This window comes from Chryseobacterium sp. L12, assembly GCF_056133985.1.
Window position 1 is genome coordinate 1 of the sequence record NZ_JBVYOF010000001.1, and the last position, 57,671, is coordinate 57,671.

General features: G+C 35.1%; 55 protein-coding genes and 1 riboswitch (1 of these 56 running past the window's edge). Of the genes, 38 read left to right on the forward strand and 17 right to left on the reverse strand.

What is annotated here, in order from left to right:
* Nucleotides 1–924: 924 nt before the first annotated feature.
* The 5 genes from ctlX to recJ form a co-directional block, all read right to left on the reverse strand.
* On the reverse strand, nucleotides 925–1,848 hold the full coding sequence (gene ctlX / locus AC0NBN_RS00005; RefSeq protein ID WP_160812510.1) for a citrulline utilization hydrolase CtlX: 924 nt from the start codon (nucleotides 1,846–1,848) through the stop codon (nucleotides 925–927).
* A gap of 45 nt (nucleotides 1,849–1,893) precedes the next feature.
* Nucleotides 1,894–2,808, reverse strand: a complete 915-nt coding sequence (locus AC0NBN_RS00010; protein ID WP_143884896.1) for a dimethylarginine dimethylaminohydrolase family protein — start codon at nucleotides 2,806–2,808, stop codon at nucleotides 1,894–1,896.
* Between the two features lie 207 nt (nucleotides 2,809–3,015).
* Nucleotides 3,016–3,354, reverse strand: coding sequence for a DUF3817 domain-containing protein (locus AC0NBN_RS00015; RefSeq protein ID WP_143884895.1), 339 nt, complete (start codon nucleotides 3,352–3,354; stop codon nucleotides 3,016–3,018).
* 83 nt (nucleotides 3,355–3,437) lie between these two features.
* Entirely contained in the window at nucleotides 3,438–4,025 is a 588-nt protein-coding gene (nadD, locus tag AC0NBN_RS00020; protein WP_160812509.1) for a nicotinate (nicotinamide) nucleotide adenylyltransferase, read from the reverse strand.
* 115 nt (nucleotides 4,026–4,140) lie between these two features.
* Nucleotides 4,141–5,859, reverse strand: a complete 1,719-nt coding sequence (gene recJ, locus AC0NBN_RS00025; RefSeq protein ID WP_160812514.1) for a single-stranded-DNA-specific exonuclease RecJ — start codon at nucleotides 5,857–5,859, stop codon at nucleotides 4,141–4,143.
* 214 nt (nucleotides 5,860–6,073) lie between these two features.
* On the opposite strand from recJ, the gene AC0NBN_RS00030 reads away from it, so the two are divergent.
* Nucleotides 6,074–6,781: a ferritin-like domain-containing protein gene (locus AC0NBN_RS00030; protein WP_143884893.1), complete on the forward strand. Its 708-nt coding sequence runs from the start codon at nucleotides 6,074–6,076 to the stop codon at nucleotides 6,779–6,781.
* Between the two features lie 26 nt (nucleotides 6,782–6,807).
* Nucleotides 6,808–7,623, forward strand: a complete 816-nt coding sequence (locus AC0NBN_RS00035; protein WP_160812508.1) for a ferritin-like domain-containing protein — start codon at nucleotides 6,808–6,810, stop codon at nucleotides 7,621–7,623.
* 122 nt (nucleotides 7,624–7,745) lie between these two features.
* Here AC0NBN_RS00035 and AC0NBN_RS00040 read toward each other — a convergent pair whose 3' ends face one another.
* Nucleotides 7,746–9,368, reverse strand: coding sequence for an ABC-F family ATP-binding cassette domain-containing protein (locus AC0NBN_RS00040; protein WP_143884891.1), 1,623 nt, complete (start codon nucleotides 9,366–9,368; stop codon nucleotides 7,746–7,748).
* 118 nt (nucleotides 9,369–9,486) lie between these two features.
* Between AC0NBN_RS00040 and smpB the strand changes: the two genes are divergently transcribed.
* From smpB to AC0NBN_RS00065, 5 genes are all read left to right on the forward strand, one after another.
* Nucleotides 9,487–9,945: an SsrA-binding protein SmpB gene (gene smpB / locus AC0NBN_RS00045; protein ID WP_089744851.1), complete on the forward strand. Its 459-nt coding sequence runs from the start codon at nucleotides 9,487–9,489 to the stop codon at nucleotides 9,943–9,945.
* 77 nt (nucleotides 9,946–10,022) lie between these two features.
* The gene (locus AC0NBN_RS00050; protein ID WP_160812507.1) at nucleotides 10,023–11,501 is read left to right on the forward strand and encodes an OmpA family protein; all 1,479 of its coding nucleotides are present in this window, start codon (nucleotides 10,023–10,025) and stop codon (nucleotides 11,499–11,501) included.
* Between the two features lie 92 nt (nucleotides 11,502–11,593).
* On the forward strand, nucleotides 11,594–12,334 hold the full coding sequence (locus tag AC0NBN_RS00055) for a YebC/PmpR family DNA-binding transcriptional regulator (protein WP_130914188.1): 741 nt from the start codon (nucleotides 11,594–11,596) through the stop codon (nucleotides 12,332–12,334).
* Nucleotides 12,335–12,391: 57 nt separating this feature from the next.
* Nucleotides 12,392–13,216 (forward strand): UDP-2,3-diacylglucosamine diphosphatase, encoded by an 825-nt coding sequence (locus AC0NBN_RS00060; protein WP_143884889.1) that lies wholly within the window; start codon nucleotides 12,392–12,394, stop codon nucleotides 13,214–13,216.
* A gap of 1 nt (nucleotide 13,217) precedes the next feature.
* Nucleotides 13,218–14,189, forward strand: coding sequence for a glycosyltransferase family protein (locus AC0NBN_RS00065; protein ID WP_160812506.1), 972 nt, complete (start codon nucleotides 13,218–13,220; stop codon nucleotides 14,187–14,189).
* Here the strand turns inward: AC0NBN_RS00065 and AC0NBN_RS00070 are convergent.
* The gene (locus AC0NBN_RS00070; RefSeq protein WP_130914185.1) at nucleotides 14,178–14,468 is read right to left on the reverse strand and encodes a GNAT family N-acetyltransferase; all 291 of its coding nucleotides are present in this window, start codon (nucleotides 14,466–14,468) and stop codon (nucleotides 14,178–14,180) included. The genes AC0NBN_RS00065 and AC0NBN_RS00070 overlap by 12 nt on opposite strands.
* A 186-nt stretch (nucleotides 14,469–14,654) precedes the next feature.
* On the opposite strand from AC0NBN_RS00070, the gene AC0NBN_RS00075 reads away from it, so the two are divergent.
* The gene (locus AC0NBN_RS00075) at nucleotides 14,655–15,125 is read left to right on the forward strand and encodes a hypothetical protein (protein WP_160812505.1); all 471 of its coding nucleotides are present in this window, start codon (nucleotides 14,655–14,657) and stop codon (nucleotides 15,123–15,125) included.
* A 45-nt stretch (nucleotides 15,126–15,170) separates the two neighbouring features.
* Here AC0NBN_RS00075 and AC0NBN_RS00080 read toward each other — a convergent pair whose 3' ends face one another.
* A complete protein-coding gene (locus tag AC0NBN_RS00080) occupies nucleotides 15,171–15,920 on the reverse strand; it encodes an RDD family protein (protein ID WP_160812504.1) in 750 nt (249 codons plus the stop codon).
* Nucleotides 15,921–15,946: 26 nt separating this feature from the next.
* On the opposite strand from AC0NBN_RS00080, the gene AC0NBN_RS00085 reads away from it, so the two are divergent.
* From AC0NBN_RS00085 to AC0NBN_RS00125, 9 genes are all read left to right on the forward strand, one after another.
* Nucleotides 15,947–16,930, forward strand: coding sequence for a stage II sporulation protein M (locus AC0NBN_RS00085; RefSeq protein ID WP_160812503.1), 984 nt, complete (start codon nucleotides 15,947–15,949; stop codon nucleotides 16,928–16,930).
* Complete coding sequence (locus AC0NBN_RS00090; RefSeq protein WP_160812502.1) at nucleotides 16,917–17,876, forward strand: DUF4013 domain-containing protein; 960 nt, start codon at nucleotides 16,917–16,919, stop codon at nucleotides 17,874–17,876. The genes AC0NBN_RS00085 and AC0NBN_RS00090 overlap by 14 nt, the downstream gene beginning before the upstream one ends.
* A complete protein-coding gene (locus AC0NBN_RS00095; RefSeq protein ID WP_160812501.1) occupies nucleotides 17,869–18,666 on the forward strand; it encodes a DUF4129 domain-containing protein in 798 nt (265 codons plus the stop codon). The genes AC0NBN_RS00090 and AC0NBN_RS00095 overlap by 8 nt, the downstream gene beginning before the upstream one ends.
* A 6-nt stretch (nucleotides 18,667–18,672) precedes the next feature.
* Entirely contained in the window at nucleotides 18,673–19,839 is a 1,167-nt protein-coding gene (locus AC0NBN_RS00100) for a hypothetical protein (protein ID WP_160812500.1), read from the forward strand.
* A gap of 118 nt (nucleotides 19,840–19,957) precedes the next feature.
* Entirely contained in the window at nucleotides 19,958–20,902 is a 945-nt protein-coding gene (locus AC0NBN_RS00105; protein WP_474466904.1) for an AAA family ATPase, read from the forward strand.
* Nucleotides 20,903–20,945: 43 nt separating this feature from the next.
* Entirely contained in the window at nucleotides 20,946–21,299 is a 354-nt protein-coding gene (locus AC0NBN_RS00110) for a four helix bundle protein (RefSeq protein WP_160812498.1), read from the forward strand.
* Nucleotides 21,300–21,334: 35 nt separating this feature from the next.
* A complete protein-coding gene (locus AC0NBN_RS00115; protein ID WP_160812497.1) occupies nucleotides 21,335–22,657 on the forward strand; it encodes a DUF58 domain-containing protein in 1,323 nt (440 codons plus the stop codon).
* A 17-nt stretch (nucleotides 22,658–22,674) separates the two neighbouring features.
* A complete protein-coding gene (locus AC0NBN_RS00120) occupies nucleotides 22,675–23,232 on the forward strand; it encodes a YdcF family protein (protein ID WP_474466370.1) in 558 nt (185 codons plus the stop codon).
* Nucleotides 23,233–23,285: 53 nt separating this feature from the next.
* Entirely contained in the window at nucleotides 23,286–23,711 is a 426-nt protein-coding gene (locus AC0NBN_RS00125; protein WP_160812495.1) for an OsmC family protein, read from the forward strand.
* 78 nt (nucleotides 23,712–23,789) lie between these two features.
* On the opposite strand, the gene AC0NBN_RS00130 is transcribed toward AC0NBN_RS00125, so the two are convergent.
* Nucleotides 23,790–26,402, reverse strand: coding sequence for an MGH1-like glycoside hydrolase domain-containing protein (locus AC0NBN_RS00130; protein WP_160812494.1), 2,613 nt, complete (start codon nucleotides 26,400–26,402; stop codon nucleotides 23,790–23,792).
* A gap of 186 nt (nucleotides 26,403–26,588) precedes the next feature.
* Nucleotides 26,589–26,697, forward strand: a riboswitch (SAM riboswitch).
* A gap of 64 nt (nucleotides 26,698–26,761) precedes the next feature.
* Between AC0NBN_RS00130 and AC0NBN_RS00135 the strand changes: the two genes are divergently transcribed.
* The 8 genes from AC0NBN_RS00135 to metF all read left to right on the forward strand — a co-directional run bounded on the left by AC0NBN_RS00135 (nucleotide 26,762) and on the right by metF (nucleotide 37,030).
* A complete protein-coding gene (locus AC0NBN_RS00135; RefSeq protein WP_160812493.1) occupies nucleotides 26,762–27,709 on the forward strand; it encodes an alpha/beta fold hydrolase in 948 nt (315 codons plus the stop codon).
* Nucleotides 27,702–29,246: an ACT domain-containing protein gene (locus AC0NBN_RS00140; protein ID WP_160812492.1), complete on the forward strand. Its 1,545-nt coding sequence runs from the start codon at nucleotides 27,702–27,704 to the stop codon at nucleotides 29,244–29,246. Before AC0NBN_RS00135 ends, AC0NBN_RS00140 begins: the two co-directional genes overlap by 8 nt.
* 124 nt (nucleotides 29,247–29,370) lie before the next feature.
* Complete coding sequence (locus AC0NBN_RS00145; RefSeq protein ID WP_160812491.1) at nucleotides 29,371–30,537, forward strand: O-succinylhomoserine sulfhydrylase; 1,167 nt, start codon at nucleotides 29,371–29,373, stop codon at nucleotides 30,535–30,537.
* Nucleotides 30,538–30,704: 167 nt separating this feature from the next.
* Nucleotides 30,705–31,715: a homocysteine S-methyltransferase family protein gene (locus tag AC0NBN_RS00150; RefSeq protein WP_160812490.1), complete on the forward strand. Its 1,011-nt coding sequence runs from the start codon at nucleotides 30,705–30,707 to the stop codon at nucleotides 31,713–31,715.
* An 81-nt stretch (nucleotides 31,716–31,796) separates the two neighbouring features.
* On the forward strand, nucleotides 31,797–32,888 hold the full coding sequence (locus AC0NBN_RS00155; protein WP_160812489.1) for a fatty acid desaturase: 1,092 nt from the start codon (nucleotides 31,797–31,799) through the stop codon (nucleotides 32,886–32,888).
* A gap of 4 nt (nucleotides 32,889–32,892) precedes the next feature.
* Nucleotides 32,893–35,559 carry a methionine synthase gene (gene metH / locus AC0NBN_RS00160; protein WP_160812488.1) on the forward strand — a complete coding sequence of 889 codons (2,667 nt, stop codon included), beginning with the start codon at nucleotides 32,893–32,895 and terminating at the stop codon, nucleotides 35,557–35,559.
* Nucleotides 35,560–35,749: 190 nt separating this feature from the next.
* On the forward strand, nucleotides 35,750–36,040 hold the full coding sequence (locus tag AC0NBN_RS00165) for a hypothetical protein (RefSeq protein WP_474466376.1): 291 nt from the start codon (nucleotides 35,750–35,752) through the stop codon (nucleotides 36,038–36,040).
* 30 nt (nucleotides 36,041–36,070) lie between these two features.
* The gene (gene metF, locus AC0NBN_RS00170) at nucleotides 36,071–37,030 is read left to right on the forward strand and encodes a methylenetetrahydrofolate reductase [NAD(P)H] (protein ID WP_160812486.1); all 960 of its coding nucleotides are present in this window, start codon (nucleotides 36,071–36,073) and stop codon (nucleotides 37,028–37,030) included.
* A 91-nt stretch (nucleotides 37,031–37,121) separates the two neighbouring features.
* Here the strand turns inward: metF and AC0NBN_RS00175 are convergent, their stop codons facing one another.
* Nucleotides 37,122–38,276: a hypothetical protein gene (locus tag AC0NBN_RS00175; protein WP_160812485.1), complete on the reverse strand. Its 1,155-nt coding sequence runs from the start codon at nucleotides 38,274–38,276 to the stop codon at nucleotides 37,122–37,124.
* A gap of 95 nt (nucleotides 38,277–38,371) precedes the next feature.
* On the opposite strand from AC0NBN_RS00175, the gene folE reads away from it, so the two are divergent.
* The 4 genes from folE to AC0NBN_RS00195 all read left to right on the forward strand — a co-directional run bounded on the left by folE (nucleotide 38,372) and on the right by AC0NBN_RS00195 (nucleotide 41,419).
* On the forward strand, nucleotides 38,372–39,037 hold the full coding sequence (gene folE / locus AC0NBN_RS00180) for a GTP cyclohydrolase I FolE (RefSeq protein WP_143884868.1): 666 nt from the start codon (nucleotides 38,372–38,374) through the stop codon (nucleotides 39,035–39,037).
* Between the two features lie 130 nt (nucleotides 39,038–39,167).
* Nucleotides 39,168–39,335, forward strand: coding sequence for a hypothetical protein (locus tag AC0NBN_RS00185; RefSeq protein ID WP_160812484.1), 168 nt, complete (start codon nucleotides 39,168–39,170; stop codon nucleotides 39,333–39,335).
* 127 nt (nucleotides 39,336–39,462) lie between these two features.
* On the forward strand, nucleotides 39,463–40,929 hold the full coding sequence (cysS, locus tag AC0NBN_RS00190; RefSeq protein ID WP_160812483.1) for a cysteine--tRNA ligase: 1,467 nt from the start codon (nucleotides 39,463–39,465) through the stop codon (nucleotides 40,927–40,929).
* 112 nt (nucleotides 40,930–41,041) lie between these two features.
* Complete coding sequence (locus tag AC0NBN_RS00195; RefSeq protein ID WP_160812482.1) at nucleotides 41,042–41,419, forward strand: YchJ family protein; 378 nt, start codon at nucleotides 41,042–41,044, stop codon at nucleotides 41,417–41,419.
* A gap of 127 nt (nucleotides 41,420–41,546) precedes the next feature.
* Here AC0NBN_RS00195 and AC0NBN_RS00200 read toward each other — a convergent pair whose 3' ends face one another.
* Complete coding sequence (locus AC0NBN_RS00200) at nucleotides 41,547–42,047, reverse strand: FKBP-type peptidyl-prolyl cis-trans isomerase (RefSeq protein WP_160812481.1); 501 nt, start codon at nucleotides 42,045–42,047, stop codon at nucleotides 41,547–41,549.
* Nucleotides 42,048–42,253: 206 nt separating this feature from the next.
* Complete coding sequence (locus AC0NBN_RS00205) at nucleotides 42,254–42,505, reverse strand: VF530 family protein (RefSeq protein WP_160812513.1); 252 nt, start codon at nucleotides 42,503–42,505, stop codon at nucleotides 42,254–42,256.
* A gap of 337 nt (nucleotides 42,506–42,842) precedes the next feature.
* Between AC0NBN_RS00205 and AC0NBN_RS00210 the strand changes: the two genes are divergently transcribed.
* From AC0NBN_RS00210 to AC0NBN_RS00225, 4 genes are all read left to right on the forward strand, one after another.
* Nucleotides 42,843–43,013 (forward strand): hypothetical protein, encoded by a 171-nt coding sequence (locus tag AC0NBN_RS00210; RefSeq protein ID WP_185147340.1) that lies wholly within the window; start codon nucleotides 42,843–42,845, stop codon nucleotides 43,011–43,013.
* Nucleotides 43,010–44,218 (forward strand): exonuclease subunit SbcD, encoded by a 1,209-nt coding sequence (locus AC0NBN_RS00215; RefSeq protein WP_160812480.1) that lies wholly within the window; start codon nucleotides 43,010–43,012, stop codon nucleotides 44,216–44,218. The genes AC0NBN_RS00210 and AC0NBN_RS00215 overlap by 4 nt, the downstream gene beginning before the upstream one ends.
* A gap of 161 nt (nucleotides 44,219–44,379) precedes the next feature.
* On the forward strand, nucleotides 44,380–47,418 hold the full coding sequence (locus AC0NBN_RS00220; RefSeq protein WP_160812479.1) for an AAA family ATPase: 3,039 nt from the start codon (nucleotides 44,380–44,382) through the stop codon (nucleotides 47,416–47,418).
* 70 nt (nucleotides 47,419–47,488) lie between these two features.
* Entirely contained in the window at nucleotides 47,489–47,959 is a 471-nt protein-coding gene (locus tag AC0NBN_RS00225; protein WP_143884863.1) for a PH domain-containing protein, read from the forward strand.
* A gap of 35 nt (nucleotides 47,960–47,994) precedes the next feature.
* Here the strand turns inward: AC0NBN_RS00225 and AC0NBN_RS00230 are convergent, their stop codons facing one another.
* The 3 genes from AC0NBN_RS00230 to AC0NBN_RS00240 form a co-directional block, all read right to left on the reverse strand.
* The gene (locus AC0NBN_RS00230) at nucleotides 47,995–48,429 is read right to left on the reverse strand and encodes a lipocalin-like domain-containing protein (RefSeq protein WP_143884862.1); all 435 of its coding nucleotides are present in this window, start codon (nucleotides 48,427–48,429) and stop codon (nucleotides 47,995–47,997) included.
* An 83-nt stretch (nucleotides 48,430–48,512) separates the two neighbouring features.
* Nucleotides 48,513–49,532 carry an LLM class flavin-dependent oxidoreductase gene (locus AC0NBN_RS00235; protein WP_160812478.1) on the reverse strand — a complete coding sequence of 340 codons (1,020 nt, stop codon included), beginning with the start codon at nucleotides 49,530–49,532 and terminating at the stop codon, nucleotides 48,513–48,515.
* 87 nt (nucleotides 49,533–49,619) lie between these two features.
* Nucleotides 49,620–50,195 carry a TetR/AcrR family transcriptional regulator gene (locus AC0NBN_RS00240; protein ID WP_143884860.1) on the reverse strand — a complete coding sequence of 192 codons (576 nt, stop codon included), beginning with the start codon at nucleotides 50,193–50,195 and terminating at the stop codon, nucleotides 49,620–49,622.
* A gap of 435 nt (nucleotides 50,196–50,630) precedes the next feature.
* Between AC0NBN_RS00240 and clpB the strand changes: the two genes are divergently transcribed.
* The 5 genes from clpB (at nucleotide 50,631) to AC0NBN_RS00265 (ending at nucleotide 55,941) form a co-directional block, all read left to right on the forward strand.
* Complete coding sequence (clpB, locus tag AC0NBN_RS00245) at nucleotides 50,631–53,237, forward strand: ATP-dependent chaperone ClpB (RefSeq protein WP_160812477.1); 2,607 nt, start codon at nucleotides 50,631–50,633, stop codon at nucleotides 53,235–53,237.
* 166 nt (nucleotides 53,238–53,403) lie between these two features.
* On the forward strand, nucleotides 53,404–53,892 hold the full coding sequence (locus AC0NBN_RS00250) for a hypothetical protein (RefSeq protein ID WP_143884858.1): 489 nt from the start codon (nucleotides 53,404–53,406) through the stop codon (nucleotides 53,890–53,892).
* Nucleotides 53,892–54,545, forward strand: coding sequence for a hypothetical protein (locus AC0NBN_RS00255; RefSeq protein ID WP_143884857.1), 654 nt, complete (start codon nucleotides 53,892–53,894; stop codon nucleotides 54,543–54,545). Before AC0NBN_RS00250 ends, AC0NBN_RS00255 begins: the two co-directional genes overlap by 1 nt.
* Complete coding sequence (locus AC0NBN_RS00260) at nucleotides 54,521–55,303, forward strand: sensor histidine kinase (protein ID WP_143884856.1); 783 nt, start codon at nucleotides 54,521–54,523, stop codon at nucleotides 55,301–55,303. Before AC0NBN_RS00255 ends, AC0NBN_RS00260 begins: the two co-directional genes overlap by 25 nt.
* Complete coding sequence (locus tag AC0NBN_RS00265; protein WP_143884855.1) at nucleotides 55,300–55,941, forward strand: response regulator transcription factor; 642 nt, start codon at nucleotides 55,300–55,302, stop codon at nucleotides 55,939–55,941. The genes AC0NBN_RS00260 and AC0NBN_RS00265 overlap by 4 nt, the downstream gene beginning before the upstream one ends.
* A 98-nt stretch (nucleotides 55,942–56,039) precedes the next feature.
* Here AC0NBN_RS00265 and AC0NBN_RS00270 read toward each other — a convergent pair whose 3' ends face one another.
* A complete protein-coding gene (locus tag AC0NBN_RS00270) occupies nucleotides 56,040–56,744 on the reverse strand; it encodes an FKBP-type peptidyl-prolyl cis-trans isomerase (protein WP_143884854.1) in 705 nt (234 codons plus the stop codon).
* 137 nt (nucleotides 56,745–56,881) lie between these two features.
* Nucleotides 56,882–57,671 carry the 3' portion of an endonuclease/exonuclease/phosphatase family protein gene (locus AC0NBN_RS00275; protein ID WP_160812476.1) on the reverse strand. The gene runs 38 nt beyond the window's last position, so the window shows 790 of its 828 coding nt (coding positions 39–828); its start codon lies off the right edge, out of view; its stop codon occupies nucleotides 56,882–56,884.

Sequence of the window (57,671 nt, forward strand, 5' to 3'; positions counted from 1 at the left end):
TACTGCTGATCAATAGTGGTAGTCCCCTGCGAGAGAAAATCCTGGGTATTGGAACGGATGTCTTTCTGCCATATTACCTCCTGAGCCTGCAATACAGCCATGGTGCATACAAGAAATGCACCCGAGTAGAGTTTTTTCATAGCTGCGTTTTTTTTAATAGTTAATTTTTCAAATATAAATGAATTTTTTGAATGTATAATTCACCATGTTTTAAAAAAAACAAAATTCATGTTTTTTTATTATTCTTCATACTGTGTTAATATTTAGACTTTTGTTGGTTAGATTATTCCCACAAAGGTTCAGTTTATACCATTTTTTAATATGTTAAACCAAATCAATTCTTTCGCAAAGGGTGAAATATAGCTTCATCAATAACTGTTGATTCATCTTTGCTCCTTATATATAAGATTATTTTAATAAAACTTTGCGTTTAAAATATGTGTCAAATATTCCTGTAATAAGTTTTTTGTTAATTTTCACGCAAAGATTTATTTTGAAAATGTTTATTTAAGAGGCAAAGGCAATGAATTGCTTCGCAAAGCGTGAAAATATCGCTTCATCAATCAACCTGTTGATTTAAACTTTGCTCCTTTATATATAAGATTATTTTGATAAAACTTTGCGTTTAAAATATGTATTAAATGTCCATAGAATAAGTTTTTTGTTATTTCTGCAAAGCTAAATCGCTAATGCGACAAAACTCGTCGTTTTATAAAATTATTTAATAAAAGTCAATTCCACTCATAACTTTTGTTTACATAATTTCTAGGAGAGAAGTGTTCAGAAATATTTTTAGGAGTAAATTTCATAAAAAAAACTTCTTCATAATCTTTAGCGAAAGAATTATGAGGAAGCTTTGAGTTGCACTTGATAGTATTGTCTGAAAATTTTATTCTACTACAAAACTATTAAAGATTAAATTTTTTATCTCTTAGGCAGGAAAATTTCGGCAAGCATACATCTTGCACTTCCGCCGCCATTTACTTCAATGGTATTCAGATCAGAATAAATGATTTCACAATATTTTTCGATGTTTTCAATCTGATTTTGTTCTAATGACTGGTAAGCTGTCTGGCTCATAATCAGAAATTTTTTACCATCCGTATTCTGCACCTGAAGCATATTGCCGGCAAATTGCTGCATCTGCTTTTCAGAGATTTCTATAATTTCTTTACCAGATTTTTTGATGGTTTCAGCAACCATGTCTCTTTCAATTTCATCATCAATGCAGTTTAAACAGATAACTACAAACCGATCTGCCACACACATCATTACATTGGTGTGGTAAATAGGAAGTCTTTCGTTGCCAACTGTTTGAAAAGAATGAAAAACAACAGGTTTAAACCCATATTTTGCACAAAATTCTCTGAAAAGATTTTCATCCAGCCTTAAAGAAACAGAACCGTAAGCAATTTTGTTGTCATGATCGAAAATCATGCTTCCCGTTCCTTCCAGGAAATGTCCTTGAGTTTCAGGTAAAGACCAGTCATCTAATTCGCTCACTTCGAAACCTTTCTGTTTAATGGTTTCAATAATGTCTTCTCTTCTTTCAACCCTTCTGTTGGAGGCGAACATAGGATACAAAACAACTTTTCCATCTCTGTGAAAGCTGACCCAGTTATTTGGAAAAATCGAATCTGGAGTATGTGGATCTATAGTGTCTTTAATTGTAATAACATTAATTCCCTTGTTTTTCAGTTTTTCAACAAAAACTTTAAATTCTGCCAAAGCTTTGGACTGAATATCTGCTTCTTTTTGTTCGACCTGAAAGTAGTTGTTCTCTGCCGTTTCTGCATTATATCCAAACGCAATCGGCTCTATCATTAGTACGGTATCTGTGGTTTGCATTTTTTAGTTAAAAATTGGAATTATAAAATAATAAGCAGTCTTCCATTATTCTCTCACAAGCGGAAGGGTAGAGCATCTCAGTAAGCCGCCCATTTTAGAAATCTCCCGGTAAGGAATTTCTTCTACGGTCATTCCCCATTCGTTTCTCAGGTGGTTATTCATTCTTGTAAACGCTTTGTCGGATACAACAACTTCAGGGGAAATAGAGAAAATATTCGGGAACATTTCAAACATTTCTTCATCTGTTACATGAAAACAGTTTTCTTCTCCGAAAATATCAATGATTAAATTGTAATCACTTTCGTCTACAAAACCATTTTTGTAAATGATACATTTGTCATTTCCAACGGGGTTGAAAGTGCAGTCCAGATGCAAAATTCCCTGATAAGGTTCCTGATCATTTTTTTTCAACTCAAGATCTATGATTCTCTTTTTTGGAAAATATTCCTTAAGAATTTCGATAGCATATTCGTTGGTTCTTGCAGTTTTGTAGTTTCTGTAATCTTCGCTAAAGCAGGTTCCGATAAAAAGAAAATCATTCCAGACGATAACATCGCCTCCTTCAATGTGGGCTGTTTCCGGAAGGTTGATAATTTTTCTCCATTCTACCTCTTCAAAAACTTTTTTGTAGGCATTCTGTTCATCTGCTCTGTCTGAAATTACGTTAGAAATAATCATCTTATCGTCAATCACAAAAGCGACATCTCTTGCAAAGACCTGATTGTAATCTGCAATAATATCTGGACGGAAAACCTGTACATCGTACCTTTTCAGCACTGCTTCAAAAGCATTCATTTCATTAATAATATCTTCTTCTTTAGGATAGATATTATTCTGTATAGTATGATATGATTTTGCGTCGTAGCTCTCTTGCAGAGTAGGAACCATACCCATAGAATTGGGCTGTCCCAATACAACGGATTTTAATCTTCCTGTTTCGTTTTTGATATTCAATTTCATAAATAATGAGAATTAAGCAAATATAAACAAACGCAGGCGAAGGGAAAAGTTTTTGTATACCTCACATTCAGAGAATTTTCGCTGAGTTTTGTGAATGTGAGAAATCCTGTTTAATTCATCTGATGATTATAGAAAATTCAGATAGATTTAGTAGAATCACAAGTTTTTATAAGGATAAAATCTTTAAAAATTATTTGTTAAAAAAGCCTATTCTCTGTTAAAACGGGCCAGTTTTTTATCAATCCAGATGGTAGCAAAAGGGAAAAATGCAGCAATAATGGTAAATACAGTGTCTTCATCATCCCATTCGTAAATTTTTCTCATCGAAGGAAGAAACAAAAGATAAAGTGTGAAAAACAACCCGTGAAGATTCCCGATAATGATGATGTAGATTGTAGGAAGGATGCTTTCTTTATCTGAACGGATCCAGATCATAGCCGTAAACAAAAAAAACCATGAAATGGCTTCTGCAAGGCAAATCTGCTTAAACCATCTGATCATTTGCTCCTGAGAATATTTTGAGAAAAATTTTTCTATAAAATTCATAATACTAAACTAAGAATTAATTTTGTATCTAACATCTAACATCTAACATCTAACATCTAACATCTAATATCTAACACCAAACATCAAGATTTATAAAAACTGCTCCCATCCACATAATCAAAAACTTCCGGTGGAAGCATGGGTCTTACATTTTTTCCTTCTTTTATCATATTTCTGATTTCTGTAGCAGAAAGTTCAATAATGGGCGCTTTTATCAATGAAATGTTTTCGTGCTGAGAAATTTCAGATTCATTATTTTGTTCATTGCTGATTCTCGGATATACAATGATATGATGGTTTTTGATTAAAATATCAGCGTTTTTCCATTTATGAAGACTTTGCAGATTATCTTCGCCCATGATAAGACTGAATGAATAATCAGGATGTTTTTCTTTAAGATAAGTAAGCGTGTCAATTGTATAACTTGGCGTAGGCAGCCCAAACTCCACATTAGAAGCCCTCATAGACGGATAATTGCGGATGGCAAGTTCTACCATTTCCAGTCGGTTGTGATCTTTAAGCAAAGATCTTTTTTCCTTAAAAGGATTTTGAGGACTTACAACAAACCACAATTCATTCATGTCAGAGTTTTCCAGAATGTAATTTGCCAAAATCAAATGACCGATATGAATAGGATTAAAAGAACCGAAAAATAAACCGATTTTTTTCATTGTTGTAAGGCAATTCTCAATTTTGATTCACAAGTCAATTCGCTATGCTTGTAAAAAATAAAAAAATATTAGTTAGAAGGATGATCAATTTAACATTCATTCTAAAGCAAATCATTTATTCACCGTCTAAAAACTTTACGTCTTTGATGTTCAGACAATGAGTTACATTGCCTTTCCAGTGATTCTCCTCCAAAGTAAATGCAATGTCGAAGTTTTTAGTTCTGAAATCATCCGCAAACTGCCCAAGTTTAAAACCAATACATTCTATATTTCTTCCTGTGGATTCTTGCTTAATATAGAATTTCAGATGATTATTGTCTTTCCCCATCGTTTTCACATATCCCGAAATTTTCTGATTTTTTAAAACCAGATTAGGCTTCATATTTTGAGGTCCGAACGGAGCCAGCTTTCTGTGGAAATTTATAAAATCACGGTTAATCTCGTCAATATGCACTTCAGAATCTATGGTAATGGATGGCTCTTTCTGATGATCCTGAATTTTTTCGGCAACTATTTTTTCAAATTTAATTTTAAATTCTTCAAACTTGCTTTTTTCCATAGAAAGTCCTGCAGCCGCATGATGCCCGCCAAATTTCAAAAAATATTCCGAGCACATATCAAGCGCTTCATGCACATCAAAATCTGAAACCGATCTTGCTGATGCAACCATTTCGCCATTATTTCCGTCGGTAAAAACCAAAGTAGGCTTGTAGTACGTTTCCGTAAGACGGGATGCTACAATCCCGATTACTCCTTTGTTCCATTCCGGGTGATAAACAATGGTAGAAAATTTTGTTTCCTGCTGAGATTCTATGATCTGATTGAGTGCAGAAAGGGTAGAGTTCATATCCAGTTCTCTTCTTTCATCATTCAGATTCATGATGTCGTTTACGATTTGGTGCGCATGTTTCAGATTGTCAGAAACCATGAGTTCGACTGCTGCCTTCCCGTGAGAAATTCTTCCTGCTGCGTTAATTTTCGGAGCAATTTCAAAAACAATATTCGAAATTTCAAAGTGAGAAAGCTTATCTTCAGGAATAAGAAGTCTCAGTCCCATATTTCTGGTTTTGCGGAGTGTCTTAAGACCCATTTTTGCTAGAACGCGGTTCTCACCCGTCATTGAAACAATATCTGCAGCAATAGAAATTGCCAAAAGATCGGTGAGTTCAAAAAGCTCAGCTTCAGGAATTTTATAAATAGTATTGAGACCCTGGCAAAGTTTGAATCCTACGCCGCAACCCGAAAGTTCTTTGAAAGGATATCTGCAGTCGCTTCTTTTAGGATCTAAAACCGCAGCTGCTTCCGGTATCTCTTCGCCTGGCAAATGGTGATCGCAGATTATGAATTCTATATCTTTGCTTTTGGCGTAATTAATCATGTCGATTGCTTTTATTCCGCAGTCTAAAGCAATAATTAATGTAAAGCCGTTTTCTTTGGCAAAATCAATACCTTCGGTTGATATTCCATATCCTTCAGAATTTCTGTCAGGAATATAAAAGTCTAAATATTTTTTCTGAACGATTTTACTCAGATAAAGGTACATAAGCGCAACGGCAGTAGTGCCGTCTACATCGTAATCTCCGTAAACCAGAATCTTCTCACCGTTTTCGATAGCTGTTGCAATACGCTCTACAGCCTTTTGCATATCCGCCATCAGAAACGGACTGTGAATATCGGTCATGTTGGGTTTGAAAAATTCTCTCGCCTTCTGATAATTGTCAATTCCTCTGAGAACTAATAGTTTGGATTCAAAAGTTCCGAAACCAAGCGACGAACTCAATCCATCAACAATTTCTTCATCAGGTTCTGGTTTGTAAATCCATTTTTGACTCATTTCACAAAAATAGGCAAAATTTATTTTAAAATCCATTGAAAATTTAAGTCGTTATAAAAATAATTTCCATAATTGGAGGGTTTATTTTTAATATAATCTATTGAAAGTGAATAATATTTTAATAAAATTTAAAAAAAAATAATATTTATTGAATCCAAACGAAACCATGCTTCGTAAATGATTTTAAATACTAAACCTATTTTAAAATAATATTATGAAAAAAACAATTCAGGTTTCCAGTAAGGGAGCGACCCTAGACACAGGAAGACGAAACTTCCTAAAATTGAGTGGTATTGGTATTGTTGCAGCAGGTCTTACATTGGTAGGCTGTAGTGATGATGATTTTGAAATTATTGATAGTAATGTCTTCGACTTAGGTACAGGAGATGTTGGCGTTTTAAATTATGCTTATGCACTTGAGCAATTGGAGGCGGATTTTTACACCAAAGTAGTGAACAACTTTTATTCAGGGATTTCTTCAGTTGAGCAGCAGATTTTTACAGATTTGTATCATCATGAGGTTATCCACAGAGATTTCTTCAAAGCGGCTATTTCAGGAGCAACTTCTAATGTGTTGCCTACTCTGGAATTTCAGTATCCGAATGTAAATTTTAATGACAGAAATTCTGTTCTTGCAACAGCAAAAGCTCTTGAAGATACAGGAGTAGCTGCTTATAACGCAGCAGGGAAATATATTTCTAATCCGGATTATCTCGTAATAGCAGGAAAAATTGTTTCTGTAGAAGCAAGACACGCTGCAGCGATCAGAGATTTGATTAATCCGGGTACTGCGGCATTCTCAGGCGATGATGTAATTGATGCCAATGGACTCGATGTGGCCAAAGAGCCATCAGATATCGTAATGGCAGCAGGCGGGTTTATTAAAACTAAATTTACCTGGAAAGAAAGAGGCATTAACTAAATTATCAATTTCAAAATCTTATTATTATGAACATTCTTAAATTACTAGATAGATTATCAGACGATTCTTTTTTTACAAAACAAACGTCCAGATCAGAAACGCTTTCAGACCTTTCGGCTTTTGGGAAAAAAGCAGCAGTTGCCGCTCTTCCATTAGGACTGGGAAGTTTTATGGCAACATCAGCAAAAGCAGAGACTGTTAACACAGAAAACCCGACATTTGCAATGAAGAATGCTCTTACCGATGCTCTTCAATTGGCATTGACGCTGGAATATCTTGAAGATGAGTATTACAGAATCGGACTTAATTCCGGAACTTTGATTCCTAATGCCGATCGTGTTGTTTTTCAGCAAATATCTAAGCACGAAGCTGCTCACGTAACTTTCCTTAAAAATACACTTACCTCACTGGGCGTAACTCCGGCTGCCAAACCAACTTTTGACTTTACGGCTGGCGGAAATTTTACACCTTTTACCAATTATCAGCAGTTTTTAATTTTAGCACAAGCTTTTGAAGACACAGGAGTGCGAGCTTACAAAGGTCAGGCTGGAAATGTGATGTCAAACAAAACGGTTCTTCAGGCTGCTTTGCAAATCCATTCTGTGGAAGCAAGACACGCTTCTCAAGTGAGAAGAATGAGATCTAATAAAGGCTGGATCGAAAATGCAGACGGTGGAAATATGCCTGCAGCAACCAATCCGGTATATGCAGGAGAGGGAGTTACGGTACAGGCAGGATTCAATACAGCTACCGCATTTGGTGCTGCTGCAGGATCTGCATCTTACGATGAGGTTTTAAGCGGATCAGATGCTACTGCCATTGCTTCATTGTTTATTGTATAGTATTATTATAAGTAGAAATGTTTTCTTTCAATCCTTTTCATTTAATTGAAAAGGATTTTTTAAATTAAAAATCCCTAAACTGAAAAAGCTTAGGGATTCATATTTTAATAAAGATTCAAAAATTAAGAATACATTTTTTCTCTTAATTCTTTTACTTTTTTATCACCAAGATATTCGTCGTATGTCATTTCTCTGTCGATAATTCCTGTCGGAGTCAGCTCAATGATTCTGTTACAGACAGTAGAAAGCATTTCGTGGTCATGTGAAGCCAGTAAAATGTTTCCTTTGAAGTTAGATAATGAGTTGTTCAATGTTGTGATACTTTCAAGGTCTAAGTGGTTGGTTGGTTCGTCAAGTAAAAGAACATTGGCTTTCTGAAGCATCATTCTGCTGAACATACATCTCATTTTTTCACCTCCTGAAAGCACTTTACATGATTTCAAAGCTTCATCACCTGAGAAAAGCATTCTTCCTAAGAATCCTCGTACAAATTCCTCATGACGCTCCTCATCATTTTTGGTAAATTGTCTCAGCCAATCAACCAAACTTAAATCTTCCTGAAAGAAGTTGGTGTTATCCAAAGGCATATGAGACTGGTTTGTAGTAACTCCCCAAGCAACAGTTCCTTTATCTGCTTCTACGTTTCCTGCTAAAATTTCGAAAAATTCTGTAATTGCTAATGAGTTTTTAGACAAAACAGCAACTTTATCTCCTTTTTTAAGATTTAAATCAATATTTGAGAACAATAATTCTCCATCTTTTGTCTTTTCAAGACCTTTAACATCTAAGATCTGATCTCCCGCTTCTCTTTCCATTTCAAAAATAATCGCAGGATATCTTCTTGATGAAGGCTTAATATCGTCGATGTTTAATTTATCGATCATTTTCTTTCTTGCAGTTGCCTGTTTCGCTTTTGCAACGTTTGAGCTGAATCTCGCAATGAAGTCCTGAAGTTCTTTCTTCTTTTCTTCAGCCTTTTTATTAGCCTGAGCTCTTTGTCTCGTTGCTAATTGGGAAGCTTGGTACCAGAAAGAATAGTTACCGGTATAAAGATTTAGTTTTGCATAATCCAAGTCACCGATATGCGTACAAACGGTGTCTAAGAAGTGACGGTCGTGAGATACAACAATTACGGTGTTTTCATAATCCGCCAGAAAATCTTCCAGCCATGAAATAGTTTCAATATCAAGGTCGTTTGTAGGCTCATCCAGAATAAGTACATCAGGATTTCCGAAAAGCGCCTGAGCCAAAAGAACTTTTACTTTGTCCTTGTTCTCAAGTTCGCTCATCATTTGCCAGTGCATATCATCTTTAATGCCTACATTGGAAAGCATGGTCTGTGCGTCAGATTCTGCAGTCCAACCTCCCATTTCGTCATAGATCACACCCAATTCTCCGGCTTTGATACCGTCTTCATCAGAGAAGTCTTCTTTCGCATAAAGCGCGTCCATCTCCTCTTTTATCTCGAATAATTTTTTATTACCTCTCAAAACTGCTTCAAGTACCGTATACTGATCGTAAGCAAAGTGATCCTGCTCAAGAACTGACATTCTTTTTCCAGGTTCCAAAGATACGTGTCCTGTTGTTGGGTCTTGTTTTCCGGTCAATATTTTAAGGAATGTAGACTTTCCTGCACCATTTGCTCCGATAATTCCGTAGCAGTTTCCTTTCGTAAACATGATGTTTACTTCGTCAAAAAGAACTCTCTTCCCGAATTGTAAAGATAAGTTAGATACTGTTAACATATAGTTTTGTAAATTTGGCGCAAAATTACAAAAAGAAATTGGGTAAATGATAATATTATCATACTCAACTTTTTATCGCAAGGAAGATTTTGTACATTTAAGGATTAAAACTATCAAAATGAAGATTGAAAAGACAGTGAGAATACTAAATAAAAGAGCCCGTTTTGAATATGAGATTCTCGAAGAAATAGAAGCGGGGATGGTCTTGACCGGAACAGAGATTAAATCATTGCGTTCTTCAAAAGCATCCATCACAGAGTCGTTCTGTCAGTTTATTGATGGAGAACTATATATTATTAATATGATGATAGATGAATATAAGCTAGGGACATTCTATAATCATAAAACAAAAAGGGAACGAAAGTTGCTGTTGCACAAAAGAGAATTGGCAAAATTCGAAAAGAAATTGAAGGATGCAGGGAATACTATTGTTCCTTTGAAACTTTATATTAATGATAATGGCAAAGCCAAAATATTAATAGCACTGGCAAGAGGTAAAAAACTCTTTGATAAGAGGGAAGCCATTAAAGATAGAGAAAATAAAAGAAACCTCAATAGAATATTAAAGAAAAGTTAAAAATCATCCTGAAAACTTTGTTTATAAAGAAAAATTATATTTATTTTGCAATATCAATTATTTAATCATTTAATTCTATGAAAAATCTAAAATTAGGAATTTCAGCATTGGCGCTTACGGTTGCCTCTACTGTTTTCGCTCAGACGACCAACAATCCGTGGTTAATCGGGGTTGGTGCGCATGCGGAAAACCATACAGCACAACGTAGCAATTTCAGCAATACGTTCTCTGCTACTAATTTGACGAAGAATATGTTCAATGTGAACAACTTCTCAATTACACCTCCATTATCAAAATTAACTGTTGCAAGAAACGTTGGTAAAGGTTTGGTAATCGACTGGCAGACTACTGTAGGTAATGTTGAAAACAAAAGATTCAACATGGGTAAGGAGTTTTTCCTTCAGACAGGTCTTGGTTTCCAATTTAAGGCAGCTGGTCTTCTTTGGGACGAAGAATCTTGGTTTGACCCATACTTAAGAGTTGGTGCTAACTACCTAAGACATGATTATACAGGTCTTTCTTTCCCTAGACAGGCTTTAATCAACGGTAATCCTGCTGAGATGATCGGTAACGGAGAAAACGGAAACGAAATGGGTAAAGCTAATTTCTTAACTGTTTCTACTGGTGCAGGTCTTAATCTTTGGTTGACTAAGAACTTTGGTCTTGGTGTACAAGGAGATTACGTTTCAACTCCAGGTGACAAATCTACTGTTGCTAACTTCTGGCAAGCTTCAGCTACATTGAACTTCAGATTCGGAAACAGAGACAGAGATAAGGATGGTATCTTAGATAAAGACGATTTATGTCCAGATACTCCAGGTTTACCAGAATTCCAGGGATGTCCTGATACAGATGGTGACGGAGTTCCAGATAAAGACGATCAATGTCCAGATGTTGCAGGACCGGTTGAAAACAACGGTTGTCCTTGGCCAGATACAGATGGCGATGGTGTAATCGACAAAGATGATGCTTGTCCTACAGTTGCGGGTCCAGCTGAAAACAACGGTTGTCCTTGGCCAGATACAGATGGTGACGGTATCTTAGATAAAGATGATGCTTGTCCTACAGTTCCAGGTGTTGCTGAATACAACGGATGTCCACCTCCGCCACCAGCTAAACCAATTGATGTAATTGTTACTGAAAATCTTAAAGATATCTTGTTTGATTTCAATAAAGCTACAATCAGAAAAGAATCTTCTGAAAAATTAGACACTGCTGCTAAGATTATTAAAGAAGCTCCGGCAGAAAACTTCTTAGTTGTTGGTATGACTGATAAGAAAGGAAGTGATTCTTATAACTTGAACTTATCAAGACAAAGAGCTGCTGCTGTAGTTGCTGCTTTAGAAGCTAGAGGTGTAAACCCAAATACTTTGAAATCAATCGGTATCGGTGAGCAAGAAGCTACAGTTCCTGAGACTGCTTCTGACGCTGAAAGAATGGCTGATAGAAAAGTAATCGTGAGAGCTATATCAGGATCTGAGTGGGAAACTATGAAGAAGAATGATATGACTGTTACTGCTCCTAAAAAGAAAGCTCCGGCTAAAAAAAGAAAATAATAAATTTTTCTAAATATTAAATACCTCTGGTTTTCCAGGGGTATTTTTTTTATTGCTGATTTTGAGTAATTTTGTGAAAATTTAAAAATAAAATGGGAAGAGCGTTTGAATATAGAAAAGCATCTAAAATGGCGCGTTGGGATAAAATGGCCAAAACTTTTTCTAAGATCGGAAAAGATATTGCATTAGCTGTAAAAGCAGGGGGTCCGGATCCCGAATCTAACCCTGCATTGAGAAGATGCATTCAAAATGCGAAAGGCGCAAATATGCCAAAAGATAATGTAGAAAGAGCGATCAAAAAGGCTAGTGGTGCAGATGCCGAAAACTACGAAGAAGTAACTTATGAAGGGTATGGACAAGGCGGTGTGGCGTTTTTTGTAGAATGTACTACGAACAACACAACCAGAACTGTAGCTAATGTGAGAGCCGTCTTCAATAAGTTTGACGGTAACTTGGGTAAAAACGGAGAACTTGCCTTTATTTTTGACAGAAAAGGTATTTTTACCATTGAGTTATCTAAAATTACAATGGATTGGGATGATTTTGAAATGGAAATGATTGATGGCGGTGCGGAAGATGTTGAGAAAGATGAAGAAGAGGTAATGATCACCACAGCTTTTGAAGATTTTGGTTCTTTGTCTCACAAATTAGACGAGTTAGGAATTGAAGCGAAAAGTGCAGAATTACAAAGAATTCCAAACAATACGAAAGAAGTGAACGAAGAACAGTTTAAAGCTAATATGAAAATGCTTGAACGTTTTGAAGAAGATGATGACGTACAGAATGTATATCACAATATGGAAATGACAGATGAGCTTCTTGACTCTCTATAAAAAATAATATTACATTCATATATAATTCATTTTCAATTAGTTTCTTTGTCTAAAATTATGAAAAGAAACGTTGAATTGGTTGTTATTTCGGATGTGCATTTGGGAACTTACGGATGTAAGGCTAAAGAACTTTTGAGATATCTGAATTCTATCCACCCCAAAACATTGGTTTTGAATGGTGATATTATTGATATTTGGCAGTTTAAAAAGTCTTACTTCCCTAAGCCTCATTTAAAGGTGATTAAGAAGATTATTTCTTTTGCTACAAAAGACACCGATGTATACTATATTACCGGAAATCATGATGAAATATTCCGGAAATTTACTGATTTCGAGCTGGGTAAGCTGAAAGTCTGCAACAAACTCTGTCTGGATGTTAACAACAAAAAGACATGGATTTTCCATGGAGATGTATTCGATGCTTCTGTACAGCATTCTAAATGGATTGCAAAACTTGGTGGTAAAGGTTATGATTTTCTTATTGTCATCAACAATCTGGTCAATTGGTTTTTAGAGAAAATAGGTAAGGAAAAGTACTCGTTTTCAAAAAAAATTAAAAATAATGTCAAAAAAGCAGTAAAATATATCGGCGATTTTGAGCTGACTGCTTCTGAGCTTGCCATTGATAATGAATATGACTATGTAATCTGCGGACATATTCATCAACCTCAAATTCGTGAGGTTACTAATAAAAAAGGGTCTTGTATTTACCTTAATTCCGGAGATTGGGTAGAAAATCTTTCTGCTTTGGAATATCATAACGAGGAATGGAAAATCTTTTATTATGATGACCATAAAGACTCTCTCAAGGAAGATACTTCCGAAGAAATTCACGACATCCATCCTTCTGATCTAATGAAACTCGTAACCCAGTTCACATAAAATGAAAGTTCTGTACGCATTTCAGGGAACAGGAAACGGGCATATTGCAAGAGCGCAGGAAATCATTCCGATTTTGAAAAAATATGTTCATGTTGATACTTTAATCAGCGGTCATCAATCACAACTGAAAGCAGATTTTCCGATTAATTTTCAACATAAAGGAATTTCCTTGTTATACAATAAGCGAGGAGGTATTTCGTACCAAAAAATTCTGTTTGAAAATAATTTTTTAGAAGCATTCAGAACTATAAAAGATATTGATCTCAGTAAGTATGATTTGATAATTAACGATTATGAACCAATTACAGGCTGGGCTTGTAAACTTCAAAATCTGAATATGATTGAGCTGAGTCATCAGGCTTCAATGAGCTTCAAAGAAACTCCAAAACCTGAAAAAAAAGATTTCTTTGGCGAAATGATTCTTAAGTATTACGTTCCAAGTGAGCGTAAAATAGGTTTTCACTTTGAAAATTATCATCCACAAATCAAAAAGCCTGTTATCAGACGGAAAATAAGAAATCTTAATCCTGATAAAAAAGGATTTTATGTAGTGTATCTTCCAAGTTTTTCGGATGAAAACATCATTAAAATCTTAAATGATATTCCTGTAGAGTGGAAAATCTTTTCAAAAAACGCAGTGGCTTACAACAAGATTAAAAATGCTGAAATTTTTCCTATTGATGAAGTTCAGTATCTGAAACATTTTGAGAACTGTGAAGGGATTTTGTGCAATGCTGGTTTTGAAACTCCTGCCGAAGCATTGTTTATGGACAAAAAACTTTTTGTAATTCCTATTCATAATCAGTACGAACAGGAATGTAATGCAGCTGCTTTAAACCGAATGGGAATTCCTAATTCTAAAATTCTTGATAAAATACAAATCGAAAACTGGATTGATTCCGATCTGCATTTTAAGGTTGATTATCCGGATAATATTGAAGAAATTTTACTGAAAGAAGTTTTAATGCTGTAAAAATATATCTTCTACGTCATTCATTCTTCTCATCACAGCTCTTGCATAAGAACAGTGAGGATACACTTTCCAGTTGTTTTCACGAGAAAATTTAATGGCTTCCTCAACAAGGAATTTTCCCATTCCCCGACCTTCAAACTCTGGATGCACAAGAACAAAGGAAATAACAAGTTTACTGTCGTTTGGGAAAATCGTATAGGTAAGTCTTCCTACTTCTTTTATTTCGTTATTCAGCGTAATGACTCCGCCGTTTCCTGATTTATTATTTTCGAATCTCATAATCTTGATTTTAATTAAAAATAAAAATACAAAAACTGCACCGAGGAGTTTTTGATATACATCAACAAATTTTTACTAACTGCTAAACTCAAACCTAAGGCTGTTGTAATCTCAAATAAATTTTTAAAAAGCAGAAACTTTTAAAAGAAAATACGGAGTTTTCCGTTTAATTCTTAAATTTGACTAATGCAAAAGAATTTTTACCTTCTCATCATATCATTCTGTCTAATGAGCTGCTATACGTATCAGGTCAGAAAACCGGCAGAAACACCCATTGACAGTAAACAAGATCCAAATAAAAATGCAGCTCTTGGTAATACGGCTTCCATACAGACAAAAAATAATACTGCTGAATCGCAAAACCTGAATTCACAGCTAGCTTCTGTTCCAGTAAATATTCAGGAGAAGCTTGCTCCAAGCAAGAATTTTAAAATTGATGTGGAAGGCAGAAAATATAAAATTATCGTGGACAGATGGGAAAATGACAGTCTGGTTGCACATCCTGTTGGAAAGCCGGATAAAATTCTCAAATTTCATAAAAATCAGATCAACGGAGAAAAAATTGCTGAAAAACGCTTTTCACAGCCCATTGCTGATATTATTACAGTGACTGTCTATGCCGGAATTGGTGTTGCAATATGGTTTTTGCTGCAATGATTTTAATTTCAGATTAGATATGATTAGTTATAACTGAATGTAGAGTTAATTATCCTTTCCTGTATAATAGTTATAATCTTTGATAATAATCCCGATGAATTGTCTTTCTGTCATTTCTCTCGGATCTACTTCCAGCTTCAAAATGTTTTTAATTTTATCTGAAAGTCTGGAAATGACACGTCTGTCATCAATTCTCACGGCTTTGAGATAATTGTCTTTAATGATTCTCATATCATTATCGGTAAGTGCGATTACCTGAGGAAAAGTCGGAATATAATTTTCCTGAATATTTTCTAAAATCGTATGCGAAATATTGATTTGATTTTTTAAAGAAATAACTGCAGTTCCGGAAGCAATATCGCCCAATCTTTGATTGTTTTTTGAAATAATCATGGAGATTAATCCGATCAATCCCAAAAAAGTGGTGTCAATCAGCCTGAAAATCCATCGAATAAGATAATCTCCAAAACCCGCCTGATAACCGTCAATTTTCACGACACGTATTTTCATAATTTTTTTTCCTGGTGTCTGTCCTTCCATCAGGCTTTCAAAAACAATCGGATAGATAGAAGCGGGAAAGGTCAGAACAATATAAACAGCACCCTGAGACCAGTCATCCATCCCGTTTAAAATATAGCCTAAATTTAAAACGCCGAAAAAAAGATAAAAAACAAGGAAAATATAAGCAATCTTGATAACACCGTCAATAATGAAAGCTAAGATTCTTTCTCCAATGCTTGCAACGGTGAAATTAATATTTACATTTTGAGAAGTATTTATCGCAATTTGAGACATATTTTTTATTATTTTAGCCTTACAATATGAGAGAAGTTTATTTCATCAAACAAAATAAAGAAAAATGGTTGGGAATTGAGCAGGTTATTCAGGGGAAAATCAAAAAAAATCCTGATGATCTGTCATCACTGTATATAAACCTCATCAACGATTTATCTTTTGCTCAGTCTTATTATCCTAAAAGCAATACAACAGTTTATCTTAATCATTTGTCGTCACAGATTTTCCAAAAGATTTATAAAACAAAACGTATAGAAGAAAACAGGCTTCTTTATTTCTTTAAAACGGAAGTTCCGATGATTGTTTTTGAGTACAGAAGGTATTTGATGTATTCTTTTATATTTTTCTTCTCTTTTATGCTTATTGGTGTGCTTTCAGCGGTTTATGATAAAGATTTTGCCAAGATTATTCTGAGCGAAGGCTATGTAAACATGACGATTGAAAACATCAAAAACGGAAATCCTGTAGGTGTTTATCAAAGCGGATCAACCTGGGGAAGCACTATAGGAATTACATTTAACAATATTATTGTAGGAGCTAAATTATATCTCTACGGAATATTTCTTGGAATCGGGACATTTTATGTACTGATGCAGAATTCTATTATGTTAGGAACCTTTCAGTATTTTTTCTACGAACATGGGGCTTTGGCAGACAGCGCAAAAGGAATATGGCTTCATGGAACATTTGAGATTTTCAGTATGATTGTAGAGGGAATGTGTGGTTTAATTTTAGGAGCATCTATTTTGTTCCCCAAAACATTTTCACGATTCAATTCTTTCAAAAACGGATTCAAAAATTCATTTAAAATATTTTTAAGCACGGTTCCTTTCACGATATGTGCCGGAATTATTGAAGGTTATGTAACGAGACATGCTTTAGATATGCCTTTAGTTTTAAACCTTATCATTATTTTCGGATGTTTGGGAATCATCAGCTTTTATTATTTTATTTATCCAAAAATCGTTAACCAGAGAATCAAAAAACAAATTCACCATGCAATTATATAAAAAAAGAGATTTCGGAGCATTTATAAGCGATACATTTGCATTTTTTAAACTTTACGGAAGAAATTATTACAAAAATTATCTTCTTATCAATGGTCTTCTGCTGATTCTGCTTGTTGTAATTTTCATATTCGGTTACAAAGAACTGTTTATGCAGGCTTTCGGATCTAATATTGGCGGTCAGAGCTATTATTTTGAAAATTATTTTCAGGAAAATGCAGGGATGTTTATTACGACCGGTATTCTTACATTCATACTTTTTATAGCATTAATGATTGTAAATTATCTGTATCCTGTTTTTTATATGAAAAAGCTGAATGAAGGAAAACAAAAGATCAAAGTAGATGATATTATGTCTGAATTCAAATCGAATGCAGGAAAAATCGGGAAATTAATACTCGGTTTGGTCTTTATCGTTACCCCATTAGCAATTATCATTTTAGGGATTTCCTATGCGATGATTTTCATTCTGATCGGTTTCTTTATTTTATTTTTGGTTGCTCCTGTTGTAGTAAACATTATCAATTTTTTAATGTTTGATTATTTCAATAGTTCCAGAGGATTTTTTGCAAGTTTAAGTTACTCCATTCGTTCGCAGTTTTCTTATCCGAGTGCAAGAGAAGGTTCGCCATTTTGGAAATATTGGGGAGCAACATTGGTTATTTACATTATCATACAGGTAATTATCACAATTTTCACAATGATACCCATGATTCTTTTTATGGTTAAAATTGCGACTTCTGCCCCAGATGGAAATTTTGAGCAGAATCCTTTTGCAGGCGGATTCGGGATTATTTTGTTTGTGACTTATGGTGTATCATTACTTTTCTCATTTATTCTTTCAAACTTAATGTATGTAAATTCCGGACTGATGTATTTTGACAGCCGCAGAGACTTACATCAGCAGCTTGACCTGCAGGAAATTGAAACTATTGGCGTTAATGAATAAATTTCTTTTCTTACTGATTGTTGTTCTGAATCTTGGTCTTGTAAAAGCGCAGGATGATTATACGGAAGAATATACCGAAGAAATTGTTGTGGATTCTGCGGTAACTTCGCATTACAGAAATATGTATGTTGCAGATTCTGTGTTAAAAGCCAATCCTCTTACCGAGAATCCTGTTTTTCAGAAAAAATTCAAAGAAAAATTAGGTTCCAGATATCAGGAAAAAGATTTCGATTACACGACTTCCAAACCAAGAGAATCTTTGCTTCAAAAACTACAGCATAAAATTGCCGAACTTATCAGAAGCATCTTCGGAGAAACAAGTATGGAAACATCTTCGCAGATTACGGCAGTTATTATCCGTCTTTTTGCGATTGTTGTGGTAGGGTTTCTTTTATATTTTTTAGTTAAATTTTTAATCAGCCATAATGGGAGTCTGTTTTTTGGTAAAAAGAATAGGAAAGTTGAAATTAATGAAGAAGAGCTTCATGAGAATATTCACGAAATAAATTTCCCTCAAAGTATTGCCGCTTTTGAAAATAATAAAGACTACCGTTCGGCAGTAAGATACCAGTTTTTGTTTATCCTCAAAAAACTGAGTGACAAAAAACTGATCCAGTGGAATCCGGAAAAAACCAACAAAGATTATGTTGCAGAATTAAAAGCAGGAAATCTTAAAAACGAATTTTACGATCTTTCCTATATTTTCGATTATGTATGGTACGGAGAATTCAGCATTGATGAGGAGCATTATGCAAAATTCAAAAAACAGTTTCAAAACTTTAATGCTTAGTCCGGTATGAACAGAACTTTCAAAATATATGCTGTAATTTTCATCATAATCATGGTGATTCTGGCGTTGTTTGAATTGAACAAGAAGGAAGTTTTAGACTGGCGGAAAAATTTTGATGTCAATAAGAAATCTCCTTTCGGACTATTTGTATTCAATCAAGAGTCTAAAGATTTGTTCAAAAATAAACTTACAAAAGTAAATCTTTCACCATATAATTATTATTCGCAAAATAATCCCGCAAAAGATAATAAGCATAATATTTTAATCATAGAAAGTGAAATTGATGCAGAATCCTGGTATAAAATCCTGGAGCAGGCAGAAAAAGGATCCAACGTGATGGTTATTGCATCAAGAGTTCCTAAAGCTATTTCAGACTCTATTGGTTTTTATATGTCGCAAATTTCTTTTGAAGATAACAATGTATTAAAACTCACAGATAAAAAATATGTAGATGATTCTCTGAAACTGGATAAGTTTCCTTCAGGAAAAGGTTTTTCTTATATTAAACCTAAAGTGCAGGTTTTAGGAAAAACAGTTGAGGAAGACAATGACGATCAGGCTAATTTTATTAAAGCGCCTTTTGGGAAAGGGCATATTTTCGTTCACAGCGAGCCGCTTTTTATTACCAATTATTATCTTTTAAAGCCTCAAAATTTAAAGTATGCAGAAAATATTTTTTCTTATCTGAATGAAAATGAAACATTGTGGTTTACGGAAGCCAATACAACGGAATCTAGCTGGTCGTTGCGTTTTATTTTATCCAATCCGCCGCTTAAATATGCTTGGTGGATATTTTTAGGCGGGATGGTATTATTTATTTTCTTCAATGCAAAACGAAAACAGCGTATTGTTCCCGTTATTGAACCTCTCAGAAATACTTCGGCTGATTTTGTGAAAAGCATCGGTAATCTTTATCTTCAGGAAGGTGATTTTCATGATATGATGGCAAAAAAAGCTCAGTATTTTCTAAATAAAGTGAGAATTGATCTATTGATAGATACTCAGAATCTGGATGATGATTTTGCAAAAAAGCTTCATCTGAAAACAGGAAAACCAATTGAAATGATTGAAGAAGCGGTTGTTTTAATGAAAAAAGCACAGGATCCTTACGCAAGTGTGATGAAAGAAGATTTGGCAAAGATGAATGCTCTTTTGGATTCAATTTTAAAATAAAAATTTATTAAAAAAATAAAACAATATGGAAGATAACAACGAACATTCAGAATATCAGCCATCTGTAAATTTAGATATACAACAGAAAGAGCAGGAGCAGTTTCAGTCAAGAATTTATATGATCGAGCTTCGTGAAAATTTAGATAAAGTAAAAACAGAAATCGCCAAAGTAATTGTCGGTCAGGAAAAAATGGTCGAACATCTTTTGGCGGCACTGCTTTCTAACGGGCATGTTCTGATAGAAGGAGTTCCCGGAGTTGCAAAGACAATTACGGCAAAGCTACTGGCGAAAACTATTGATGTAGATTTCAGCAGGATACAGTTTACGCCTGATCTGATGCCTTCCGACATTTTGGGAACATCGGTTTTCAGCATGAAAAATTCTGAATTTGAGTTTAAAAAAGGACCCATCTTTTCAAGCTTTATTCTGATTGATGAAATCAACCGTTCTCCGGCAAAAACTCAGGCGGCTTTGTTTGAGGTAATGGAGGAGAAGCAGATTACTATCGACGGAACGCGTTATGAAATGGAAGAGCCGTTTTTGGTTATTGCAACCCAAAACCCGATTGAGCATGAAGGAACATACAGACTTCCCGAAGCTCAGCTTGACCGATTTTTATTTAAAATCAATGTAGGCTATCCTAATCTGGAACAGGAAATCTCAATCATCAAAAACCAGCACGATAACAGACTGGAAGATAAGACGGAAGCTGTAAATAAGATTATTACTGCACAGCAGCTCAATACTTATCAGAAGCTGGTGAAAGAAATCATTGTTGAATCTCAACTTATAGAGTATATCGCCAAGATCATCATCAATACAAGAGAAAATCAATTTTTGTATCTGGGAGCTTCGCCACGAGCAAGTCTGGCTTTATTAACGGCTTCAAAAGCATTTGCCGCATTAAGAGGAAGAGATTTTGTAACTCCTGAAGATATTAAAGAAGCAAGCTTCGCTGTTTTGCGTCACAGAGTCATTGTATCGCCGGAAAGAGAAATGGAAGGACTTACAGCCGATGAAATTATCAGACAGATTCTGGAAGGAATAGAAATTCCTAGATAGGTTGAGGTATTAGGTAGAAGATTATAGTTGTAAGTTTTTCATTATGGCACATTTTAAAGAACTTTTAGTTTGGCAGAAATCTATAAATTTTGTTACAGAGGTTTATAAAGAAACTGAATCTTTTCCTAAAACTGAAGTATATGGTTTAATATCTCAAATTAGAAGAGCTGCAGTTTCGATTCCTTCCAATATTTCTGAGGGAAATTCTAGAAGAAGTGTACCTGATTATTTGCAGTTTCTAAGAATCTCTAGAGGAAGTTGTGCAGAGGTTGAAACACAATTAATTATATCAAAAAATCTCGGTTTTTTAAATGAGAAAAACTATTTAAAATTGAATCAAGATATTATTGAAATTTCAAAAATGTTAAATGGTCTTATTAATTCCTTAAAGCAATAAATAAATCTGACTCCTAAAATCTAAAACCTAGAACCTTGAAAAAACTATACATCAATACACGCTTTTTCTTCGCACTCATCGGTGTAGGAATGCTCTATATTTTAGCATTCTTTTTTTCGTTTTTTATGATTTTGGGTCATTCAGCTTTATTGCTGGTATTTTTTATTGCGTTTGTAGATTATTTGCTTGTTTTCAGACCAAAAGATGCAGTTTTAGCCCAAAGAATTTTACCTGAAAAACTGTCGAATGGCGATGAAAATTTTATTAAAATTGATATTAAAAATAATTACACATTCAAAATTAATGTCAAAGTAATTGATGAAATTCCGTTTCAGTTTCAGAAAAGAGATTTTTTAATTGTAAAAGAAATTCAGCCGGGTAAAAATGTTTTTTTTCAGTATTCTCTGGAGCCAAAAGATAGAGGTGAATATAATTTCGGAGCATTAAATGTCTATGCTTCATCGCCGATAGGTTTCATTTCGAAACGTTTTATTTTTCAGAAAGATACATCATTGGCATGTTATCCATCCTTTATCCATCTTAGAAAATACGAACTGATGGCATTGCAGAACGAATTTCTTTTAGGCGGAATAAAAAAAATCCGAAAATTGGGACATACAATGGAATTCGAGCAGATTAAAGAATATGTTCCCGGAGATGATGTTCGAACGATCAACTGGAAGGCGACTTCAAAAACCAATCGTTTGATGGTGAATCAGTTTCAGGATGAAAAATCACAGCGTATTTTTATGCTGATTGATAAAGGAAGAACGATGAAAATGCCTTTTAATGGTCTAAGTCTTTTGGATTATTCTATTAACGCGACGATGGCTTTATCCCATATCATTCTGAAAAAAGGCGATCGGGCAGGAATGATGACTTTTTCTAAAAAAGCTGAAAATAAAGTAGCTGCAGATAATAAATCCGGACAGTTGAGAAAAATTTCAGAAGCTTTATATAACATCAAAACCGATTTCTTTGAAAGTGATTTCAATCGATTATATCAGGATGTTAAATACTCTCTTAATCAACGCAGCCTGGTTCTTCTTTTTACCAATTTTGAAACTTTAGACGGATTGAGCCGGCAGATGAAATACCTTCGCGGCATTGCTAAAAATCATTTGTTGGTTGTAGTTTTCTTTAAAAATACAGAAGTTCAGAAGATCATTCATTCCAATCCTGAAACGATGCAGGAAATTTATGATGAAATCATTGCCGAGAAATTTGAATTTGAAAAGAAACTGATTATTCAGGAATTGAGGAAATATGGAATTTATTCAGTTTACACACTTCCGGAAAACCTCAATGTTGAGGTAATTAATAAATATCTGGAGATCAAAGCAAGAGGGATTTTGTAATGTTTTATCGGCAACCTATGAAAAAATATTTGAAAACTTTTTTTCGAGTTTTTGTTGCTTGGTTTTTAATTCATTCTTCCTATATTATTTTTTATGGATTATATGATAAAAACAGAAAAGCAGATTCGGCAATAGTTTTAGGTAACAAAATTAATGAAGACGGAACTCCCTCCGATAGACTGAAAGCACGCCTTGATAAAAGCATTGATTTATTCAGACAAAACAGAGTGAAGACAATTATCGTAAGCGGAGGTTTGGGAAAAGAAGGTTTTTGGGAAGGCGATAAAATGAAAGAATATCTTATCCAAAATAAAATTCCGGCAAATAACATTGTTGTTGATAATTTTGGAAACGATACCCAACAGACCGTAAAAAATTCCATCAAAATAATGGATAGTCTAAATTTTAAAAGTGCCATCACAGTTTCACAATATTTTCATCAAACCAGAACCAAAATTTTGTTTAGAAAAGAAGGGTTTAAAAATATTGAAAGTTCTAGTCCTGTTTATTTTGAAATAAGAGATTTTTATTCTGTCTTTCGTGAATTTGTAGCGTTTTATAAAGAGATTTTCTAATTTATTCAAATTGCTGAATTCATTTTGTAATTTTGTATAAAGCAATAAGCAAAATGAAAATTACCTTAAACCGTCTCAACGAAGATTTTTTATTTGAATGTACCAACGCTCAGGGAAATTCAATTTTATTGGACAATACGACACAACCCGGAGCAAAAGGTGTTTCCCCAATGGAAAGTGTTTTAATGGCTGTTGCAGGATGCAGCGGGATTGATGTGGTTTCCATTTTAAAAAAACAAAGACAGGAAATTACCGGTTTTAAAGCAGAAGTTGAAGGTGAAAGAGTTCTTGTAGATGATGCAAAACCATTTAAGTCAATAATGGTGAAATTTTTTATCGAAGGAAACGTAGATCCTAAAAAAGCTTTGAAAGCTTCTGAATTATCTTTCGAAAAATACTGTTCGGTATCTAAAACTTTAGAGCCGAATGTAGAAATCGGCTACGAAGTTTTTGTAAACGGTGAAAAAGTAGAGGAATAAGTGGGAGAGTAACAGAGTTTGAGAGAGAAATATTTTACAACTCTCAAACTCTATGATTCTCCAAAGTTATAATCTCAATTAAGAGAGTCGGGGTTTTAATAGTTTGGCAACAGTAGCAGTCCATCCTGTCTGATGCGAAGCTCCGACACCACGCCCGTTATCTCCATGAAAATATTCATAGAAAGTAATATAATCCTTAAAATGAGGATCATAATTTAATTTGTAATTACCTCCGTTAAAAGCACGCTGTCCGCTTTCATCTTTCAAAAATATAGAGCAGAGTCTTCCACTGATATTTTGAGCGACTTCATCCAAACTCTTTTTTTCTCCACTTCCTGTCGGAAATTCAACTTTTAAGCTGTCTCCATAATAAAAATGGAATCTTTGCAGGCTTTCCACAATCAGAAAGTTGATAGGAAACCATATCGGACCTCTCCAGTTGCTGTTTCCGCCAAACATTCTGCTGTCACTTTCTGCAGGAGTATAGTAAACAACATTTTTATTACCATGAACCGTAAAAACAAAAGGATCTTTTTCGTAAATCTTAGACATGGCACGAATGCCGTATGAACTCAGAAATTCTTTTTCGTCAAGCATACGGTTGAGTACCTTGGTCAATCTTGTTTTTCGGAGAATGCTCATCAGATGTTTTCGTCCACTGCCTTCTTCTTCCCAGTGTGAAACAAGTTTGGTGAGATCTGGTTTGTTTTTTAGAACCCAATCCATTCTTTCGCGGAAGTTCGGCATTTTATCTAAAAGATGATGATCTATGATTTCAACAGCAAACATTGGAATTAAACCGACAATACTTCTCAGTCTCAACGAAACACTTTCTCCGTTTGCGAGTTGGAGTACATCATAGAAAAATCCGTCTTCCTCGTTCCATAGTCCTTCTTTTCCGTCACCAAGGTTTTCCATGGCTTCTGCAATGTAAAGATAGTGTTCAAAAAATTTGATGGCCATATCTTCATACACCTGATAATATTGTGCGAGTTCCATTGCCATTCTCATCATATTAAGAGCATACATTGCCATCCAGCTCGTTCCGTCTGCCTGCTCCAGATGTTCACCATCCTTAAGCTCCATATTCCGGTCAAATGCACCGATATTATCCAGACCTAAAAATCCGCCGCCAAAAATATTTTTACCGTTTTTATCTTTTCTGTTTACCCACCATGTGAAATTCAGCAATAATTTTTGAAAAACTTTCTCCAGGAAAAGCAAATCGGGTTTGCCGTTCATTTTTTCATCAATTTTAAATACTCTGAAACAAGACCAAGCATGAACTGGTGGATTTACATCGCTTAAATTCCATTCGTAAGCAGGCATCTGTCCGTTAGGGTGCATATACCATTCTTTTGTAAGTAAAAGCAACTGGTTTTTCGCAAACTCAGCATCAATTATGGCAAAAGGAACGCAGTGAAACGCCAGATCCCATGTCGCATACCAAGGATATTCCCATTTGTCGGGCATGGAGATAATATCTTTATTGTGGAGATGTTCCCATTCTGTGTTTCTGACATAATTGTCAAAATCTCTCGGAGCCTCATGATTAGGATCGCCTTTCAGCCATTTTCCAACATTATAATGATAGAATTGTTTATTCCATAGAAGTCCGGCAAATGCTTGTCTTTGTACATTTTTTTCGTCTTCATCATAAATATCATGCTGTATTTCTTGGTAAAATTCATCAGCTTCTTTAATTCGGGCATCAAAAATTTCATCAAACTGGTAAAACGCATCTTCCATATCATAAGGAGACAGACGAAATTCAAAAACTTTTGAATCTTTTGCTCCAATAGTCTCTTCAATAACGAATGCTGCTTTTGTGCCTTTTTGTTCGGGATTAATAGTTTTTTTATGATGAATGATATAATCATTTATCCCGTCCTTATAATAGGCGTTTTCTACAGCAGGAGTACCGTGTAATTTAGGATGATTTGTTTCATTTTCACAGAAAACCCTTTCAGCGTTCTTGTTTTTAGAATAAAACTTTTTGATAGGAACACTGTCGTGTAGAACATTAATACAGCCTTCTTTTCCGGCTTCTACCTGACCTTTATATTCATTATATCCCCACTTCCAGTTGTTTCTGTACCATGTGGTTGGTAGAACGACAATCGGAGCAGATTTGTCACTTCGGTTACATACCGTAACTCTTATCAGAATATCATTTGCTTCAGATTTACAATATTCTATGAAAATATCAAAATATTCGTCGTTATCAAAAATTCCGGTATCGAATAATTCATACTCAGGTTCTTTTTTAGAGCGTCTTGCATTTTCAGCTAAAATATCGTCATAAGGAAATTCATTAATCGGATATTTATACACCATCTTCATATAACTGTGAGTAGGCGTATTATCCAGATAGTAAAAAATTTCTTTAATGTCTTCACCATGGTTTCCCTGCGGATTGCTCAATCCGAAAAGACGTTCTTTTATTCTTTGATCTTTTTTATTCCAAAACGAAAGAGCAAAACAAAAAAGCTGTTTGGTATCTGAGATCCCCGCAATTCCTTCTTCTCCCCATCTGTAGGTATGGCTTTCTGCAATATTATGGTTGGCAAAATGCCATGCATTTCCGTTGGGACTATAATCTTCACGTACATTTCCCCACTGTCTGTTGCTCACGTAAGGACCCCAGTTTTTCCATTCTGTATCTTGTAATCTATGTTTTTCAGCAATCATTTTATCGCATTTACTCACGAAGTTAGTTTTTTTAAGAAAAAACTCCAACTTAATAAATTTTAATTAAATTTAATATTTTCCCGAAACGCCTTTGTTTATGGGGTTTTGAGAGGTTAAATTAAATTTTTATAAATATTTAAAAGAAAAGTTTTATATTTGCACCATTCGATCATTCACATATTGAAAATGTTATCAAGAAAGGTTGAGGGATTAGACCCTGTGAAACCTTAGCAACCCTTTGCGCAAGCAATGAAGGTGCTACGTTCTACCAAATTTATTTTTGGACAGATAACTTACTGAAGTTCTTTCAGCCATTTCTTATGGCATTTTCAATTGTATTATTAAAAAGTATAATAGAATTGAAAACAGAACTAAACTATATTAATTTTTCGTATCAAACTAATTCCTGTAAGGAATACCATATCCCGTTGAGCTACCAGCTTTTCGGGGAAGAACTGTTTTCGGCTCCCATCATTTTAGTAAATCATGCTTTGACCGGAAATTCCAATGTATCGGGAGAAAAGGGATGGTGGAAACAGTTGATTGGTGAAAATCAGGTGATTGATACAACTCAATATACAGTTCTGTGTTTTAATATTCCAGGAAACGGATTTGATGATTTTTTTATTGAAGAATATGAAGATTTCACGCCTTCGGATATTGCGAATATCTTTTTGAAAGGTCTTGAAATGTTGAATATTAAAAGTTTACACGCCATTATCGGAGGTTCTCTGGGAGGAGGAATCGGTTGGGAAATGCTGGTTAAAAATCCGGCTCTTGCTGAAATTTTCATTCCTGTTGCCTGCGATTTCAAAACTCACGACTGGCTTCATGCACAATGTCTGGTTCAGAAATTTTTATTGAATCAGAATGACGAGCCTCTTCAAAAAGCGAGGATCCATGCGATGTTGTGTTACAGAACGCCGCAATCTTTGAATGACAGATTTCAAAATAAATACAATCAGGAAAAGCAGAAGTTAGAATCAGAAGACTGGCTCGTTTATCACGGAAATGTCTTAGCCGAAAGATTTAGTTTAAAGGCTTACAAGCTGATGAATCATTTGCTGATGAATATCAATGTTAATGAAAATCAATTGGAAAAAATTCAGGCACGAATGCACATGATCTCCGTTGATACCGATTTATTTTTCCCCGCCTCTGAAATCAGAATGTGTTTTAAAACGCTGAAAGAGAAAAAGGAGAATGTTTTTTATCACGAGATCACCTCAGTTCACGGGCACGATGCCTTCTTAATGGAATATAAACAATTAAATACGATCATTAAAAATATTTTGTACAATGAGTAAGAGTAATGCTAACGAAATAAAATTCTTAAAAAACAGATCCATCATCAAATTTGAAGGTGAGGATTTCTTAGGGGAAATCGGGATTGACGGACGAATTTTCAAAGCGCTTACTTTAGCGCGAATCAGTGTGGGAGTAATTTCCCAGCAGGCAATTGAAAACGGAATCTCCATTTTAGTTCATGAAAACGATTCCGAAAAAGCGGTGAATTGCCTTATTGATGAATTTGAAGCGGAAAGAAAATCCGGAAAGGTTTCCCAGATTTACAGCATCAATAATGTCTCAGTTATAGGATTTGTTGCAGAAGACTTCAACAAAGTATTGGCGGAACTCGCAAGAAATAATGTTTTCCCATTGCTTTTAAACCAGATTGCAGCCGAAAAACGGGTAAATATCGTTGTGACATCTTCACAGGACGAAAAAGCAAAAAATATCATCGAATCTGAAATTTCCAAAAAACCGAAAACCGTTCATCTTGCAATTATTGGTCACGGAAACGTCGGAAAAACTTTAATAGAGCAGGTTCTGGAATCTTCAGAAGAAATTAAAAAACGCAAAAAAATAGATCTTAAAGTAGTTGCAGTTGCCAATTCCAGAAAAATAGCTTTTAACAAAAAAGGTTTCGACAACAACTGGAATGACGAGGTTTTAACGGCAGAAAATCCTTCTGATGTTCAGGAGCTGATTAAATTCTCCAAAGAAAATCAATTGGAAAATCTAATCGTTGTGGATAATACGGCAAGTAAAGATTTTGTAAAAAATTATCATACATTGGCGGAAAACGGTTTCGATCTGGTTTCTTCCAATAAAATTTTCAATACTCTTCCGATTTCAGAATACCGTCAACTAAGATATACGTTGAACAAAAACAACAGACGCTATCTCTACGAAACCAATGTGGGAGCAGGTTTACCATTGATCGACACCATTAAACTTCTACATCTTTCAGGAGAAAATATTACCAGAATTAAAGGCGTTTTCTCGGGAACATTAAGCTATGTTTTCAATAATTTTTCTTTAAGAGACGATAAGTTTTCCACCATCATCAATGAAGCGTTGGAAAAAGGATATACCGAACCCGATCCGAGAGAAGATCTGTCAGGAAACGACGTGGCAAGAAAATTACTGATTTTGGCGAGAGAATTAGATTTAATCAACGAATTTGAAGATATTAACGTTCAGAATCTGGTTCCTGAAAATCTGCTTTCTGTTTCCAAATCAGAATTTCTTTCAAGACTGGACGAATTAGACGCTGAATATCAGAAAATCAAAGAAAATCAGGAAGAAGGACACGTTTTAAGATATGTAGGAGATCTTCACGGAGATTTGCAGAAAGAAAAAGGGGAACTTGATGTGAAATTAATTTCCGTTCCGGCAACTTCCGCATTAGGACAATTGAAAGGTTCAGATTCCATTTTTGAAATTTATACCGAAAGTTACGGCGAAAACCCAATTGTTATCATGGGAGCCGGAGCCGGAGCAATTGTCACAGCGAGAGGCGTTTTCGGAGACATTTTAAGAGTAAGTGAAACGAAATAAAAGATTTTTTGAACCCGAAGGGTTCAATATTAATAGCCGTAGGTGAAACCTATGGAATGAAATAATAAAAATGGAATGAAATAATAACAAACAACCGTGAATAAAACCTACGGAAAATATAGAAATGGAAAACGAAAATTTTGAAACCTTTGCCATAAGAACCCAGACTGAAAGAACCCAGTTTGATGAGCATTCAACACCTTTGTATCTCACATCCAGCTTTATTTTTCAGGATGCGGAAGACATGAGAGCGAGCTTTGCGGAAGAAAAACCAAAAAATTTATACAGCCGTTTTTCCAATCCGAACGTAACCGAATTTACCGATAAAATTGTCAAAATGGAAGGCGCAGAAGCAGGGTATGCTTTTGCAACAGGAATGGCAGCGATTTACTCCACATTTGCCACTTTGCTAAATGCAGGAGATCATATTGTAAGCTGTCAGTCTGTTTTCGGTTCTACGCATACTTTGTTCACAAAATATTTCCCAAAATGGAATATTGAAACAACCTATTTCAAAGCAGAAGACGCCGAAAATGTAGAAAAATATATTCAGCCCAACACGAAAATTTTATATCTGGAAACACCTACCAATCCTGCAATTGAAGTGTTGGATTTAGAGTTTTTCGGACAGATTGCGAAGAAACACAACTTAATTTTTATTGTGGATAACTGCTTTGCAACACCTTATCTGCAACAACCTATAAAATACGGAGCAGACATTGTGGTGCATTCCGCAACCAAGTTAATTGACGGACAAGGTCGTGTTTTAGGCGGAGTTGCAGTCGGAAGAGAAGATCTGATCCGTGAAATCTATCTTTTCGCCAGAAATACAGGTCCTGCCATGTCACCTTTCAACGCTTGGGTTTTGTCTAAAAGTCTCGAAACATTGGCAATTCGTGTAGAAAAACATTGTGAAAATGCTTTAAAAGTCGCTGAGTTTTTAGAAAGTCATCCAAATGTAGAGTTGGTAAAATATCCTTTCTTGCCATCTCATCCAAGCTATGAAATTGCGAAAAAGCAGATGAAATTAGGCGGAAACATCGTTGCCTTCGAAATCAAAGGAGGCATTGAAGGAGGAAGAAACTTTTTAGATAAAATAAAAATGTGTTCCCTTTCTGCAAACTTAGGCGATACGAGAACCATTGTAACGCATCCTGCTTCTACAACGCACTCCAAATTATCCGATGAAGAAAGAAACGAAGTCGGAATTACTGCAGGTTTGGTTCGTTGTTCGGTAGGTCTGGAAAATGTGGAAGATATCATTGCAGATTTGAAACAAGCATTGGATTAATTTGCTTTGGGCAGCTTTATCCGCCTTCCGCTCCCGCTTTTTTGCCTCCGCTTCGCTGCGGCAAAAAGAGCTCCGCTCAAGTCGGGCTGCGAAAGATTCAACATTATAAAATCCGAAGGGTTTAACAATAATAACTGTAGGTGCAACCTATAGAAAAAATATAATAAATGAAAAATTCAGAACAACTATACAAAGCATTATCCGAAAGAATTTTAATTCTCGACGGAGCGATGGGAACCATGCTTCAGCGCTATAAATTCGAAGAAGAAGATTACCGTGGCGAACGTTTCAAAAACTGGGAACATCCTGTAAAAGGAAACAATGATTTGTTGTCCTTAACGCAGCCTCAAGCAATAGAAGAAGTTCACAAAAAATATCTTGAAGCAGGAGCAGACATCATCGAGACCAATACGTTTTCAGGAACAACCATTGCCATGGCAGATTATCACATGGAAGATTTGGTTTACGAACTGAATTACGAATCTGCAAAAATTGCAAGAAAAGCCTGCGACGAGTACACTGCGAAAAATCCGGATAAACCAAGATTTGTGGCAGGTTCTATCGGTCCAACCAACAGAACCGCAAGTTTAAGCCCCGATGTAAACGATCCCGGCTATAGAGCCATTACTTTTGACGAACTGAGAATTGCTTACAAACAGCAATGCGAAGCCTTATTAGACGGAGGATCAGACATTCTGTTGGTAGAAACCATTTTCGATACATTGAATGCAAAAGCAGCCCTTTTTGCTATCGACGAACTTCAGGACGAAAGAAATATCAAGATTCCAATCATGGTTTCAGGGACCATTACCGATGCTTCGGGAAGAACATTGAGCGGACAGACAGCAGAAGCGTTTCTGATCTCAGTTTCGCATTTAAATCTTTTAAGTGTAGGATTTAACTGCGCTTTAGGTGCAAATCAATTGACGCCTTATCTGGAAACACTGGCTCATAATTCAGAATTTGCTGTCTCAGCTTATCCGAATGCAGGTTTACCAAATGCTTTCGGGAAATATGATGAAACACCGGAAAACATGGCAAGTCAGATTAAAGAATACGTGGAAAAAGGACTAATCAACATCATTGGAGGCTGCTGCGGAACAACGCCGGATCATATTAAAGCAATTGCAGATCTGGTTTCACAATATACACCAAGAAAATTGAAAGAATTTGTATGAAATAATAGAATTTTAATTAAATCATAAGAAAAAGGAACAGTTTTTAATATTATCTTTAATTGTCACACAAAATTAAATATAATGGAAAAACCTATTTACTTTAAAGATCCGGAGGATGCCAGATTATTTAATGAACTCAGAAAAAAAGTGAACCAAAGAGTAGAATCCATTCCTGAAAACAGGGATATTTACATTCAGATCAAAGCGGTTATTCTGCCTTTGGTCTATTTTGGTCTATATGTCTTTGCACTTCTACATGCAGATCAGCCTGCTGTTTATATTCTGAGTTTCGTTCTGATGGGACTTTTTCTTGTTTTAATTTATCTGAATTTAATTCACGAAGCGGCTCACAATAATATTTTTAAAAGTAAAAGACTGAACAGTCTGGTTTTACAGATTTTTGATTTTGTGGGAGCGAATTCCTACATCTGGAAAAAAAGACATATTGCAGCACATCACGCATATCCCAATGTAGATGGTTGGGACACAGACATTGAGCAGAGCGGATTGCTTTTAATCGTTCCGTGGATCAAAGCGAAAGGCATTCAGAAATATCAGCATTTTTTTTTCTTTCTGGTCTATCCTTTATATCTGTTCAACTGGATGTTTATCCGTGATTTCAGAGATTTTTTTGATAACGAAAGAGTGATTCTGAAAACGCAGGGAGCGATTCCGGTAAAAGAAAAAATTAAAATGGTGACGTATAAACTGTTTTACTTTTTCTATCAGATTGCAGTTCCTGTTCTGTTTTTTAAAGTGTCTTTAGGTTTGGCTTTGGGAGCGTGGTTTTTACAGGTTATTGCGGCGAGTATTTTTGCGCTTTTTGTCCTGTTGCCTTTGCACCCGCTTCCCGATAATGCCTTTCCGAAACTTGATGAGAAAAACGGACTTCCTTTTAGCTGGCTTCACCATCAGTTTGAAGTCACCAACGATTTAAAAGAAAATAACTGGTTTGTAAGAAATGTATTGGGAAATTTCAACTTTCACGTTGCCCACCATCTTTTTCCGAATTACAGTTATGCCTATTATAATGAAATTACAGAAGAAATCGAGCAGTTTGCCAAAGAATATAATCTCGGCTATAAACGGTTTCCGATTTTTACCGCTTTGGGCAAACATGTGGATTTGCTGAAGCAAAATGCGAATAATGCATATTTTATTTTAGAAGAATAAATTGATGAAATATTTAAGATTATCAGGGCTTGAGCCTTTAATTATAACACCGGAAAGTAACTTTATCAACGTTGGTGAAAGAACCAATGTTGCCGGTTCAAAGAAATTTTTAAGATTAATAAAAGAAGAAAAATTCGGAGAAGCGCTCGATATTGCACGTCATCAGGTTGAAGGAGGTGCACAGATTCTAGATGTCAATTTTGATGATGGACTGATCGATGGAAAAGCTTCCATGATTAAATTTTTAAACCTTATTGCTTCAGAACCCGACATCGCAAGAATTCCTCTGATGATCGACTCTTCGAAATGGGAAATTCTGGAAGCCGGATTGCAGGTTGCACAGGGAAAATGTGTGGTCAATTCCATCAGTTTGAAAGGAGGTGAAGAAGAATTTATCAAACAGGCAAAAGCCATCAAAAGATACGGAGCTGCTGTGATCGTAATGGCTTTTGATGAGGTGGGACAAGCCGATACCTACGAACGCAGAATCGAAATATCAAAACGTTCTTATGATATTTTAGTGAATCGTTTAAATTTTCCTGCGGAAGATATTATTTTCGACTTAAATATTTTTCCTGTGGCAACGGGAATGGATGAACACCGAAGAAATGCCATCGATTTTATTGAAGCAACAAGATGGGTTCGCCAGAATCTTCCGTATGCATCCGTAAGTGGAGGAGTTTCTAATGTTTCATTCTCGTTCCGCGGGAATGATACGGTGAGAGAAGCGATGCACTCGGTTTTCCTCTATCACGCGATTCAGGCAGGAATGAATATGGGAATTGTAAATCCTGCCATGTTGGAGGTTTATGATGAAATTAATAAAGAACTTCTGGAACTCGTTGAAGACGTTATCCTTGATAAAAGAGAAGACGCTACGGAACGGCTTCTTGATTATTCTGAAAAGCACAAATCTGTAAAAAAAGAAAAAGTTGAAGAACTCGAATGGCGTACAAAACCTTTACAGGAAAGAATCACTCATTCTTTAGTAAAAGGAATCGACCGTTTTATTGAAGAAGATGTAGAAGAAGCGAGATTACAGGCAGAAAAACCCCTTCATGTCATTGAAATTAATTTAATGACCGGGATGGGCGTTGTGGGAGATCTTTTCGGAAGCGGAAAGATGTTCTTACCGCAGGTTGTAAAATCGGCGAGAGTGATGAAAAAAGCGGTGGCGTATTTACAGCCATTCATCGAAGCAGAAAAAGACGGAACAAAACCAGCCAACGGAAAGATTCTGATGGCAACCGTAAAAGGTGATGTTCACGATATTGGTAAAAATATTGTAAGCGTGGTTTTGGGTTGTAACAATTATGAAATTGTAGATCTGGGCGTAATGGTTCCTGCCGAGAAAATTATTCAGGCTGCGATTGATCATCAGGTTGATGTTATCGGACTGAGCGGATTAATTACACCAAGCCTGGATGAAATGGTGTACATCGCTCAGGAACTGGAAAGACAGAATTTAAATTTCCCTTTGCTAATTGGTGGTGCAACGACTTCAAAGGCGCATACCGCTGTAAAAATCGATTTAAAATATAAAAATGCCGTAGTTCACGTCAATGATGCTTCCAGAGCGGTAAACGTGGTAAGTTCATTATTGGGCGACCGAAATAAAGAATATGTTGATGATTTAAAAACCGAATATTCTGAATTCCGTGAAAAGTTTCTGAACAGACAGGTAGAAAAAGACTACGTTTCTATTGAAGTAGCCAGACAGAATAAATTTAAAATCGACTGGGAGAATGAAGAAATTTTTACGCCTAATCAGTTAGGAATTACCGTTGTTGAAAATCAGGATCTGAGAGAATTATTGCCTTTCATCGACTGGTCGCCGTTTTTCAGAAGCTGGGACCTTCATGGTAAATATCCGCAAATTTTAGAAGATGAGGTTGTAGGAGCTCAGGCAAAAGAATTGTTCAAAGACGCACAGGTTATTTTAAAGAGAATTTTAGACGAAAAATTATTAACGGCAAAAGCTATTTTCGGAATTTTTAAAGCCAATTCCAATGAAACGGATGATATTTTAATTTTTGATGAAAATAATGAACAAAAAACGAAGTTCATTACTTTAAGACAGCAGGCTCAGCGTTCGAAAGGGAAAGATTATCTGGCGTTAAGCGATTTTATTGCCCCTGAAAGTTCAGGAAAGACTGATTATATGGGAGCTTTCTGTGTAACAACAGGTTTCGGAACCGATGAATTGGCAGCAGAATATGAAAAAGCAAATGATGATTATAATGCCATTATGGTAAAAGCTTTGGCAGACCGTTTTGCAGAAGCTTATGCGGAATTTTTACATAAAAAAGTTAGAACCGAATATTGGGGGTACGCGTATCAGGAAAATTTAACCAATGAAGAATTAATTGCTGAAAAGTATAAAGGAATTCGTCCCGCTCCGGGTTATCCTGCGTGTCCTGATCACTTGGAAAAACACGCAATCTGGGATTTACTGAAAGTGGAAGAAAATATCGGTGTTTATCTTACTGAAAGTTTAGCGATGTTCCCGACTGCTTCGGTTTCGGGATATTATTTCGGAAGTCCGCACGCAAAATATTTCGGACTGGGAAAAATTGCTGAAGATCAGTTGAAAGATTATTCAAAAAGAAAAGGAATTTCTTTACAAGAGGCAAGAAAATGGCTGAATCCTAATTTGGCAGACGGAATTTAATATGAAAAATAATTTCTCTTTTTTATTTTTAATCATAAACTGTTTTTTGTTTTCACAGAATTGTAAATATACTGTGACTGTAAACAATGAAGGCTTTAATGAAACAGGGAAATTTAATCTGAAGATTAAGAATATAGACCAAAAGTCTTTTAAAATTCCTAAAATCATTAATTTTTGCAACATAAGATTAGTGGCTCTCGAATTTTACAATGAGGAAAGTCAGGCTTTTGAAAAAGCAAACCTTGGGAATAAGGATATTGACTGTTTCTCATTTAAAGATAAAAGCAGAAATCTTCAACCAGATAAAATTCATTTTTATGAGGTAAATATGAAGTCAGACTTTGAAGTGCTGCAAAGCGAGAAGTTTTTTGACAGTTTCAAAAACAGAAAATACCGTTTTAAAATTTCTTTTCCTTTAGATTCTTATACTCAGTGTGGAGAATCGAATATTTTAACAACAGAATGGATTTATAAAAATTAAAACCCCATACAAATTATCAGCTATAAATAAATGAAAATCACAGACCATATAAAAAACGCAAACGGAAAAACGTTATTTTCTCTTGAAGTTGTTCCGCCCCAAAAAGGAATTGGGATTGAAGATCTTTATAAAAATATTGATCCTTTAATGGAATTTAAACCGCCGTTCATCGACGTTACCACTTCCAGAGAAGAATATATTTATATCGACAAAGGAAACGGATTAATGGAACGCAGAATTACAAGAATGCGTCCCGGAACGTTGGGAATTTGTGCGGCAATTCAGCATAAATATAATGTAGATACCGTTCCGCATTTGCTGTGCGGAGGTTTTACCAAAGAGGAAACAGAATATCTTCTGGTAGACTGTATGTATCTCGGAATTGATAACGTGATGGCTCTCAGAGGCGATGCGATGAAAGGACATCAGTATTTTGAGCCGACTCAGGGTGGTCACGGAAGTGCAATGGAATTGGTTCACCAGATTAATGATCTGGGAAGAGGAAAATATCTCCATAATCAGGATGAAATTTGTGATGAACATAATAAATTCTGCATCGGCGTTGCCGGTTATCCCGAAAAGCACATGGAAGCACCTTCAATGAATTATGATCTGAAATGGCTGAAGCAAAAAGTTGATGCAGGAGCAGACTATATCGTGACCCAAATGTTTTTTGATAATAAAAAATTTATCGAATTTGTGAAAAAAGCCCGTGAAATGGGAATCACGGTTCCTATTATTCCGGGAATTAAACCGATTGCTACGAAAAAGCATTTAAAGGTTTTACCGCAGATTTTTAAAATTGATCTTCCGGAAGAACTCATTAATGAAGTGGAAAATGCCAAAAATAATGAAGCCGTAAAACAAATCGGAATCGAATGGGCAATTGCGCAATGCAGAGAATTGCTGAAATTTGAAGTTCCTGTTCTGCATTTTTATTCGATGGGGAAAAGCGATAATATTAAAAAAGTAGCGGGAGCGTTATTCTGAATCAAATAAAATATGAATAGTTTAAAGTTCTGCATTTCTGCAGAACTTTTTTTATAGGGTTTCGGCGGCGAAGCCGCCGAAACCCTATAAATCATAAAACAGGATGTCTTTCAAACTCCTTATTCCTGTCAAAAAGATAACGGTATGTTGCTAATTTTCGGGTAACGGTAGTATCAAGATTTTCCGCAATTTTAATCATTTTGGGATTAAAATCTCCGATCCACTGCATTTCTGTGACTTTAAAATCTGTATGTTTTCTCAAATGTTGTGTTCCTTCCCAGATCATGTAGCCTTCAAGACCTTTCCTTTGCCATTCAGGAACGACACCGAAAACAAGACCCACCATTTTTTCGTTCTTCTTAAACTGTTTGATCCAGAGAAACTTCAGCTTCTCCCAAATTCCGAATTTCCCGTTCAGATATTTAAACCACTGATTCGTATCCGGAAGATTCATCCACATGGCAATCGGTTTTTCGTTTTCATAAACAAACCATGAAATATGTTCATTAATGATGGGTTTCATCGTTTTGAACATTTTCAGCACTTTAGATTCCTGCATACATTTTCCTTCGCCGTGTGCAGCCCATGCTTTGTTATAAATTTCGGTGAAATCTTTGGCAAATTTCTCCAGATTGTTTTTCGTCATGGGTTTTGCAGAAAGATCAGGATTTTTACTGTGTTTGGCGTGCATTAATGTAAAAAGCCTCGAAACTTCAGCGAAAATAGGTCTTGAAAAACATAGCTGTTCAAAATAAATTTTAAAACCATAACTTTCAAAAAGATCCTTGTAATAAGGGAAATTGTAATTCATTCCGTACAAAGGTTCAAGAAAACCTTCAATAACCAATCCCCAGAATTTATCGCGTTCCCCGAAATTTATTGGTCCGTCCATCGCTTCCATGCCTCTTTCCTGAAGCCAGTTTTTGCAATGATCAAAAATGAAATTTGCTGTTTCCTGATCATTGATACAGTCGAAAAAACCGATTCCGCCGGTGGGCTGTTGTTGCTGATAAGTTTTGTTAATGAAAACGGCAACTTTTCCTACAGTTTCATTCTTAGCATTTTTAAAAAGAAATCTTTCGCATTCACCATCTTTGTAAAATTTATTTTTTTCGGGACTGAAAATAGATTCAAGATCTTGATCCAAAGGTCTTATATAATGATCATTATGCTGATAAAGCCTAACGGGGAATTCCAGAAATTCTTTCTTTTGACTTTCAGTATGTACTTTTTCAACAGTGATCATATTTTGTTTTGTGATAGGTTAAAAGATGATATTTTCGTCTAAATTGAAATTATTTAAAAAGATATAATCCGTATTTTTGTGCAAATTAAATAAAAATGGTTGATTTTACCGATAACGATGATGATATTTTCACAGGAAAAGAGCATACGCCGATTCGTGAAAATGCTTTTGAGAAATCGCCGGAAGAAAAAATAGAAAAAATTACCGAACTTTTTGGAGAGATTATGGAAACCCTTGGCTTAGACATGACCGATGACTCCTTAAAAGATTCTCCGAGACGTGTTGCCAAGATGTATGTAAATGAAATTTTCGGGGGACTTCTTCCTGAAAACAAACCGGGAATTTCCACGTTTTCAAATAAATATAAATACCGCCAGATGTTGGTGGAAAAAGATATCACCGTATATTCATTTTGTGAGCATCATTTCTTGCCGATCATCGGAAGGGCGCATGTTGCTTACATTTCGAACGGTGAAGTAATCGGTCTTTCGAAAATCAATAGGATTGTGGATTACTACGCAAAAAGACCACAGGTTCAGGAAAGACTGACGATGCAGATTGTCAATGCTTTAAAAGAAGCTTTAGGAACAAAAGACGTAGCCTGCATCATTGATGCAAAACACCTTTGCGTTAATTGCAGAGGAATAAAGGATACCGCAAGTTCTACGATTACCGCAGAATTAAGCGGAATTTTCAGAACCAATCCTATCACAAGACAGGAGTTTCTGCATTATGTAGGAAGTCATGCTAAACTGGATTAATTGCTATGCCAAAATTTGAAATTTATCTTTACAATGAAGTTAATAATCCTATATTTGATTTTTTGTAAAAGAAATTACAAATCAATTTAAAGGAGTTCTGATTAAGAAGATTGATGATGGTTTGGAAACAATGTATTACGATTTTAATGTTGATGAAATTTTAATTTCTTTACATCAAACACTTACGATTGGAATTACAATTTTTCCAACGGATAATGTAGATTTAAAGGGTGGAGAAGTTAATTTTTATAGAAAAATTTCATCTTATTTAAAAAATAAAATAAATGATAAAATTTAAAAAAGTTTCAGACAAGATATTTGTAACAACTATTATTTGTTGCTGCTATACCTGCTGTTAAAAGGTGAAAATCTTTTAATCAATAAACTTTAGACTAAATTTAAAATCATTAAATCAAATTAAATAAATGCAACTAAAAATATACAACTCGCTTGCGGGCGAAAAAGAAATATTCAAGCCGATTTTAGAAGGAAATGTCGGAATGTACGTTTGTGGACCGACGGTTTACAGCAATGTACACTTGGGAAATGTAAGAACTTTCCTTTCTTTCGACTTTATCTACAGAAGTTTGATGCATTTGGGTTACAAAGTAAGATATGTAAGAAATATCACCGATGCAGGTCATCTTACCGACGATGGAGACGTAAATAACGACAGATTCGTGAAACAGACCCGTCTTGAAAAGCTAGAACCAATGGAAATCGTACAGAAATACACGGTAGATTTTCATAAAGTTCTGGATATGTTCAATTTGCTCCCTCCGAATATTGAACCGACTGCAACCGGTCATATCGTAGAGCAGATTGAGCTGACTCAAAAGTTAATTGAAAGAGGATTCGCTTACGAAAGCAACGGTTCTGTGTATTTCGATGTGTTGGAATACAACAGAAGAGGCTTGAATTATGGTGAACTTTCAAAAAGAAATATCGAAGAACTTTTTGCCAATACCCGTGATTTGGACGGACAAGGCGAAAAGAAAAATCCGCAGGATTTCGCATTGTGGAAAAAGGCTTCTCCGGCACACATCATGAGATGGAACTCGCCTTGGGGCGAAGGCTTTCCGGGATGGCATCTGGAATGTACTGCAATGAGTACAAAATATTTGGGAGAAACTTTTGATATTCACGGAGGCGGAATGGATCTTAAATTTCCGCACCACGAATGTGAAATCGCACAGGGAAAAGCCTGCAATGATGCTTCTCCTGTAAACTACTGGATGCACGCTAATATGTTGACGATGAATTCTCAGCGTATGAGCAAGTCTACCGGAAATTATATTCTGCCGATGCAGTTGGTAACAGGGGAAAATGATTTCTTTAAAAAGCCTTTCCATCCTTCAATTGTTCGCTTCTGCTTTTTGCAGGCACATTACAGAAGTGTTTTAGACATTTCAAATGATGCAATGATGGCGAGTGAAAAAGGTTTCATAAGATTGATGGAAGCGATCAAACTTGTGGACAGTATCACTCCTAATAACGAAAAGCAATCCGGTTTCAGTATTGAAGAGTGGAAAAACAAAGCGTATGACGCATTAACGGATGATTTTAATTCTCCGGTTCTGATTGCGCATTTATTTGAAGCGGTAAAATATATTTTTGCTTTGAATGATGGCAAAGAAACTATTTCAACGAAAGATTTAGAGGAACTGAAATCTACTTTACATGCTTTGGTTTTCGATGTTTTGGGACTTCAGACCATTGAAGAAAACAATAATGAAAAATTGGATCAGACCTTAAAAGTTCTGATTGAATTGAGAAATCAGGCAAGAAAATCAAAAAACTTTGAACTATCCGATCAGATTCGTGATAAACTTCTTGCAGAAGGCATTGAGCTGAAAGACGGAAGAGATGGTACGACGTATGTTGTAAATTAAAACCCGTAAAATTTAAATAATCCCGGTACAAAAGTATCGGGATTTAAATTTATAGTTATAATTATTTCAACAATATATATTTTTAACGATTTTTGCCTTTAAAATATCTGTAATGAACTGTCCGTGCTGCTCCGGTAAAATCTATGAAGAATGCTGTAAACCATACCATACAAAAGAAAAAAATGCTCCAACAGCAGAAGCTTTGATGCGGTCAAGGTATTCTGCATTTGCTATTCCGAATGGAACGTACTTAATGGAAACTACTGCGCCGAGTAAAAGACAGTTTCATAACACCAAAGATTTGCAGGAATGGGGTGAAAGTAATCAATGGACAAAACTGGAAATCGTAAATAAACCATCTTTGAACAGAGTGGAATTCAAAGCTTATTATACAGATGAAAACGGACGGAAACAAATTCATCACGAATTATCTGTATTTAAAATGATTCAGAACCGGTGGTTTTATGTGAACGGTGAGTTTTTAGAGTAAATAAAAACTGAGGTACATTATTTTGTATTACTAAAGATTTTTTTTTGATATTTTCTTTCAACAGATCAATATTAATAAAAATGTCCAGCATTTCTGCCGGACATTTTATATTATTTAGAAGATTTTTTTAATGACCTTCGTTTCCGTCAATTCCGTGAGCGTGACCATGTGATAATTCTTCTTCAGTTGCAGGTCTTGTATTTAATACTTCTACCTGGAAGTCCAAAACTTTACCTGCCATTGGATGATTCAAATCTGCCACAACAACTTCAGGAGTAACCTCTACTACGAATGCCTGAAAATTATTTCCCTGATTGTCAGATAAAGGTAAAATAGCTCCCACAGGCGGAATTCCGCTTTCCTGGAACATGTCAATCGGAAGCTGTGCAATTGCATCTTCCTGTTTTTGACCGTAAGCTTCTTCTGGCTGAATGGTAAAATCTGCTTTATCACCTGCTTTCAGACCTAGAATGTTCTGCTCAAATTTAGGAATCATCATTCCTACACCATATAAAAATGTAAGTGGATTTTCTGCTGTAGTTTCTTCTACCAAAATCTTGCTTCCGTCTTCTTCGATAGTGTGAAGAATATACTTTACAGCTACCACATGATTGTTTTCAATTGTCATATTTTTCTTTTTTCCGTGAAAATTCATCACGATTAACCGTACAAATATAATCTTTTTGAAATGATTGATCGGAATGAGCGAGTTTATTTAACTTTATTTAAAATATCAAGTCAGTGTTTTTTTTAAAAGAAATATTGTAACTCCACTTTTCGAAAAAGCATTCAATACGAATTTAACGGGCAAAAATGAATCAGTATTTTCAGGCTTCACTTTTCTTTATTTTTTTCTTCTTTTTTCTTTTGTCTTAAAACATACAGGTACAGACTTTCAACTTTAGTTCTTGCCCATGGTGTTTTTCTCAAAAATTTCAACGAAGAACTTATGCTCGGATTGTCGGTAAAACATTTAATGTTGATTTGCTCGCCCAATTTCTCAAAACCATGATAATATTCTACCAAGTCTTCCAGAATTGCATCAAGCCTTTTTCCGTGAAGCGGATCTTTAGACTGCTGTTCCATAATGATGTAAAGATAAGAATTCATTTTTTGTGAAATTTAATATTTCTTTCACTTTAATGAGTTGTTCAAAAAAGCAAAACGCAAGAAGGAATAAACAGTTTTGCTTTAAATTGAAAGTTCCTGTATTTTCAAGCTCTGCGAAGCAAATTTTATTTGCCTTGCATTCTTACTATTTGCGTTAAAAACTTTGCGTTTAAATTTAAGATTAACATCGGGTTTGATGATAATGTCATAGTAATTTCGAATATAAAACAATAGATTTTAACTAAGCTCTTATCAATTAGTAAAGTTTTCTCTTCAGAATAGATTAATTTAGCAATACCAATTTTAAGTTGAAATGAGCAGAAATACCGATGCCAACAGAAAACTGCATAAAAAGAAAATCGACAATAAAAAGCGTAAAATTCAGGAAGCTGAATTGAAAAGAAAAAACCGATTAAAGGAAATGCGCGAGAATACAAAGGCTAAATTAGCAGCTCAACAGGAAGAGGAAACGAAAATTTTATGAAAATTCTACATACTGCCGATTGGCATTTAGGTAAACGTCTCGACCGTTTTTCCAGATTGGAAGAGCAGGTTTTGGTTATGGACGAAATCATTCAGATTGCTGATGAACAGAATGTTGATTTGGTTTTAATTGCCGGAGATTTGTTTGATAATTTCAATCCGGGCGTTGAAGCAGTAGAACTTTTTTATAAAACTTTAAAGCGTTTATCTTTAAACGGAAGACGGCCCGTCATTGCCATTTCAGGAAATCATGATTCTCCAAACTTGATTGATGCACCGGATCCTCTTGCAAGAGAATGCGGAATCATTTTAATAGGTCATCCAAAAGCGACCGTTCATCCTTTTGAACTGGAGCATTTTAGAATTTCAAAATCTGCAGAAGGATTTATCGAGCTGCAACTTCAAAATCAGAATTTTCCTGTCAGAATTCTTCACACGCCTTATGCCAATGAAATCCGTCTGAAAGAATATTTCGGAGAAAATAAAGCAAGTGAACTGAATGCTGTTTTAGCAGAACACTGGAAAAAAACGGCTGATGAATTTTGTGATGATAACGGAGTCAATCTTCTGATGACGCATTTATATATGAATAAAAAAGGCGAACCTATGTTGGATGAACCGGAAGGGGAGAAGCCTATTAAAATAGGCAATGCTGACCTGATTTTTTCAGATATCATTCCTCCACAGATTCATTATGCCGCTTTGGGGCATCTGCATCGTTTTCAAAATATCGGAACCGATGAAAAACCGGTTGTTTATTCTTCGTCACCTCTTTGCTATAGCTTTAGCGAAGCGGGGCAGACCAAATATGTATCAATTATTGAAGCGGAACCCGATAAGCAGGTTTCATTTGAAAAAATTGCTGTAAAAAACGGAAGATGTCTGGAAAGAAAGACCTTTGACTGTGTGGAAAAAACAGTAGAATGGCTTCAGGAGAACCCTGATTCTCTGGTAGAAATTACTATAGAAAGTCAGACTTTTTTAAAAGCAGAAGAGCGAAAAAAGATTTATAAGGCACACAACGGAATTATATATTTGATTCCTAAATTTAAACATCAGCAATTTGATGAAAATAAACTGAGTGAGATTAATCTCAGTCAGGATATACAAACTTTATTCAAAGATTATTTTAAATCAAAAAACGGTGGTCAGGATGCAAATGAAGAACTCATTAATTTATTTAATGAAATCGTTTCCGAAAAATAATTTAATTAAAATATTTTTAAACATTAAGAAATATTAAGTTGTTCAGATGAGTTAAGAGAAATAAATTTCTTAAGATTCATTTCTTAATTTTGCTCTCAAAATCTTAATTATTTCTTCACTTCCTAAATCAACTTATTGGTTTAAATTTTAAATATTCTCTTATGATTCCAATTCAATTGACTTTAGAAGGTCTATATTCTTATCAGGAACGGCAGAAAATTGATTTTGAAAATCTTACGGAAGCCGGCTTGTTCGGTATTTTCGGTTCGGTAGGTTCAGGAAAATCTTCTATTTTGGAAGCTATTTCTTTTGCTCTTTATGGCGAAACAGAACGCCTGAATGCAAGAGATAAACGTGCTTACAACATGATGAATCTGAAATCGAACAAATCCTATATTGAGTTTGATTTTTTGAATTATGAAAACAAAAAATTCCGTGCAACAAGAGAATTCAGACGAAATTCTAAGAATTTTGAAGATGTAAAAACGCCCACCGTTACTTTTTACGAATGGAAAAATGAAAACTGGATTCCATTGGAGCATTCAAATGCTGAAAAAGTGATTGGTTTGAGTTATGCGAATTTTAAGCGAACCATAATTATTCCTCAAGGGCAGTTTAAAGAGTTTTTGGAACTTGGCGCAACAGACCGAACCAATATGATGAAAGAAATTTTTGGTCTTCAGCGTTTTGATTTGCAGAATAATGTTGCAATTTTAAATGCAAAAAACAGATCGGAACTCGACCAGTTGGAAGGTCAGTTAAAAGGTTTTGAAGAGATCAATGAAGAACAAATTTCAGATCAGAAAGAACATCTAAAAATTGAGCAGCAAAAATTTGAAGAAGTACAGAAAGTTTTCAGAGAAACGGAACAGAAATATGTGAAGCTGAAAACTTTGAAAGAAGATTTTGAACTTTTGCATCAGAAAAGATCAGATTTTGAAAAACTAACTCAAAAGAAATCTGAGATTGATATTTTAGAAACAAAGACCGAAATTTACGATAAAATTTTCAGGATTTTCACACCTTTAATTTCTGAGAACAACAAACTTCTCAAGGAAATTTCTGAACAGCAGAGAAATAGAGAACAACAGTTCAAAATTATGCAGGAAACAGAAATTCAGTCTGAAAATATCAGGAATAAACTTTCTGCAATTCAACCGAAATATGAAGCTTTACATCAATCTAAGATCCAGGAAAATGATTTGAGTCTGATTCTTCAGATGCTGAAATTTTCTGAGGAAATTACAGCTTTAAAAGAACGAACAACAAAAGGGTCGGAAAAAGTAAAAGAAGTTGAAGCCAACCAAAAATTAATTCAAAACAAGATTGAAGAACTTTCAAAAAATGCAGAGCTTTTAAAAACGAAAAAATTAGATTCTACTTTACTTCTGAACGTAGGAAATTGGTTTTCAGAAAACAAAAAATTAAAGGAAATTTTGGATATTCAATCAGAGAAAATTCGTTTAAAAAAATTTGAAATCGAAAAGATCCCCGATGAATTAAAGCCTTTTGAAATTAATCCTGAAACATTTAAAAATGATTTTAAGAATCAGATTGAAGTTTTAGAAAATCAGAAAAAAAACCTTTCTGAAAAAAAGAATCATCTTGATGTTCAACAGAAACTGGCTCACTTTGCCAACGAATTGCACGAGGGAGAATTTTGTCCGCTTTGTGGTGCTTTGGAACATCCGAATATTGTACATTTTGATGATGTAAATTCAGAATTAAATGATATTCAGAAGCAGATTGAGCAGTTGGAAATTAAGGAAGAAAACATTCGGAAACAGTCATTGGAAATCGAAAAAATTCTTGACCGTAAAAAGATTTTTGAAGAACAGTTGAAATCAGAAGAAGGAAGTTTAAAACAGATTCAAAATAACTTAGATATACATTTAAAAAATTTCAACTGGGTAGAATTTAATCCGGAAAATCAAGGTGATTTTGAGCAAAAAAGACAACAATCTTTCACCATTGAAAAACAAATGGATGAACTGAATCAGCAAATTTCTTCAGAGCAAAAAAATCTGGATAAAGAAAGGCAAAATCTTGACAGTTACAATAAAGCTTTGGAAAAATTCAGGCTTGATGAAGCAAAAAAAGAAGAGCAAATCAAGACGAATGAAACCAATTTAAAAGCATTGCAATGGGTTGATTACAAAGATAAAACGATTGTTGATGTGGAAGAAATTTATCATAAACTCGCAAAATCAAACCTTGAAACCGAACAGGATTACAATCAATTAATTAAAAACGAGAAAGAAATTTCACCCAAATTAGCCGAGCAAAAAACGGTTGTTCATCAATTGGAAAAACGGATTTCCGAACTGGAAAAAGAAATTTCAGAGAATAAAAATCAGATTGGAAAAGCTTTATCTGAACAGCAATTCAGCACTTTGGAGGAAATCCAGCAAATTCTTGCTCAGGAAATCAATGTTCAGGAAATAAGAAATCAGATTCAGCAGTTCAGGATTCAGTTTGAAACGCTGAGAAACAGTATTCTTGAACTGGAAAATAAGCTTAAAGACTTTTCATTTAACGAGGAAGAATTTTTAGCCATTGAAAATCAGTTTAGAACTTTTGAAAAAGATTTAAAAACAACCAATGATTCTGTGGTAAAGATCGCAACTGAAATTGAAAGATTAGAAAAAGAATTCAGGAAAAAGGAAAATCTTTTGAAGGATTTGGCGCAGCTTCAGAAACGTGCAGAAAATCTGAAAATCATGACCAGTCTTTTTAAAGGAGCCGGTTTTGTGCAGTATGTTTCTTCAATTTATCTTCGCCAGTTATGTGACCACTCCAATGTACGTTTTCATAGGATGACCAGAAATCAGCTGAGCTTACAATTGAATGAAAATAACGATTTTGAAATCATTGATTATCTGAATGAAGGACGAAGCCGAAGTGTAAAAACGCTTTCGGGAGGACAGGCTTTTCAGGTTTCTTTGAGTCTTGCGCTGGCTTTGGCAGAAAGTGTGCAAACGAATGCTCAATCGGAGAAAAACTTCTTTTTTATTGATGAAGGTTTCGGAACTCAGGATCTGGAATCGGTGAATATCGTGTTTGAAACGCTGATGAATCTGCAGAAAGAGAACCGTATTGTAGGAATTATTTCGCACGTGGAAGAGCTGAAAGAGAAAATTCCGGTTTCACTGAATATTACAAAAGATGAGGAAAAGGGAAGTTTGATTGAGGTTTCTTAATTAAAAACCTTACAGGTTTATTTTGTAAATTGTTGATATAGTTTCCTATTTTTGAACATTAAAAAATATTATGCAAAACTTACCTATTATTCTAAAACCGTCAAAAATTAAAACTATTATTCTTACAGTGATAAGTGCAGGCTTTGTTGGTCTAGGAATTTCATTGCTGGAAAAAAACATGCTGATCGGAATTCTGAACATTGTTTTCTTCGGAATCTGCTTGTTAATTTTCATCATTAACCTGATTCCTGATTCTGCCTACTTGAAAATTGATGAAAGAGGAATAGAGATGAAAAATTTATTCAGGGTGACCTTTATACCGTGGCAGGCTGTAAGCGGTTTTAGAACCAAAAGTATTTTCATTAATAAAATGGTGGTTTTTGATCTTGACCAAAAGCTTCTGGAATCTGTTAATATGAAATCGAAAACAGGAGCCTTTCCCGATACTTACGGAATGTCTGCAAAAAAACTTGCTGATCTGCTGAACGAATATAAATCAGAACTTGATGCTGAAAAGGATATAAAAATTCCGCATCAGTAAAGATGCGGAATTAATTTATTCTCTTTGTTGAACTATTATCTATACATAAACATGACAACTTGATCATCCACACCATCTCCATTTTCGTCATTCACATCATAAACAATTTGAAGCTCGTTTTGAGTAAGCTGTATGACATCGGTGGTGGTTCCGGCAACTGTTATCTTTTTTGTTGCAGGGTCATAAGTATAGCTTTCAGAAAAAAATCCGTCTTCTTCACATATGCCATCAGATTTTGTATAGAATATCTTTGAATTTAAAATTCCGTTGGATGTAAATTCGTAAGTGTTTTTTTTGTCGCAGTCATCTGGTAATTCTGTGTCTAATACAGCATTATTAGTTCCGTTGTAAATCACAATTTTACTTTCTTTCCATGTTCCTACGATTGATACAGCATTTTCGTTTTCATCGTCATTAGAGCATGACATAAGCGCAAAAACGCCTAAAGACATCATTAATATTTTTTTCATATTTGAATTTTTAACGCTGCGAATTTATCAATTTTTCCTTTGTTATGGAAATAAATAATACTGCGTAGACAAAAATCTACAGTTTATTTCAACTGATTTTTTACTTCCGTTCCAAACAATTCAATAGATTTTCTCATTACATCGTCTTCCGGTGCGCCTACGTCCATGTGACCGATAAATCTTGTGATTCCGAAAATTTCTTTTATGTAATTTATTTTATCTGCAACTTCATCCGGATTTCCGATAAATAATGCTCCGTCTTCGCTTCTGCCGCTTTCATACTGCATTTTGGTATAAGGAGCCCAGCCTCTGGACTTTCCGATTCTGTCCATCTGAGATTTATAATTGTAAAAATAACCTTCAATAACTTTTTTATCATCACTTACAAAAGTATGCGAGTGAATGGCAATCTGCATTTCAGACTCAGGATGACCAGCTTTCAGGTATTCCTGTTTATAAAATTCAATTAAATTTTTAAACTGAATCGGCATTCCTCCAATAATTGCAACAACTAAAGGCATTCCCAGTTTGGCAGCACTCAAAACAGATTGTGGTGTTCCGCCAACGGCTCTCCAGATCGGAAGTTTTCCATTGTTTTTTGCTCTCGGATATACCGTTTGATTTTGCATCGGAGCCCGAAGTTCTCCAGACCATGAAACATTTTCTTCTGAATTTATTTTTAATAAAAGTTCCAGCTTTTCATCAAAAAGCTGCTCGTAATCATTCAGTGAGTATCCATACAAAGGAAATGATTCTATAAAACTCCCACGACCTACATAGATTTCTGCCCTGCCATCAGAAATTAAATCTAATGTTGCAAAATCTTCATATACTTTTACGGGTTCGGAAGAGCTTAAAACCGTAACTCCGCTTGCCAATTTAATGTTTTTGGTAACACTTGCTGCGGCTGCCAAAACCATTTCCGGTGAAGAAACGGCGTAGTCCGGGCGGTGATGTTCTCCCATTGCAAAAACATCAATTCCCACATCATCCATTAGTTTTACCTGCTCAATGATTTCACGGATTTTGATGCCTGCATCTTTATATTTTCCGGTAGTTTGGTCAAAAGCTAAGTCGCCAAACATTCCTATTCCTAATTCCATATTGTTAATTTTAGATACAGCAAATTTAGATCAATGAAAATTCAAAAACATTGATGAATGGTAAGAACGGTGACTCTCCCTAAACAGCTATTTTTGATTTCCTAAAAGCCCAAAAAGGATTTTATCCCGGATTTCATCGGTGATTTCCGAAGTGCTTTCTGTATTTCTTTTAAACCAGAAATATGAATTGTTTAAAGTGTGAAGAATGAATCTCGTAGTGAAGGCAGGAGATTTCAGTTCCCAGTTTTCGGCTTTATAAATATCCGAAATCAGTTGTTCTACTTCCTGCTGGTAATTTTTCCTTAGAGAGACAAACTCGGGAAGTCTTTCTTCAAGATGTTTCCATTCGTTGGAGTAAATGTGGGTTACATCCCGGTTTTTTAAAACGATAGAAAGATGGTTGTCAATAAAAAGATTAAGCTTTTCGTGTGCGGAAACTTCAGTGTTTTTTACCTCTTTTAGCTTCTTGAAAAAATCATGAGCAACACCAAAACATATCCATTCCAGAATTTCTTCCTTTGAGCGGATATGCGCATATAGTGAAGCAGCCTTAATATTCAGTTTGGTTGCCAAATCTCTCATTGAACTTCCAACATAGCCTTTTTCTTTAAAAAGTTCTACAGCAACTTCGAGTATTTTGATCTGTTTTTCTTTTAACTCCATGATTTCAATGCAAAAATATATATTCTTTAGCTAAAAGTCTCCTTTTTAATATTGATTTTGTTCGTTGTAATTTTTAGTTATCCCAACTGATATGAATAAGAACATTAAAAGTTGAGAGTTTCCCGTAAAAAATATAATTTAAAAACTGATTTCGGAAATTTTGTCTTAAAACACAGTTCTTTAATTGTAATATTCGGAAATTTTGTCTTTTATTTTTGGAAAATTAATAATAGAATGCTTTTTGTGATAATCGTTTCAGAATAAATGATTGATAAGCATTAAGAAGATGAAGATGACAACGTACAAACTGAGACTGAATTATTTTCTTAATGCTTTTTTTGAAACAAATATCATCTTTTAACAGTGAGAATTGAACAGAATTTGATGCATATTTTAAAATTATTTGTCATTAGTTAAACATCAATTATAAACAATATGAATTTAAATCAATATACCGTAAAATCACAGGAAGCCATCCAGGCTGCACAACAGGTAGCAATGGAATTTGGTAACCAACAGATTGAGCCTCAACATTTACTGGAAGGAATTTTTCAGGTAGATGAAAATATTTCGCCTTTTTTGTTGAAAAAATCCGAAGCAGATGCGGCTTTAGTTAGAGAACGCAACCGTGATAATTTAGAAAAACTTCCGAAAGTAATGGGAGGAAATATTTACATTTCACAATCAGCGAATAAAGTTTTGCTTGATGCACCCAATATCGCTAAAAAAATGGGCGATGAATATGTAACGATTGAGCATTTATGGCTTTCGTTGTTGGAAACAAATTCCGAAGTTTCGAAAATGCTGAAAGATATGGGCGTGACCAAAAGTCTTTTGGAAGGGGGAATTAAAGAATTAAGAAAAGGCTCGAAAGCAACTTCTGCAAGTTCGGAAGAAACCTATCAGTCCTTAAATAAATATGCAAAAAACTTCAACGAATTAGCAGCAGAAGGAAAATTGGATCCCGTAATTGGTCGTGATGAAGAAATCCGAAGAGTATTGCAGATTCTTTCGAGAAGAACCAAAAACAATCCGATTCTGATTGGTGAACCCGGTGTTGGTAAAACGGCGATTGCGGAAGGAATTGCCCACAGAATTATCAGCGGTGATGTTCCTGAAAACCTGGTGGATAAGACATTGTATTCATTGGATATGGGTGCTTTGATTGCCGGTGCAAAATACAAAGGTGAGTTTGAAGAGCGTCTGAAATCCGTGGTGAATGAAGTGATTAAATCTGACGGACAGATCATTCTTTTTATTGATGAAATCCATACTTTGGTCGGAGCCGGAGGCGGTGAAGGCGCAATGGACGCGGCAAATATTCTGAAACCAGCTTTAGCGAGAGGAGAATTGAGAGCGATCGGTGCAACCACTTTGAATGAATATCAGAAATATTTTGAAAAAGATAAAGCTTTAGAAAGACGTTTCCAGAAGGTAATGGTGGAAGAACCGGATACAGAATCGGCAATTTCTATTCTTCGTGGAATTAAAGATAAATATGAAGCGCACCACAAAGTAAGAATCAAAGATGAGGCGATTATTGCGGCGGTGGAAATGTCTCAACGATATATTTCAGACCGATTTTTACCGGATAAAGCGATTGATTTAATTGATGAAGCTTCAGCAAAATTGAGAATGGAAATCAATTCAAAACCTGAAGAACTGGACGTTTTAGACAGAAAATTAATGCAGATGGAAATTGAACTGGCTGCAATTTCAAGAGAAGGGAACCAGACAAAAATCGATCATTTAAAAGAAGATATTGCGAAAATTTCTGAACAGAGAAATGAAATCAACGCCAAATGGCTGAAAGAAAAGCAAAAATCTGAAGATTTAACGCAGATTAAAAAAGATATAGAATCTCTGAAACTGGAGGCAGAAAGAGCTTCAAGAGCAGGAGATTACGCCAAAGTAGCGGAAATACAATACGGAAAACTGCGTGAGAAAGAGGAAGAGTTGAAAAAGCTTGAAATCGAAATGCAAAACCATCAGAATGAATTGATTAAAGAAGAAGTAACTTCTGAAAATATCTCTGAAGTGATTGCTAAATGGACCGGAATTCCTGTAACGAAACTTCTTCAGTCTGAAAGAGAAAAGTTATTGAATCTGGAGACCGAACTTCATCACAGAGTAGTTGGACAGGACGAAGCAATTACAGCCGTTGCTGATGCGATCCGAAGAAACAGAGCGGGATTGAGTGATGATAAGAAACCAATCGGGTCATTCTTATTCTTAGGAACAACGGGAGTTGGAAAAACTGAGCTGGCAAAAGCTTTAGCGGAGTTTTTATTTGATGATGAAAATAATATGACGCGAATTGATATGAGCGAATATCAGGAGCGTCACAGTGTTTCGAGATTGGTAGGTGCGCCTCCGGGATACGTTGGTTATGATGAAGGCGGACAATTAACGGAAGCCGTGAGAAGACGACCGTATTCTGTGGTTCTTTTAGATGAAATTGAAAAAGCACATCCTGATGTTTTCAATACTTTGTTACAGGTTTTGGATGACGGAAGATTAACCGATAACAAAGGAAGAGTGGTGAATTTCAAAAATTCGATTATCATTATGACTTCGAATTTAGGTTCGCACCTTATTCAGGAACGCTTCGACTCCGCTCAGCGTGACAAAGATGATAATATCAGTCCTGAAACTTTAGATGAAGCAAAAGATGAAGTCTTTGATCTCTTGAAACAGACGCTCCGTCCGGAATTCTTAAACAGAATTGATGAGGTTGTACTGTTCCAGCCATTGAGAAAAAAGGAAATCGGAAAAATCGTTACCTATCAGCTGAGAGGATTTAATGATATGCTGTCGAAAAGAAATATCATTATGACGGCAACACAAGACGCAGTAGATTACCTGATGAATAAAGGATATGATCCTGCGTTCGGGGCAAGACCGTTGAAAAGAGTAATTCAGCAGGAAGTTTTAAACAAATTATCAAGAGAAATTCTAGCCGGAAAAGTGAACGATGGCGACAGAATCACTCTGGATTATTTTGATGAAACAGGTTTGGTTTTCAGACCGACAGATTTATAAGTAGTTTTTTTTCATATATATTATTTTTATGATAAGTGCTGTAGAGTAATCTGCGGCACTTATTTTTTTGTCGAAGTACGATAAAATCAGGGAATTTTAACCAGTTAAAAAGCAATATATCCTATTTTTTCATTAATTTGCGTTGACATTTTTAAAACAAAATAATATGGAAAACAACGCTGAAACAAAAGTAAAGAAAGGACTTGGAGAACCTAATGTTATCCCTACGGAAGTAATACAAAGCCAGGTAGATAATTACCGTAATAATCAGCTTATGGCGATTAATGAATGTATGGGAATGGAGGATGCTAATGCTATTTGGTTTGATATGGTAACATTAAAAAAGTTTATTGCAGATATTGAGAAAGAAGCTTATGAAGTAGATCCTGAAGTAAGAACAGAAGATTTGGGAATTCGTTTTTACTATGCAGCTTATCCTGAAGACCCGCAAGAGCCTATTCCTGCTGATTATGCAAAAAGGCATACCCTTATCATGGTTCCTACAAAAAAGAAGGATGATCTTAATTATGATTTTAATCCTTATGAAGACAGTTCTCATGCGTTGGCTGTAACTCTTGAAGTTTCAGGCAGAGCGGTTGCTCAGAATCACGGAGCGCTTATTCCGCCGGGAAATTCAATTGTAGAGTCGTATTAATGTCTGAGATACATTTGTTGCTGCAGAATGTGATGATTGTTTCAGAAGGTTTGGCAGCATTCATTGCTGTTGTCATGACTTTCATTAGAAAAAGTAAAAGTCTGTACAGCTATTTTGCGGGATATCTGGTGTTTATTTTTTGTTGTGAAGCCTTTGGGAAATATGGCGTAAAATACAGTCCGTTTCCTATGCATCTATTTTTCAACTATTTTGTAATACCATTAGAATTTATATTTTTCTTTTGGCTGTATGCTTATGTCTCTTTAAAGAAAAAAGTATTGTTCTGGATTTTTACAGCTGTTTTTTTATTAGCCTATATACCCAATGAGCTTTATTTTTTAAAAAACAAATATATTTTCTCTTTCAATTATACATTTGGAAGCGTTTTGTTGATGTTTTTGGTAGTCTTGGAATATTATAAACAAGTCAATTCGGATCGTATTCTGGAATTTGCTAAAAATCCTATGTTTTATACCAATCTCGGAGTAACTTTATTTTATATCGGGACACTGCCTTACTGGACGTTTTATCTTCAGATTCACGAGCACAAACAAATCTGGGGCATATATACTTTGTATTTTCAGGCTTCGGCGGTTATTATGTATCTTATGTTTGCAAGTTCTTTTATATGGGGGAAACAGAATTATTCTTAACGATTATTTTATTCAACATTTTCTTTGTATTTTTTATTGTCGCCGTAATGGTTTATATAAAAAAATACAAACAAAGAAAGGCAGAATATCTTACTGAAATTCAGATAAAAAATGAAATTCATCAAAGAGAGCTTCTTGCTACGCAGGTTGAAATACAAAAGGCAACCATGCAACAGATCGGGAGGGAGCTGCACGATAATATTGGTCAGAAGCTTGTTTTAGCAAGTCTTTATACGCAACAGCTTCTTTATGAAAACAGAGCGCCCGAAGAAAGCGAACGGATAGATCAGGTTTCACAGATCCTCAATCAGTCGCTTCAGGATTTAAGAAGTCTTTCTAAAACGCTTACAGATGATAATATTACAAAAAAAGACATTAAAACCTTAATTCAGGAAGAGGTAAGCAATGCCAACTCACTGCAGAAATGTACTATTCATTTTGAAAGTAATATTGATCTTTTAGATTTAGACTTTGTTCATAAAAATGTTTTGCTAAGAATTACTCAGGAATTTATACAAAACAGCATAAAACATGCTCAATGCAGCAATATTTTCATTAAATTAGAGACAACAGACGAAGAGGGATGGAAGCTGGCGATTCGGGATGATGGAGTAGGATTTGATACTCAGAACACACTTTCCAACGGAATTGGTCTTACCAATATGAGAAACCGGGCATCTATTATTGATGCAGAATTTACACTTCACAGTCGGGAAAATGAAGGAACTTTTGTTGAAATAAAACAGATAAAGCCATGAAGAAAACCATTATAATTGTTGATGACCATTTACTGATAGCCAAAGCTCTTGAAAGTATTATTAATAATTTTCCCGGTTTTACAGTGAAAGGCGTTGCAGAAAACGGAAAAGCACTTATCGAAAAACTTCAGGCTACTGAGGAAAAGCCGGATATTATACTCTTAGACATCAGTATGCCGATTATGGATGGATTTGAAACTGCTCAGTGGCTTCGCAAAAATCTTCCGGACATCAAGGTTATGGCTCTCAGTATGCAGGGCGATGACCAAAGTGTTATCAAGATGATTAAATACGGAGCAAAAGGCTATATGCTGAAAAACACGCATCCCAAAGATCTGGAACATGCATTATCAAAGCTTTCATCTGAAGGTACTTTTTATCCTGAATGGGCAGAGAAAATCATTTTTTCCACCCTTAATGGTAATAAAAATGATAAAGAACTGAAAATTTCCGACAGAGAAAAAGAGTTTCTTTCTTATACGGCAACCGAACTCAGTTATAAAGAGATTGCTGAAAAAATGTTCTGCAGTCCGCGAACTGTGGAAAGTTACCGCGATCAGCTTTGTGAAAAACTAGGGTTGAAAACAAGAGTCGGACTGGCAGTTTTTGCTTTAAAAAATGGCTTTGCTGAATCTTAATCAATCAACTTATTCTGTCACTAAGATTAGTATTTTTAATAAAAAAAGGAGTTTTTGTACTCCTTTTTTTTGTTTATTATTCTGAAAAATTTTTCAGCTTATTTTATATTGACCAATTCCACATCAAAGATGATGGTAGAACCTGCCGGAATTGCTGCTCCGGCTCCGTTGTCTCCGTAAGCTAAATCTGAAGGGATGTAAAATCTGTATTTAGATCCTTTACTCATGAGTTGGATACCTTCCGTCCATCCTTTTATGACTGCACCAAGGTTGATATCCATTGGGGCGCCACCATTTTTATCGGTAGAATCAAAAACAGTTCCATCAAGCAGTTTTCCGGTATATTTTACCTGTACAATATCTGATGCTTTAGGTTTGGTTGTACCATCTCCTTCCTGTAATATTTCGTATTGTAAACCGGATGCGGTAGTCTTTACTTTAGGATTGCTTTTATTTTTGGCAAGAAACTCCTGACCCTTTTTCTTGTTTTCCCCTGCCTGTGCTAATGCTTCAGAATGTTTCTTTTCACTTTGCTTCTGCATAAATTCCTGCATAAAGGTATTCATTTCTTCGGCAGGCATCAGTTTTTCTTTGCCTTCCATTTCTTCTTTGATAGCCTGTGCCAAAAGATCTGCATCTACTTTGAAGCCTTCCTGCTTCATATTTTGTGCAATATTAAGACCGATATAGTAAGAAGCTTTTTGGTCATCCGTATACTTGCTGTCTCCTTGTGTGCCATCTTTCTTATCACACGAAACACTTAATGCTGCTATGCAGAATAATGCAGTAATCTGTTTTTTCATTTAAATTTATTATTGATCAGTAAATTATTTTAATCGCTGCAAATCTATCATTAATTATAGAAATTTCTTATTGCAAAATAATTTTTTTACCACAATTTTCAATTGATCATCTGATAGTTGATTTGATTAATTTATGATTAAAACTGCAGATCAACCAAAACAGGAAAATGATCAGAAGGATACAGAAGATTTTCTCTTCGGTCATTAATGTGCCTGTGAGATTTTATTGTAAAGCCTTTTACAAAAATATAATCAATTCTGTTTTGGGGAATTTCATTGATATTAAATCCGGTAAAAGTTCCTACAGGACCATAATGTTTGGTTTCTGATTTATAAAAAGTATCGTCTAAATTTCTTGAAAGTATTTGTACAGGCTCAGTTTCTTCAGTTAAATTAAAATCCCCGCTCAGAATGACCGGGAGATTTTTAGGATTCATTTCTTTTGCTTTTTTCAGAATCAAATCTGCAGACTTCACTCTCGCCACATTTCCTACATGATCGAAATGAATATTCATTGCTAAAAATTCTTTTTTCGATTTTTTATCTTTAAAAAAAGCATAGGTACAAATTCTGTTATAAGCAGCATCCCATCCTTTAGACGGTTTCTCCGGCGTTTCAGAAAGCCAGAAAGTTCCGGATTTTACAACCTGAAGTTTCTCCTTATCATAAAACAAGGCAGAAAACTCACCTTTTTCTTTTCCGTCATCTCTTCCTACGCCTACATATTCGTAGTTTTGCATTCCGTTTTTAATGTCTTTCATTTGTTCCGGAAGGGCTTCCTGCACGCCAAAATAATCTGGCTGATAATAATTCAGCAGATCAATGGCATCTTGTTTTCTGTTAGTCCAGGAATTTTCTTTGTCAGAATCAAGATTCAGCCGGATATTAAATGACATGACTTTTAAGTTTTGCGAAAACATAAACGAA

What these genes read in the sequence shown, in the direction of transcription:
- ctlX (WP_160812510.1), bottom strand. Translation starts at nt 1,848, where the DNA reads ATGCAAACCACAGATACCGTACTAATGATAGAGCCGATTGCGTTTGGA.
- AC0NBN_RS00010 (WP_143884896.1), bottom strand. Translation starts at nt 2,808, where the DNA reads ATGAAATTGAATATCAAAAACGAAACAGGAAGATTAAAATCCGTTGTA.
- AC0NBN_RS00015 (WP_143884895.1), bottom strand. Translation starts at nt 3,354, where the DNA reads ATGAATTTTATAGAAAAATTTTTCTCAAAATATTCTCAGGAGCAAATG.
- nadD (WP_160812509.1), bottom strand. Translation starts at nt 4,025, where the DNA reads ATGAAAAAAATCGGTTTATTTTTCGGTTCTTTTAATCCTATTCATATC.
- recJ (WP_160812514.1), bottom strand. Translation starts at nt 5,859, where the DNA reads ATGAGTCAAAAATGGATTTACAAACCAGAACCTGATGAAGAAATTGTT.
- AC0NBN_RS00030 (WP_143884893.1), top strand. Translation starts at nt 6,074, where the DNA reads ATGAAAAAAACAATTCAGGTTTCCAGTAAGGGAGCGACCCTAGACACA.
- AC0NBN_RS00035 (WP_160812508.1), top strand. Translation starts at nt 6,808, where the DNA reads ATGAACATTCTTAAATTACTAGATAGATTATCAGACGATTCTTTTTTT.
- AC0NBN_RS00040 (WP_143884891.1), bottom strand. Translation starts at nt 9,368, where the DNA reads ATGTTAACAGTATCTAACTTATCTTTACAATTCGGGAAGAGAGTTCTT.
- smpB (WP_089744851.1), top strand. Translation starts at nt 9,487, where the DNA reads ATGAAGATTGAAAAGACAGTGAGAATACTAAATAAAAGAGCCCGTTTT.
- AC0NBN_RS00050 (WP_160812507.1), top strand. Translation starts at nt 10,023, where the DNA reads ATGAAAAATCTAAAATTAGGAATTTCAGCATTGGCGCTTACGGTTGCC.
- AC0NBN_RS00055 (WP_130914188.1), top strand. Translation starts at nt 11,594, where the DNA reads ATGGGAAGAGCGTTTGAATATAGAAAAGCATCTAAAATGGCGCGTTGG.
- AC0NBN_RS00060 (WP_143884889.1), top strand. Translation starts at nt 12,392, where the DNA reads ATGAAAAGAAACGTTGAATTGGTTGTTATTTCGGATGTGCATTTGGGA.
- AC0NBN_RS00065 (WP_160812506.1), top strand. Translation starts at nt 13,218, where the DNA reads ATGAAAGTTCTGTACGCATTTCAGGGAACAGGAAACGGGCATATTGCA.
- AC0NBN_RS00070 (WP_130914185.1), bottom strand. Translation starts at nt 14,468, where the DNA reads ATGAGATTCGAAAATAATAAATCAGGAAACGGCGGAGTCATTACGCTG.
- AC0NBN_RS00075 (WP_160812505.1), top strand. Translation starts at nt 14,655, where the DNA reads ATGCAAAAGAATTTTTACCTTCTCATCATATCATTCTGTCTAATGAGC.
- AC0NBN_RS00080 (WP_160812504.1), bottom strand. Translation starts at nt 15,920, where the DNA reads ATGTCTCAAATTGCGATAAATACTTCTCAAAATGTAAATATTAATTTC.
- AC0NBN_RS00085 (WP_160812503.1), top strand. Translation starts at nt 15,947, where the DNA reads ATGAGAGAAGTTTATTTCATCAAACAAAATAAAGAAAAATGGTTGGGA.
- AC0NBN_RS00090 (WP_160812502.1), top strand. Translation starts at nt 16,917, where the DNA reads ATGCAATTATATAAAAAAAGAGATTTCGGAGCATTTATAAGCGATACA.
- AC0NBN_RS00095 (WP_160812501.1), top strand. Translation starts at nt 17,869, where the DNA reads ATGAATAAATTTCTTTTCTTACTGATTGTTGTTCTGAATCTTGGTCTT.
- AC0NBN_RS00100 (WP_160812500.1), top strand. Translation starts at nt 18,673, where the DNA reads ATGAACAGAACTTTCAAAATATATGCTGTAATTTTCATCATAATCATG.
- AC0NBN_RS00105 (WP_474466904.1), top strand. Translation starts at nt 19,958, where the DNA reads ATGATCGAGCTTCGTGAAAATTTAGATAAAGTAAAAACAGAAATCGCC.
- AC0NBN_RS00110 (WP_160812498.1), top strand. Translation starts at nt 20,946, where the DNA reads ATGGCACATTTTAAAGAACTTTTAGTTTGGCAGAAATCTATAAATTTT.
- AC0NBN_RS00120 (WP_474466370.1), top strand. Translation starts at nt 22,675, where the DNA reads ATGAAAAAATATTTGAAAACTTTTTTTCGAGTTTTTGTTGCTTGGTTT.
- AC0NBN_RS00125 (WP_160812495.1), top strand. Translation starts at nt 23,286, where the DNA reads ATGAAAATTACCTTAAACCGTCTCAACGAAGATTTTTTATTTGAATGT.
- AC0NBN_RS00130 (WP_160812494.1), bottom strand. Translation starts at nt 26,402, where the DNA reads ATGATTGCTGAAAAACATAGATTACAAGATACAGAATGGAAAAACTGG.
- AC0NBN_RS00140 (WP_160812492.1), top strand. Translation starts at nt 27,702, where the DNA reads ATGAGTAAGAGTAATGCTAACGAAATAAAATTCTTAAAAAACAGATCC.
- AC0NBN_RS00145 (WP_160812491.1), top strand. Translation starts at nt 29,371, where the DNA reads ATGGAAAACGAAAATTTTGAAACCTTTGCCATAAGAACCCAGACTGAA.
- AC0NBN_RS00150 (WP_160812490.1), top strand. Translation starts at nt 30,705, where the DNA reads ATGAAAAATTCAGAACAACTATACAAAGCATTATCCGAAAGAATTTTA.
- AC0NBN_RS00155 (WP_160812489.1), top strand. Translation starts at nt 31,797, where the DNA reads ATGGAAAAACCTATTTACTTTAAAGATCCGGAGGATGCCAGATTATTT.
- metH (WP_160812488.1), top strand. Translation starts at nt 32,893, where the DNA reads ATGAAATATTTAAGATTATCAGGGCTTGAGCCTTTAATTATAACACCG.
- metF (WP_160812486.1), top strand. Translation starts at nt 36,071, where the DNA reads ATGAAAATCACAGACCATATAAAAAACGCAAACGGAAAAACGTTATTT.
- AC0NBN_RS00175 (WP_160812485.1), bottom strand. Translation starts at nt 38,276, where the DNA reads ATGATCACTGTTGAAAAAGTACATACTGAAAGTCAAAAGAAAGAATTT.
- folE (WP_143884868.1), top strand. Translation starts at nt 38,372, where the DNA reads ATGGTTGATTTTACCGATAACGATGATGATATTTTCACAGGAAAAGAG.
- AC0NBN_RS00185 (WP_160812484.1), top strand. Translation starts at nt 39,168, where the DNA reads ATGTATTACGATTTTAATGTTGATGAAATTTTAATTTCTTTACATCAA.
- cysS (WP_160812483.1), top strand. Translation starts at nt 39,463, where the DNA reads ATGCAACTAAAAATATACAACTCGCTTGCGGGCGAAAAAGAAATATTC.
- AC0NBN_RS00195 (WP_160812482.1), top strand. Translation starts at nt 41,042, where the DNA reads ATGAACTGTCCGTGCTGCTCCGGTAAAATCTATGAAGAATGCTGTAAA.
- AC0NBN_RS00200 (WP_160812481.1), bottom strand. Translation starts at nt 42,047, where the DNA reads ATGACAATTGAAAACAATCATGTGGTAGCTGTAAAGTATATTCTTCAC.
- AC0NBN_RS00205 (WP_160812513.1), bottom strand. Translation starts at nt 42,505, where the DNA reads ATGGAACAGCAGTCTAAAGATCCGCTTCACGGAAAAAGGCTTGATGCA.
- AC0NBN_RS00210 (WP_185147340.1), top strand. Translation starts at nt 42,843, where the DNA reads ATGAGCAGAAATACCGATGCCAACAGAAAACTGCATAAAAAGAAAATC.
- AC0NBN_RS00215 (WP_160812480.1), top strand. Translation starts at nt 43,010, where the DNA reads ATGAAAATTCTACATACTGCCGATTGGCATTTAGGTAAACGTCTCGAC.
- AC0NBN_RS00220 (WP_160812479.1), top strand. Translation starts at nt 44,380, where the DNA reads ATGATTCCAATTCAATTGACTTTAGAAGGTCTATATTCTTATCAGGAA.
- AC0NBN_RS00225 (WP_143884863.1), top strand. Translation starts at nt 47,489, where the DNA reads ATGCAAAACTTACCTATTATTCTAAAACCGTCAAAAATTAAAACTATT.
- AC0NBN_RS00230 (WP_143884862.1), bottom strand. Translation starts at nt 48,429, where the DNA reads ATGAAAAAAATATTAATGATGTCTTTAGGCGTTTTTGCGCTTATGTCA.
- AC0NBN_RS00235 (WP_160812478.1), bottom strand. Translation starts at nt 49,532, where the DNA reads ATGGAATTAGGAATAGGAATGTTTGGCGACTTAGCTTTTGACCAAACT.
- AC0NBN_RS00240 (WP_143884860.1), bottom strand. Translation starts at nt 50,195, where the DNA reads ATGGAGTTAAAAGAAAAACAGATCAAAATACTCGAAGTTGCTGTAGAA.
- clpB (WP_160812477.1), top strand. Translation starts at nt 50,631, where the DNA reads ATGAATTTAAATCAATATACCGTAAAATCACAGGAAGCCATCCAGGCT.
- AC0NBN_RS00250 (WP_143884858.1), top strand. Translation starts at nt 53,404, where the DNA reads ATGGAAAACAACGCTGAAACAAAAGTAAAGAAAGGACTTGGAGAACCT.
- AC0NBN_RS00255 (WP_143884857.1), top strand. Translation starts at nt 53,892, where the DNA reads ATGTCTGAGATACATTTGTTGCTGCAGAATGTGATGATTGTTTCAGAA.
- AC0NBN_RS00260 (WP_143884856.1), top strand. Translation starts at nt 54,521, where the DNA reads ATGGGGGAAACAGAATTATTCTTAACGATTATTTTATTCAACATTTTC.
- AC0NBN_RS00265 (WP_143884855.1), top strand. Translation starts at nt 55,300, where the DNA reads ATGAAGAAAACCATTATAATTGTTGATGACCATTTACTGATAGCCAAA.
- AC0NBN_RS00270 (WP_143884854.1), bottom strand. Translation starts at nt 56,744, where the DNA reads ATGAAAAAACAGATTACTGCATTATTCTGCATAGCAGCATTAAGTGTT.